Below are 57,671 nucleotides of genomic sequence, written 5' to 3'. Positions count from 1 at the left end.
AGGTTTAAAATCTTCGCCAAGTGTTTTAGCCAATATTACTGAATGCAAAAACACAGCTGGCTGTGTTACTTTAGTTTCTTTAAGTTCTTCAGCGGTACCTTCAAACATGATGTCGGTAATGCGGAAACCAAGTATCTCATTGGCTTTTTCAAATAGTTCTTTCGCCTGGGCAGATTTTTCGTAAAGATCTTTACCCATGCCTGTAAACTGGGCACCCTGTCCCGGAAATACATATGCTTTCATACTGTTAGGTATTTGTTTCTGTTTTGTTTGAAGGGCAAAAGTAACATATTTTTCAGGAGCAGCAATATTTCGGGCGTTTTAGCTCTTATTGTGTTAAAAACCATATTTAACACTTTAATTAACATTTGGTTGTGTCGAACCGATTTTAAAAAGCTATACTTTTGGTAAACCTTATTAAAGCCCACAAGGGTTTTCCTAAAATATTTTTTTAATTAAATCCCTCTATTTACAGAGGGATTTTTTTTGTTAAAAATGTAATAAAGGGTTTACATTCAATTCCTGTAGATTTCTATATTTACTACTCCAAATTCATCTATTTATTCACCGCTGCATAACATGTGGCTTATTACATTTTACTATGCCTAAATTTGACAAATTTTCCCTTAAATGCACCTATTCGTGGACTGAGGCTGATAAAGCTAAAATTGAAGGTGACATTACCAATGATGATATTATTGACAGGAATAATGGCTACCAGGTGCTGGATCTTATCAACTATTTTTTTGAAATGTCTGGCTTTATGACCACTGATGCTTTTAACAGGCTGGAGCAGCTCATAAGAAAAGAACTGCCTGAAGATTTAAAAACCCGCAGGGAGATTAAGGCATGGCTGACAAAAAACTGGAACAAGAGATTATAAAAAATTAAAGACATAAAAAAAACGCCATTTGCATGGCGGCCCTTTCGTCAAAAAAAATTAGCCTTATAAAACAAAGTAACTATCATCTACAGGCTGAGGGCTTTTACCCTTCAGTTCTTCCTGTTCTGTTTCAAATTCGTTCCTGTATTCATTAACCATTTGCATCAGGTTCTTTTCTATGTTGGTAGAAATGGAAATCATAGGCGTATCTGTAGGTCTGTTCTCAAACGGGTCCTGTAAGTGTATCGCCATTTTTTCTATCAGGAAGCACGCTGCTGCAATGGTTGCGATAACCGGTATCTGCATCCAGCCTAAATAGTCGGTAAGCCCAAATGGCAACAGGAGGATAAAAAGAAACAGCGTAAAACGAATGTACATGCTGTAGGTCGTTGGAAAGATAGTATTCTTGATACGCTCACATTTACCCATAGAATCGCACAGCCTTGTAAGCGTGTTATCTATTTCTACTTGTTGATAGGTATTTATTTTTTTACCTGCCCTTGCTTTTTTAAGCTCTTTTGCATGCAGCATCAGTATAGCGTTAGGAACGTGCTTGTGGTTCTTCACAAAGCGAAGCTCTTCTTCGTTAAGCAATGTTCGTATTGGTTTTATAGGGTCTTTACCTCTTAAAAACTGCGCAAGGCTGTAACACCAAGCCGATTGCCTTTTTGCAAAGCGCTCTTTAAAATCGCTTGCCTCTACCGAAAAATCAGGGTCTTTATAAAATGCAATAATCTGTCGCATAAGGGAACGTGAATCATTTACTATAGCACCCCAAACCATTCGGGCTTCCCACCAGCGGTCGTACGCCTGATTGGATTTAAATGCCAAAAGCAATGAGATTATGGTACCAATGATAGTAGGCACAGCGATAGGTATATTGATAGATATGGCATGGTAAAAGTGGTGTATCACTTCAAAGCCAATCGTATAGGCTATAACAAGGGCAAGCTCAACCTTGATCTTGCCTATTACATATTTTAGGGGTATTCTTTTCTTTAAAAGCATAATTTGATAATTAAATTAATCGGTCGCATTCCATCAGGCCGTTATGGCATCTTCATATATAGACAGTACTGGTAATCCAAGGGATTCGTTTATAACTGCCTTCTTTTTCTTTTTACCCATCTTAGAATTTTTACGGGTTTCTATGAGCAGGTCAATATTGTTTTTAGAGATTGCTTCTGCAACCCCCGGGTCGGGCTCCTCGGGATAATGTGCGCTTACTGCAGCATGCCCTACGATCTTAAAGGTAAACTGGCTGTTTATGATTTGCTGTAACTCGGTTAAGCTCACTGCTGTTTCATCCCTCTCAACAAATAGTGCTTTATTAAGTTCCTGCAGTTCGCAGCCGGGTGTTAAATGCAGCATGGGTATTTTGCTATTAGAAAGCAATTCTAAAAAATAGCTGTGTATTTTTTTACCCTCCTGTTTATATGATGCCGGAATGATGATAATAGTTGTAGCCAAATATTCAAGCAAGTTTTTAAGCAGCGGTGCCGTAAGCCCAAACTGGTTATGAATTTCGAGCACACAGTTTAAAGAGTTGTCAATTGCCCCCCTGCATTCATTAAGTACAAGCATTTGCGCGGGAGTAGTAAGTGGCTTGGTTTTTCTGAGAAAATAAGATGCCGACTCAGTATCAGGAGCTTCGTTAAGTAATACTAATGTGATTACACACTTGGTGCCGGCAGCCTGATCTATGGCAGTTTTTACCGAAAAAAGTGTATCCTGCTGTAGTGTAGATGGTATGAGTATGTTTTTCATAATGTATAATCTTAGCGGCTATACACACAAAACAACAACTCCTATATTAGAGCGGGCTTAAAATAAAATTAGAAAATACTAAGATTTCACATTAGATTTTTTAATACCAGCCCTGTGAAAGATAATGTTCACGACTGTTCCCTTATCCGGCTCTGACTGAATTACCAGTTCGCCCCCATGCATCCTGATTATCTTCATGGCCAATGGAAGCCCTAAGCCATAACCTGTATAACGCGATGCCTTCTTACCCCTGAAGAAAGGCTCATAGAGATATGGAATATCTTCCGGAGGGATACCGATACCAATATCGGTAATTACGATTCTTATGTCTTTAGCATTTGCTGAAAATGAAACAAACACTTCTTCGTTATCAGAATATTTTACGCCATTAGAAATAATATTGCCTATGGCAAGCTCCAGCAGCGGCCTGTTGCAGGGCAGCATAAGCAGGGCTTCATCTTCAGGCACGTCGTTTAGCTTTATACTGATACGATTATCAGGATACAGGCGGTCAAGGTCGCACTTAACATCCAATAGCAGTTCGTCTATCCTGGTAATATCCTGAACTTGTTTAGTACCATCGTATCCTGTCTGTGTCAGTTTCAAAAGGCTTTCCGTAAGGTTACTAAGGCGGGAGGCCTGTTTATTTATGTTCTCTAAAGTAACAGCATACTCCTCAGGGTCACGTTCTTTAAGAAGCGCAATCTCGGTTTCGGCTAATATTGTGGTTATAGGTGTTTTAAGTTCGTGCGACGCATTATTGATAAAGTTCGCCTGAATCTCAAACGAGGTTTCCAGCCTGTCCAGCATATCGTTAAAGGTCTTAGTAAGATCGGTGATCTCGTCAGAATCATCTGTTCCCGGTAATGGCAGCCTGTTGTGCAGGTTTGAAGCACTAATGCGTTTTACCTCTTTAGTGATTCTTGACACTGGGTTAATAACCCTGCGCGCTAAAAATCGCCCAAAAAAGTAAGCGAGGATAATAAATGCTATTCCGCCAAAGAGCATTATGCGGGTAATATAAATGGTACTGGTGTTGCCCCGGCGGTCTTTTGCCGTAACGATAACCAGGTATTTAAGTCCGTTCTCTTCAAACACTTGCCCATAGTAGTAGCGGTGTTCATCCATCATGACCCACGATTTTCCGGTTGTCATGGCTTCTTCATAAAACTCATGCTGCAAATGCAGCTCTGTAGTATATTCAAACGAGTTTGCCCCATTTACCTTAAGCACAAAGTCGTGCTCATCTATAAGTTCTTCCAGTCCCTGTTCCTTAAGCCTGCGATAGTACCGCGCTTTCTCGGGGTCGTTCTGGTAATGTATGGAAGCGACAATTTTTGCCCTGTCCTGCAAACGCTTTAAGAAATAGTATTGGTTATTTTGCTTAAAAAGAAAAAACACTACGACGCACAGCAATAGAGTACTTATACCCGAAAGGGTAATGTAAGTAACAATGATCTTTTTTCTTATTTGCATATTATGGTTTTACAACATACCCCAGTCCTTTTATGGTGTGGATAAGTTTTGTGCTATAGGGCTTATCTATCTTTTTGCGCAGGTAGTTAATGTAAACATCTACCACGTTAGTATTCATGTCAAAATTAATATTCCATACATTGTCCAGTATCTTTTCCCTTGACAGAATTATACCCGAATTTTTAGCCAGGTAATACAACAGCTTAAATTCTTTTGCAGTAAGTGAAATGGTATCCTCTCCCCTTTTTACCGACTTAGCCAACCTGTCAATCTCCATGTCTTCTATGGTTATTATCTCAGGCGGGCGGTGCTCCTGCTGCGCACGGCGTGCCAGCGCGTTGATACGAGCTTCAAGTTCTGTAAACTTAAAGGGTTTAGCCATATAATCATCGGCACCGGCATTAAGCCCTGTAACTACGTTTTCGCTGCTATCAAGCGCGGTAAGCATAAGTATCGGAACAAAATTGCCTGCAGCACGCAGCCTTCGGCATATTTCAATACCGTTAATATCGGGCAGCATCACATCGAGAACCACGACATCAAAAGTATTAGACGCCAGCATAGACATGGCCGTAGTACCGTCAAGAGCGGCACTAACTTCATAATTCTTTTCGGTAAGGCCTTTCCTGAGAATGGACAACAAGTTAGGCTCGTCTTCTACAATTAGCAGCTTCATGTATTTTGATAAGGGATACTACAAAAATAGCAATTCAAAATGTAAATGTTATGCAAATTGAGCGATTCAGGACAAATTGAATTCGTCATTCACACATTTTCAATCAAATGTGTTTAAAAGTAGGTTAATGCATTTTTAATGCGTTTATTTTAACAAAACAGTAAAAGGTAAAAATATATTTACAATTTGCTGTAACATTTTATACCCTTTTACGTACAAATAGGCATAACCAATAATTTAAAAACAAAAAATGAAGAAGACAGTAGCAGTTGCAGTTTTATTAGTGATTGGATTTTTAATTTTCTACACAGCACTCCCGGTGCTTAATTACGGGTTTACAGGATTTGCCGTTATCCTGATCTTTATCCTGGTGGCAGCAGCCTTTACAACATCAGATAAAATCATCACCAGCAAAAAGGTAACTTTAAAACTCACTAAAGGAGGAAAAATAGCCTTAGGAATAGCCCTCGTGTTATTTTTATATGCCACATTATTACCGCTGTTTACAAGCGCGCCTATTTTCAGGAATCAGGATTACCGCGAAATGATAGGCAAGGTGAAGACCGGCGATAAAATGACTAACCACATTGCGCCTATATCCATCAACAAAGTAAGGGTGGTAGATGAAAACCTTGCGTATTTGCTTGGCGAAAAAATATTGGGTTCTGATCCTGCCCTGGGAAGTAAGTCAGAGCTTGGCGAATTTTTTATCCAGAAAGTGGGAGACGATCTATACTGGGTAGCACCATTGCTGCATTCAGGATTTTTTAAATGGCTTAATAACAGCGACGGTACCGAAGGCTATGTAATGGTTTCGGCAACTAACGAGCGTGACGTAAAGCTGGTACAAAACCTTAACGGAAAAGACCTGAAAATTAAATACCAGCCGGAAGCTTATTTTGGCAGCCAGATAGAAAGGCATACCTATTTTAACGGATATGCCACGACAGGCCTAGCCGATTTTAATTTTGAAATTGACGATACCGGAAAACCATTCTGGGTAGCTACAAAGTATGAAAAGAAAGTTGGCTTTGCCGGAGACGATGCTACAGGAGTGGTTCTTATTGATGCGCAAACGGGTGCGATAAACGAATACACCATTGCCAATACACCAAAATGGGTAGATAGGATACAGCCGATATCTTTTGTTGTAGAGCAGATGAACGACTGGGGCGAATATGTGCACGGTTACTGGAACTGGGCCAATACCGATAAGCTTATGATTACCGAAGACCTTACGCTTGTATATGGCGAAGATGGCCGTTCTTACTGGTACACGGGGGTATCATCTGTAGGTAAGGAAGAATCTGCGGTAGGTTTTGCGCTTATAGACACAAGGACTAAAGAAACTACTATTTACCACCAGAGCGGCGCTACAGAATATGCAGCACAAAGTTCTGCCGAGGGTAAAGTACAGGAAAAGGGCTATAAGGCATCGCTGCCTGTACCATATACCATCAACGGTATACCAACTTATGTAATGACGCTTAAAGATGGCGGCGGACTGGTAAAAATGTATGCGATGGTTTCTATTGGAGATTACACCATCGTGGGCGTGGGCAACACCATGCGCGAAACACTGATGTCGTACAAAAATGTTTACAACATGGCAGGTAACCGAATTAACCCTGATGATAAGGATACAAGAACAGTATTGAGTACTGTGGTAACACGTATACAGAGCGATATAAAAAACGGAAATAGCTTCTATTATTTTACGCTTAACGGAAACCCTAAGATATTCATCGGTTCGTCACAATTATCTAACGAACTGCCGGTGACGGTGGTGGGCGACAGTGTAAGAATTTCGTATGATACCGATAACGAAGAGGTGATAGATGTATCAACCTTTGACAATCTTAAACTGGGCGTTAAGAAAAAATAACCCTTGCAAAAAAAAGAAAGCCTCCTTAAAGGAGGCTTTCTTTTTTTTGCAAGAGAATCTAAAATTATGCAGGCATCATACCTGTAGTAATTGCAATACGGTTCCAGCCGTTAATTACGACAATAAGCATAATGACCTGTGCTATATATTTTTCGCCCAAAAGTGCAACAGCTTCATTATACGTTTTATCTGAAACGTGGCTTGTTATAAGGGTTACCTCTTCGGTTAGTGCAAGTAAAGCCCGCTCCTCAGGTGTAAAGAAAGGCGTATCTCTCCACGCGTTCAGCGTAAAAATGCGCTGCTGGCTCTCGCCATATTTAAGGGCATCTTTTGTGTGCATATCAAGACAAAAAGCACAGCCATTGATTTGTGAAGCCCTTATCTTGATAAGTTCTTTGTGGGTTTTAGAAACTTCTGTACCGGTAAGGTATTTTTCTAAGGCAAGCATTGCATTATAGCCTTCCGGTTCTACTTTAAACATGTTCATTCTTTTTTCCATGACGTTTAGTATTAATTTGTTATATGATTTGTACATGACAAATTTCCGCCAATGGATCATTAAAAAACTTAATCATGATTAAGAAATGATTTTTACCGAAAAATTATTTCTTCGCCCTGAGCTTACTTAAAAATTCGGGAGTAATACCAAGAAAGGATGCCAGCATATACTGGGGCACCCGCTGCACAAACTGAGGGTGCCTGCTGTTCATAAGGTGATACTGCTCCTCGCCGCTAAGGTTAAATATATAATGGATGCGGTTTAGCTGTGCAGAATAGGCTTTCTCTGCCACACGCCTAAAGTAGCGCTCCATCTGCGGAAGCCTGGTAAACATTTCTTCTTCATTCTTTTTATCAAGCACAATTACTTTTGCCTTTTCAACAGCCTGTATGCAATATCCTGATGGCAGGCCGGTTTTATAACTTGCATAATCGTTTATCCACCAGTCTTCTATACCAAATTGTATTACCTGCTCTGCCCCTTTTGCAGTGACAAGATACATTCTAAAACATCCTTCTGCCACAAAATAGTATTCGGTGCATACCTTTCCCGCCTCAAGCAAATGCTCTTTCTTTTTTACATCTCTTACTGTAAGCAGCGAAGTCAGGATATCTGCCTCAGCATCGGTAAGGCCTGCATGTTTTCTTATATGTGTAACAATTGAATCGAACATACTACTTATAATTATGACCGAAATATACAAATTATACCTTTTTCTAAATAATGTGTAACTTGCGCATCGCTTAAATAATTAAAATACAATATGAAATTATTACGACTGCTTGTCTTATTGCTTATACTTCCTGCCTATGCGCAGCAAGGCGGCATGTGGATTCCGTCCCTGCTTAAGGGAATGAACGAGAAAGAAATGAAGAGCCTTGGCATGAAAATGTCGGCGTCAGACATTTATGATGTAAACCATTCCAGCCTTAAAGATGCCGTACCACAGTTTAACGGCGGGTGTACATCTGAAGTTATTTCGTCGAAAGGACTATTACTTACTAACCACCACTGTGGTTTTGGTGAGATACAGTCGCACTCTACTGTAGAACACGATTACCTTGCTAACGGTTTCTGGGCCATGAGCCAGGCCGAAGAGCTACCAAACCCGGATCTCGAAGTAACTTTTATCGTAAGGATAGAAGATGTTACTACCCAGGTGCTTGAAGGTACTACTACAATTACCAACGAAAAAGACAAACAAAAGAAAATACAGGAAAACATAGCCAACCTTACCAAAACACTCCCTAAAGAGTCTTGGCAGGGCAACAGCATACGTACCTTTTATGAAGGCAACCAGTATATGCGTTTTGTAACCGAAACCTTTACCGATGTTCGCCTTGTGGGAGCGCCGCCGTCATCTATAGGTAAATTTGGATCGGACACCGATAACTGGGTTTGGCCGAGGCATACAGGCGACTTCTCGCTTTTCAGGATCTATGCCAACAAGGACAATAAGCCGGCAGATTATTCTAAAGAGAATGTGCCATATACCCCAAAATACTTCTTTCCTGTCTCTATAGGCGGTGTTAAGGAAGATGACTTTACACTTGTGTTTGGTTACCCAGGCAAAACGACCGAATACCTTCCGGCTGTAGCGGTAGACCAGATTGTGAACAGTCTTAACCCTGCAAAAATTGAAGTGAGGGATGCTGCCCTTAAAATAGCTGACGGCTTTATGCGTAAAGACCAGGCTATCAAAATTCAGTATGCTGCTAAATATGCACAGATTGCCAACTATTGGAAAAAATGGATAGGCGAAACTCAGGGTCTTAAAAAAAGTAATGCGATAGCACTTAAAAGAGCTTACGAAAAGGACTTTTTGGCAAAAGTAACCAAGGCAGGAAAGCAGGCAGAATACGGCAGCCTGATGGCCGAATTTGAAAAAAACTACGCTGAAATTGCACCTTATGCACTTAGCAGGGATTACTTTATTGAAGTTGTACTGCGTAATACCGAGCTTCTTGCTACAGCTTACAAAATGTACCAACTGGAAATCGCCTTCAACCGTAGTGGTGAGCAGTCATTTAATGACAGGAGAAACAACACAATCGCTGCACTCGAAGAAGTCTATAAAGACTTCAACAAAAACGTAGACGAGAAAGTGTTTGAACAGCTTATAGAACTTTATGGCACCAAATCACCTAAACAGTTCCTGCCAAAAGAACTTATTAATGCCAACTATAAAACCCTGACTACCGAAATTTACGGGCAATCTAAGCTTACATCATACAGTGGCGTGAAAGAGCTGCTGGCAGGCGATGCTAAAACAGCTATAGCAAGACTTAACAAGGACAAAGGCTATCAGCTTGTTAAGGCACTTACCGATGCCTTTAATGCTAACGTAGCCACTAGATATGAGGAGATAAACTTAAAGATAGCTTCGCTTCAGCGTACTTATATGAAAGGTATACTGGAACTAAGCCCTAAAGATGCGCGCATTTTCCCGGATGCTAACAGCACGCTGCGTGTAACATATGGCAAAGTAGATGGCTATGAGCCAAAAGATGCTACTTACTATAAACCTGTAACCTATCTTGATGGTGTAATAGAAAAATATGTGCCGGGAGATTATGAGTTTGACGTGCCTGCAAAACTGATTGACCTTTATAACAAGAAAGACTACGGCCGTTACGGAGAGAATGGCAAGATGCCTGTTTGCTTCATCGGGACTAACCATACTACAGGAGGAAACTCAGGAAGCCCTGCCATTGATGCAAGAGGTAATCTTATAGGACTTAATTTTGACCGTGTGTGGGAAGGTACCATGAGCGACATTCATTATGACCCGTCTATTTGCCGAAACGTGATGGTAGATATGCGCTACGTGTTATTTATTATAGACAAATATGCAGGTGCAAAACACCTTGTAGATGAGATGAAGGTCGTGGGTAAATAGCCAGGTTCACTTTTTTAAAATAAGTTTGTTCAGGCAAAGTAAGCACCCTAAGAATTTTATACTGCCACACTATTAAAAAGCTTACTGTTAAAAAGCACATTATAACTTGTAAACCCTTGTATTTAAAGGGAAAATGATTTGCAAAAAAAATTATCACAAATATATTGCGATATCAAAAAATTTATATCTTTGCTCCGAATTAATAATTAACCTTTATAATTTAGTAAGATGAAAAAAGTTGTTTTAAGCCTAGCTCTAGTAGCAATGATGAGTGTTTCTTTTGTTTCTTGTAAAGAAACTGCTAAAGAAGAAACTACAACAGAAGAAACTACAACTGTAGAAGAAACTCCAGCTGTTGAAGAAACTGCTCCAGTTGCTGATACTACTGCTGTTGATACTGCTGCTGCTCCAGCTGCAACTCCAGCTGCTGCTCCTGCTCACTAAGAATTTGCAAGGACTAGTAACTAGTTAAAGTATTTAAAAGCTCCCGCAATGCGGGAGCTTTTTTTATGTATTACTTCAAGACATTTAAACAAAAAACTGCCCTGTAAGGAGCAGTTTTAATAAATTGGCAAATCAGGTTAGCGTGGTATAATGTAAGGTCTTTATTTAATTGATTCCGCCCAGTAATGTTCCTACGGCAAAATCAGACTGGCTGCAGCCATCGGTTCCAAAAAGTCCGTCTGAACCTTTGCAGGATGCAAAATTCCAGTAAGCGCGGTCGCGGAATAATGGCCCTTTTCCTGAAGCGCCCCATGTACCGCTAAAGTTAAATTCGGTTTTTCCGCATTCCATCTGCTGGAGGTTATTCCAGGTTCCGTATTCATCTCCTGAATTCTCAGGATTTCTATAATCCCCGTAGTACGTACATTCATACCCAAAAAAGCTTGACGAGCGTGAATTGTGGTACATGCCATGCGCTTTTTTACCCACATAAGCCATTAGCCTTGTTCCGGCAGCAACATTGCGCCAGTCTTTAGTATACCATCCGCCGTGCTGAAAATAAGTTACGGTAAGGATACGTGACGTTGATTTCCTGAACTGGATCACAACGTGCTCCCAGTCATAATTGTGTCCGCCCTGCCCTGCTGCACATGGCTCCTGGTTTTTATAGGTAAACCAATAATCGATAAATACTTTATCTGAATCTGAAGGGTGCTGCTGTACATCAAAGTACGTTGGGAAAACCGGCGCTGTTGGCGAGGTCGTGTTAGTCAACGCAAGTGTGGCATCACACGTAATTGAAGATGGGTTAGAACTTGCCCACATATCTTCTACAGAGGTAGGATAGTCGGGTGCGGCGCGGTCAAATTTTACAAGTGGTGCAAACTGCGAAGCCCATTGTGATGCGTTGCTCCCCGTTACTTTTGTACCACTCTCGCTGCAGTTACAGTTAAGGAAGGTATGCACGTTATTGATTTTTTTCGGCCTGCTGAAATCTACATCCTCTTCTTCGATTGAGGGTGCAGAACATTGGTAAAAACCTACAAGACTGAACACTGCGAGTACTTTAAGAACATTTTTTTTCATAGTATAGAATTTAGTTGATTTGGATTATCAGAGACAGATCTGCCTTGGTATCCACGCCTCTTACACAAAGAACATTATCCTGTGTTAAGTACGTTATCCCATACAATTTTTAAATCATTACGCTAACGTTACGAATGTTAAACATGACACGTAATCTTTTAAATAATAAATAATTATGCTGTATTTAATTACGGTCGTATTCCTGAAACCAAAAAAGCCGCATCATTTTACTGATACGGCTTTTGGACTTATGTATAGAACTGTTTAAAACTTATAGCTCATATAAACACCATATTCGTTGGCTGCAACCTGCGGCAGTATCAATACTTCTTTTTTCTTCAGGAAAGGGTTCCATTTTATAAGAGGGTCAAGCATATACACTACTTTAGTAACTAATATGCCAATACCCGCCCCCACCACAACATCGCTAAACCAATGGGCGTTGTTCATGATACGCAGGGCGCCTGTACTAACAGCAAACACATAACCACTGTAGGCCAACAGTGGGCTAGAATCTTTAAACTCCTCATACAATACTGTGGCCGTTGTAAAAGCCTGCGTGGTATGTGCCGACGGAAAAGATTCATCGCCCATACTTACATTCGGTCGCATCTTGTGCACGTTCTTTTTAAGCGAATTGGTAATAAAATCGGTAAGTATATATGATATCGCCAGGTTCTTTGTCTGGTCAAACCAATGGTTCTTTGCCTTGACGCCAAAAGCATCTGCCGCATACAACTGCACTATGGGCGCATACCGTATATAATCATCTATACCTGTTTTAAAATCATTACCTACAGCATTGCGCACATTCGTTTTAAGCGATTTTTCAAAACCGCTCTTACTAAGTAACACACCTGCCGTGATCATACCTAACGGAATCGCCGTCTGCCGTATAAAACCGGACTTGGCTTTAGACTGCATAACTAAGGAATCACTATTTAATGCAAGCCCTGCAAATTCAGGTTTGAGCTCCGGCACAGGTTTAGCGGCATTAGACCTGGGTAGCTTCTGCGCCTTTTGCTTAGCTACCGAATCTTTTACTGCCGGTATATGCATTTTAAAACGCGCCTGCTCTTTTGGCGCCACAATTGAATCTGTTTGTGCTGAAGCTACAAACGAACACACAGATAAAACAACAAACAAAAATCCTTTTACTCTCATTCTAGTTCGATATAAATTAAACTATTCCACACATTATTTTGTTTCCAGACTGAAATCTTGTATAAGCCTGACAGTAATTTGTCTTATCGTTGAGTAGGGTGATGAAGATAATTTGAGCTGCGATACGATGCAGATTTAATTTAGTAAATTTTTCTTTACAGATTTAAACAAAAACACATTAAATCATTAACTGTTAGTATTTTAAAACGATGGTGTTATCCAATTAGTATGCCGTAAAACGTTAAAAATGAGATTAGGCAATAAAAAAGCCGACGGTAATTTACCGTCGGCCATCGCAAAAACAACCGGCATAAAGCCCTAACTCTTTAACCCGGAGTCGTTTTAAGCAAACACTATATTATGAGACTGTCTTACGAATTAAAAACTTCCGGCGAAGCCATTGGCGTACCGGCTCGTCATACAATTTAAGTAATGCATATGCCAGAAGTACAAAGAATAGCACTAAGCCCACCGACACAAGCCATATTGTGGCAGTATCGGGTTTTGCAGCATATATCCATGAGGTATAGATATAGATGAACGGATAGTGCAGTATGTAAATAGGATACGATATATCCCCTGAAAATTTACACAATTTAGCCCATCTGCCATTTATAGTACCTCCGGCACCGGCAGCCACTATCATAGGAAATGCGATGATAATACATGCCGCTTCATACAAACCGTTAAACCTGAATGTAGGGAGGCAAAACAATACGGTTAATGCTACAGAGCAAAAAAGGTAGGCATTGGGTATCCTGATAAGTTTACCGGCACGGAAAAGCAACAGCCCGCCAAAAAACGGGAACATCATTCGCACAAAAGCGATCCAGAAAGTATCATAACCCCAGCCTGTGCCCAGGTTTCCACGCCACGATGCCGTAACTATGAGCGCCGCTGCACTAAGTGTTACCAATATCCATAAAGCAGTACTGCTTAGCTTTCTGCCTACAACCGCATAAATAAAGTTGGCTATATACTCCTGTAACAACGACCAAAACGGCCCATTAATAGAATGGGTTTCATTCCATCCCCTTACGTCAGGTACCGGAAGCAGCGTCATTGCCAACAACGATATGCCCGCTACCTGCAAAAAGTTATATTTTTGTATGCTTTCAGTATACGGATCCAACAGTATGCACACACCCGCTATCACAGCACTTACAATTACCAGCGGATGCAGTCGCACCAGCCGTATCTTAAAAAAATCTTTGAATGTCATGCTCCCCCAACGGTCATCATACGCATAACCAATTACAAAACCCGACAGCAGAAAGAAAAAATCTACTGCAAGAAAAGCATGGTGCATAGGATGGATGTTCACGTCGGGATAAAAAGCCTCGATCAGGTGAAAAATAACAACAAGCAGCGCAGCTGTTCCGCGAAGGCCGTCTAAAATAGGATAATGCGGTTTCATCGCTTACTCCTTATGATTTTTAAGCCATTCCAGCCTGCGCTGGTCTGCCAGGTGTTTCACCGAAAAATTCTCAAACTTTGCTTCAAAACCATTACCATCCGGGCATGCAGCCATAAGCCCTACCATTACCGGAGTGTTATCCTGTAACGGAGCATTGCGGGTCATGATGTAATTTTTATCATCATATGAATAAAACACTTCAACAGCATCAAGCCTGCGCACAACTTTTATCCATACAAAAGGAGGCGTTTTATCTAAAGCTGTTACACTCCAGTCGCTCTTTTCGTGTGTTACCACAGTACTGATGTTGAATTTACCGTCTACAAATTCTACTCCTGTTTTAATATAGTTATCTTCGTCTATACGGAGCATAAGGCCCATTTGGTCAAAACGCTCTTTATAAGCTCCTGTAATTTTTACTTTGGCTTCAAACTCCCCGCCATAAGTCGTATAGTAAAATGGAGCATCGTCAACGGTAAAACCGTAGTGCGATATGCGCCAGTAGTCGCTTTTAGGCGTTACCTGCATGGTAAGTGCATTATTCTTGATTTCCCATTTTGCGGGTTCGTTAAACCACTGCATTTTTTCCAGGCTCTGCGCCGCTGCCTGCTGCAGGGCAAGCAACGATATGATACCGATAAAGATTTTTTTCATTATTTGTTTATTGGTGATTGATTGGTTAAAAACAGGCTGTAACAAAAGTTACAGCCCAATCTGTTATTTCAAGGTAAATTTCACTTTTGTTTTCACATCAGATGATGATGCGCCAATGATAGCTTCAAAATCGCCCGGTTCTGCAACCCAGTCGTGTTTCCTGTCATCAAAAAAGCTTAATGCCGATTTATCCAGTGAGAACGTTACTGTTTTTTCCTCACCCGCTTTAAGCCGTACCTTTTCAAAACCTTTAAGTTCTTTTACAGGCCTTGGTAAAGACGATTTAAGGTCGGCAATATAGAGCTGAACGATCTCCTGTCCGTCGCGCTTACCAGTATTCTTTACTTTTACAGTAATCGTAATTTTATCTGATGCCGAAATTTCCCTTTTATCGGCCGATGCTTTACCGTATTCAAACGTGGTATACGTAAGTCCGTGGCCAAAAGGGAACAGCGGTTTGATGTTTTGTTTTTCATTCCAACGGTAGCCTACAAATATGCCCTCTTTGTAATGCACTTCTTCTCCGCCCGGGAATTCGCCAAACAAATGCGCCGGATTATCTTTAAGCTGTGCAGGGAATGTAAACGTAAGCTTACCCGACGGATTTACGTCGCCTACCAATACAGCAGCCAATGCACTGCCCGCTTCTGTACCCAGAAACCAGCCCTGAACAATGCCCGACACCTGTTTAGCCCATGGCATAGCCACCGCGTTGCCCGATATGTTTACAAACACTACGTTCTTATTTACTTTAGCCAATTCGCTTATAAGCTTATTCTGATCATAAGGAAGCTCTAACCCTTTACGGTCGTTACCTTCGCTATCCTGAAAGTCGCTTTTATTAAGCCCTCCCACAAAAATCACAACATCGGCAGATTTTGCCACTTTCAGCGCTTCATCCATAAGTTCTTTAGCAGAACGCTTATCTTGAAGATTCTGACCCGAAACTACCCCATTGTAATCGCTGCTGGCGTCGCCTACATAGCCACGTGCGTAGATTACCTCTGCCTGGCTGCCCACCCTTTTTTTGATGCCATCCAGCGGAGATATTTCATATTTCGCCTTAAGCGAAGAGCTTCCGCCGCCTACTGTCATCATTTTGATGGCATTCTCGCCTATAACAGCTATTTTCTTAGTCTTAGCAAGATTTACAGGCAATACGTTGTTTTTGTTTTGAAGCAGCACGATGCCTTCCTCGGCAATTTTTCGGGCTGCAAGTGCATGCTCTTCTGTGCCAAAAGAACCCCACGGCCTGTTCTTATCCATTGTAGTCAAAAAAGAAAGTCGCAGAATACGGCGCACTTTATCATCAAGTTCTTTAGTACCCACTTCGCCCTTTTTAATCAGGTCCAGATAAGGCGCCGCAAGATAATAGTTATCATACGCATTGCTCTTACCCCATGCAAGGCCGTCTGTCCAGCTGCCAAATTCCATATCCAATCCGTTAAATATTGCTTCCCGGGTATTGTGAGCACCACCCCAATCGGCTACAACAGCCCCCTTAAAGCCCCATTCCCCTTTAAGAATATCGTTTAGCAGGTATTGATTATGGCAGTTTTGCTGTCCTTTGTATTTATTATACGACCCCATGATTGTCCATGAATCCCCTTCAGTAACCGCAGCCTTAAAGGCGGGAAGATAAATTTCGTATAGAGCACGGTCATCTACCACCACATTAACGCTATGACGGTTGGTTTCCTGATTGTTTAGTGCAAAGTGCTTTACACAGGCCGCAACACCATTAGACTGCACACCCTGAATATAGGGAACAACCATTTTAGAAGTTAAGAACGGATCTTCGCCCATGTATTCAAAATTGCGCCCGTTGAGCGGACTGCGGTAATTATTTACCCCAGGCCCCAACAGTACATTCTTATTACGGTAGCGCGCTTCTTCTCCTAACGATTTTCCGTACAGCCTGGCCAATTCTTTATTCCACGTTGCAGAAAGGGCTGTTAGGGCAGGAAATGCAATACACGAATCGTTTGTCCATCCTGCCTGAGACCATTCATCCCACAGCACTTCAGGGCGTATTCCGTGAGGGCCGTCGGTCATCCAGTTTTCAGGGATACCTAAGCGGGGCACTCCGGGCGAACTGAATTTAGACTGTGCGTGTATCATGGCGATCTTCTCTTCAACCGTCATTCGCGAAAGTGCATCCTCAACCCTGTCTTTAATAGGTTTACTGTCATTCAGGTAAACAGGCACAGTGGTTTGCGCCTGCGTACCGAACGAACCAAACAAAAGAGCTGTAACAAATACTCTTATCTTTTTATTCATGTTTCAATATTTAAGGTGATCTCTATTTTTTGGTAAAACTATAACGTTATAGTACACGCCGGATTTCTACACTCAAAAAAGTAGCAAACAATAAAGATTAACATTATGACTATCAAATAAATAACCATATTATAACAATCAAAAAAAGTAGTAAAATAATAGCCTTATCTTAGGCTCTTGAAGGTAAAAGTCCGATTTTTGAGACCATGACCTCAAACTCATCACGGGAAACAGCAGCTTTATTCCTGGCCTTAGTGCGGTAGTTATAAATAGTGCTTAAAGAGTAGCGGAGAAAGGCAGCAATCTTTACGCTGTCGGTAATGCCCAGGCGCACGAGTGCAAAAATACGCAGTTCGGTATTTAGCAATTCACCCTGTTTTACAGTTACCTGCTCTTCGGGTACGAGGAGGGCATTAAAATCTTTTACAAAAGTAGGATACAGGTTGATAAAGATTGTATCAAAGGTTTTGTACAGCTCTTCGATCTCGTTATCTACCACTGTTGTAGATTTCAGCATTTTAAAAAGCTCGTCAAGCTGTTTGTCGGCAGCCTTACGGTTGAGCGATTTGCGGTAATCCTCCAGCTTGTTAATATACGTTGAGCACAGATCAAAAAAATGCGCAATATATTCTTCTTTTACATGGTTTGATTCTGATAGCTGTGCGTTGCTTTCATGCAGCTGCTCGTTGGTAATAGTAATCTCCGAATTTAGGCCGGCCAGCTTTTGGCTTGTTATGTATAGCTCTTCCTTTATCTTTGATACTCTGCGCATCTGTTTGTACACATGGACTACGGCAAGGATAAGAAAAAAAGAAAGTATGCTGATCAGCATCAGGTAAAGCTGTAACTGGCTCTTTCCTTTCGCTTCCTTTTCAAGATAAGCAGTATTGATGATGGAATACAGCTCTGACATTTGCAGCGTGCGAAACTTTACATTACAAAAGATAGCATCTTCAATAGCCGACCTGGTAAATTTATAGGCGTTGTCTATATCACCGGCTTCGTAGAAAATCAGGGCAAGGTTTTGTACCGCAGCATTATCGCGTATTGCGTTCTTAATATCGGCAGTTGCCGAAACAGCATAATATTCCTTTTGCTTTTCGGGATTGTTTTTTAATCCGCTAATATCGCCCAGCAGATAAGCTGTCATGGCATAATCGGCATTTTTATCTTTAGCTGTTTCTAAAAGATGCAGCAGATCTTTTTGGGCGATGTCAATTTTGTTGTGGTAGATATTTTTCTGTGACATCGCTATCTTATATTTAACTGATGCAAGGTCAAGCACTATAAGCAGCGAATCACGGTACATTTCTATCTTTTTAGCGTAGGCTTCGTTATAGCTGTTCGTAGCATAATGTTCAAAAAACTGGCTGTAGAATTCGTAATATAACGGCAGCAATGATTTTGAAAGGCTGTTCCTGTTTATTCCTTTCAAGATGCCTTCGGCTTCGCGAAATTTACCCGAAGAAGAGTATAAATTTGCCAGTTGCAGCTGCGATTCATTTTTTAATACTTCATCGTTTAAATCTGACGCAATGACAAGGTTTCTCTGAATATAAGCAATAGCCGAATCAAGCCTGAATTTGCGGTATTCTTTATAAAGGCTTTTGTTTACCTCATATTCCCTGAGACGGGATAATCCGTCTTCTTTAAGCCTTTTTAGTCCAGATATACGTTCTTCCCTTTTTTGCGAATACTCACTTTTATTCTTTATGGCAGCATCAAGCTCTGCAAAAGCCAAACGGCTGTTTTGTGCACTGCAAAAGGCACAAACAAGCAGCAAAGAAATAAAAAGGAAGTTTTTCACGCAGCAGTTATTGAGAACCGCAAATGTAATAAATCAATTAAAGATAAAGTATGTTAAAGATCAATATTCAGCAGTTCACCCGTGCTTACTCCGAGCCCTTTTGCCAGCTCCAGCAGTGTCGTGAACCCAAAATTCTTTCCGCCCTCTTCTATAGAAGCAACATCGCTTTTAGTGAGTGTACTCCTGTTTACGATATCGGCATGGGTCATACCCAGTTTTTCGCGAAGCTGCCTTACGTGCTCGCCAAATTTTACCAGTCGTTTATCTTTAAACTTTAACATGTCTTTTTTGAGGATGATTGATGATTAATCGCCGTTATCCTCAATTGTTAAAATTAAAGAGCAGTATAAATAGCGGGAGGGCTAATTCATATTTGGTATAAATTAAAACTATAGACAGGTTAATCTATGAAATGAAAAAAGTAGACTCCCGCTAAGAAAAATATTCAAACGAAAAAAGCCTTAAACTTTCGTTTAAGGCTTCGTACTCAAGGCGGGACTTGAACCCGCACGGGCATTACTACCCACTGGATTTTAAGTCCAGCGTGTCTACCAATTCCACCACTCGAGCATTATTAGTAGTCTGAGCGAAAAACGGGATTCGAACCCGCGACCTCAACCTTGGCAAGGTTGCGCTCTACCAACTGAGCTATTTTCGCATTTGGTTACCGCTGTTTGTATCAGTAATTCGGTTGCAAATGTAGTAAAGTTTCGCTTTATGCAAAACAAAACTATTAGAAATCTATGTTATTTTTTCAGGGCTTTTTTTATTCCATTACGCAGTGAGCGTATTCCGCCTTTTCGGTATCCGGCATCCATTTTTATCAGCTTTCCCTGCTTACCATATAGCATAGTGGTGGGGTAACCAATTATAGTTACGTTCAGGGCTTTCGGAATATTGTCGCCGTTTTTGTAGGTAGACGCATAATTGGGCTTCTTGTAATTAAAATAATCAATTACATCATCCTGTGTATCTGAATGATTGATACCAATGATCACGAGGTCATCCTTAAATTCTTCCTGAAGTTTTACAAGATCAGGAATAGCCATAAGGCAGGGCGCACAACCCCTGTACCAAAAATCAAGCAGTACTACTTTTCCTTTTAATTGGCTCAGATTTACAGTTGTATTGTTATGCAGCTTCATTTCAAAATCAGGAAGGCTTAAGTTTTTAGTGTCGTTTTGGGAAGTGGCTGTAAACAAGCTCATTGCCATTACAAAACAGCATAATAGCATTTTTATAGTCCTGGTTCTCATGCTGGTAATCCTTTACTTTTTTATCTTTTTATTAAACTCATTATAACGCTCACTTGCAACGATGGTTTCATCTTTTTCTATTTTAAAATCTTCCCGTGTTATATTTGGATTTATATCTAAATAGTCTACCTCATAATAGTGGTATTGCTCCATGTTTTCCCAACGAAGGAACGATGAGAAAGCAATCGGTAAAAGGTCTGATTTCCGTATATAATGTTTTTCAACATTGTCCCTAACATCTTCCTTATCTTTAAATGTAATGGTAAACACATATACCGGCACACCATAAAGCTTATCTTCTTTAAACCCTATCATACCTGCTGACGGCGCATATCTGCCAAAAGGCGTCTTAATCTTTGTATATTCACTCAGCAACAGATCACCATAGTCTTTTACTACAGACTCTCTCATTTTGCTGTCACTCTCAATAAAGTTATTCGTAAGCTTATCCGGAAAATCTACCGAACGATCAGTAAGAAATGACCTCTTGCCATCATATTTTCTATGTATGTAAGAATGCCTTTCTAATGCTGTTTCCGTTCCATCAATTATATTATAAGCTTTCATCTTGTCTCTTGGCGCGATGTATAGCGAACACACAGCAACTGTATGTACGGTATCCCTTCTTGAAAGAAGTTTCTTGTCATATTTAATCTTATACACCACCGTTTTTATACTGGCGATAGAATCATCTATCTTAAAGAGCAGTTCTTTTACCTGTGCATCGGTAAGTTGCGCATTGCATTTCAGTGAGCCAGACAGTGTTATTATAAGCGCATACAATAAAAATAAGGATTTCTTTATCATGATTATTTTAAAAAGATAAAGCCTAATGTAATAAAAAAATTACATTCTGATTAAAAAATCATTTTTACACCGCAATAATTCTACGGCATCCTGAAGGTTAGCCTTGATCTTTAAGAAGTTTCCCCTGTTAATTAATCAAAAAAAAAACCTTAAACTTTCGTTTAAGGCTTTTTGTACTCAAGGCGGGACTTGAACCCGCACGGGCATTACTACCCACTGGATTTTAAGTCCAGCGTGTCTACCAATTCCACCACTCGAGCATTATTAGTAGTCTGAGCGAAAAACGGGATTCGAACCCGCGACCTCAACCTTGGCAAGGTTGCGCTCTACCAACTGAGCTATTTTCGCATTTGGTTACCGCTGTTTGTATCAGTAATTCGGTTGCAAATGTAGCACTTAAATTCAATTTCGCAAACGTTTCCCAAAAAAAAATCAGATAAAAAATATAACTTTCTGATAACGTTTAGCTTAAAATGTAAAAAAAATTAGTTCTCAGGACACACCTCCTTCTTATCATCTCAAGACTTTAAGAATCCATGTTTACAATAGGGATTTTCGACTTCGTTACACTACGACTAACTCGAGGTTGAAATCCGACTGAGGAAGCAATGAACCTCGCGACACTGAACACGGACACTACTTTGTCAGCATCCTTTTTATCTCGTTTAGTTTCATTAACGCTTCAACCGGCGTAAGCGTATTGATGTCCAGGTTTACAATCTCCTCTTTAATTTCTTCCAGCAAAGGGTCATCAAGATTAAAGAAGCTTAGCTGCAGTTCGTCTTTTGCTGCTACCTTACCATTACCCAGTGCTTCGCCCGAATGATCTTTCTCCAGCTTTTTAAGTAGTTTTTGCGCCTTCTGTATTACCGTTTGCGGCATCCCCGCCATCTTGGCGACATGGATACCAAAACTGTGTGCAGAACCGCCTTTTACAAGCTTACGGATAAACAGCACCGTATCTTTAAGTTCTTTTACCGACACATTAAAATTCTGAATACGGTCAAAGATATCCTGCATCTCATTCAGTTCGTGGTAATGCGTGGCAAATAACGTTTTTGGCTGCGCCGGGTGCTCATGCAGAAATTCGGCGATAGCCCATGCGATGGAAATACCGTCGTAGGTACTCGTTCCACGGCCAATCTCATCAAGCAGAATAAGGCTCCTGTCTGATAAATTGTTAAGGATGCTTGCCGTTTCGTTCATCTCGACCATAAAGGTAGATTCACCCATCGAGATATTGTCTGACGCCCCTACCCTTGTAAATATCTTATCTACAATACCCATGCGCACGCTTTCAGCAGGAACAAAACTTCCCATCTGTGCAAGCAGCACTATCAACGCCGTTTGGCGAAGAATAGCCGATTTACCCGACATATTGGGCCCTGTGATCATAATAATCTGTTGTGCGCTGCGGTCAAGGTAAACATCATTAGTTATATAAGGCGTTCCTACCGGCAATTGCTTTTCTATAACCGGGTGGCGGCCTTCTTTTATCTCAAGGTCAAAACTATCATCGATAACCGGGCAAACATATTTGTTTTCTATAGCCAGCTGTGCAAACGACGACAGGCAGTCTACCTGCGCCACGAGGCTGGCATTTAACTGAACCGGTTTTATGTAGGTTGATATCCATACTACGAGCTGTTCAAATAACTGAGTTTCCAGCGCATGTATCTTTTCTTCGGCACCAAGTATCTTGGTTTCGTATTCCTTAAGCTCTTCAGTAATATAACGTTCGGCATTTACAAGTGTTTGCTTGCGTATCCACTCTGCCGGAACTTTATCCTTGTGCGTATTACGAACTTCTATATAATACCCGAATACATTATTGAAAGATATTTTAAGTGATGAGATTCCGGTCGCTTCCGACTCTCTTCTCTCAATCCCTTCAAGATATTCCTTACCCGTATTTGATATATTCCTTAAATCATCAAGTTCCGGGTGGATGCCCATCGCAATAGCATTTCCTTTATTAATGGAAACAGGCGCATCTGGATGTAATGTAGTTTTAATCTTTTCGCGAAGCAGGTCGCAGGCATGCAGGCTGTCGCCGATGGCTTTTAATGCTTCATTTTTACTTTCCAGTGCCAGCGCCTTGATAGGCACAATGGCATCTAATGAATCTTTAAGATAAACCACCTCACGCGGACTTACTTTTCCCGTCGCGATCTTAGAGATGAGGCGCTCAAGGTCGGATATTTGTTTTATCTGGTACTGTATCTTGCTAAGGGTATCCTGGTTATCTTTTAAATAAGCCACTACCTCATGGCGGGCGCGTACTTTGTTGGCATCCTTTAAGGGCAATGCAAGCCAGCGTTTCAGCAGTCGGCTTCCCATTGGTGAAAGCGTTCTGTCTATTACATCAAGTAATGTTACGGCGTTAAGGTTTGGACTTTGGTACAATTCGAGGTTACGTATGGTAAACCGGTCCATCCACACATAGGCATCTTCGGCAATACGCTGAATTGACGTAATATGCTGCACTTTATTATGCTGGGTTTCTGATAAATAATACAACACTGCACCCGATGCAATAATACCTTCCTGAAGTTCTTCAACACCAAAACCTTTAAGGGAGTTAGTTCCAAAATGCGAAGTAAGGCTCTCGAAGGCATAATCTTCTTTATATACCCAGTCTTCCAGGTAAAACGTATGAAAATCATCGCCAAAGGTTTCCCTGAAATTATTCTTTTCCGCCTTAGGCACAAGCACCTCACTCGGACTAAAATTTTGTAACAATTTGTCTATATATTCTTCATTACCCTGTGCCGTAAGAAATTCTCCCGTAGACACATCAAGAAATGAAATACCTAAACTTCTCTTACCAAAATGAACCGAAGCCAGAAAGTTATTGCTCTTGGCATGCAGCACCTCATCGTTCATTGATACACCGGGAGTAACCAGTTCGGTCACGCCGCGTTTCACGATGGTCTTGGTCATTTTTGGATCTTCTAGCTGGTCACATATTGCAACCCTTAGTCCTGCTTTAACCAGTTTTGGCAGATACGTATTTAAAGAGTGGTGCGGGAATCCGCATAACGCGGTTTCAGAATCGCTGCCCGCTCCCCTTTTGGTAAGCACTATACCTAATATTCCGGCTGCCCTTACGGCATCTTCGCCAAAGGTTTCGTAAAAATCACCCACACGAAACAACAGGCACGCATCAGGGTACTTTGCCTTGATCTCGTTATACTGTTTCATTAAGGGGGTTTCTTTGGGTGCTTTTTCTTTAGTAGCCAATTGAAATATGGTTTAAATTTTCGTAATGGGCGAAGTTACTTAAATTCTGAAACACTTAAATGCGGTGTTGGTAAATGGTGGATAACTTGTGAAAGACCTACACCTTATTTTAAAAGCAGCATGAAGCACATCATTTTATTTCGGCAATAATTTTCTTATCTCTTTTGCGATATTTTCCAAATTATCAGCTGCATTTCCGGTGGAAACAAACCTGACAACTCCATTTTGATCTATCAGAAAATTTTTAGGAATTGAATTTAATGCATAATCATTCCATATTTTTTTATCAGGGTCAATACCAAAATTAAAATTGAGGCCGTCAGCCTTTAATTTTAATACTTTTTTTGCCACTTTTTCTTTCGTTTCGCCTTTTGAGATTGCCAAAAATACAAAGTCAACATTTTTAAATGGCTTAAGGATTTTTTCAGGAATATCATAAAATTCCATCAGGCAGGGACCACACCAGGTTGCCCAAAAATTGACCAGAACAACTTTACCTTTTAAATCAGAAAGTTTTACTTCAGTACCATCAATTAATTTTAATGTAAAGTCTTTTGCAGTGTCGTTTACATTTAAAATATACTCTTCGTTTTTAGAAACAGCCATACTCCCTTCTGTTTCAGCACCACTTTTTTTAAGATTCTCAATTTTTTCACTCTCATAAAATAAAGAAACCAATATTATAAATTCCTTTTCCCCTATTTTATCCCCAAACTTTTCAGCAAGCTCATTTCTTTGTTTTTCCGAAACCCCTTTGCTCATAGCTTTGATATAACCTTCATTACCATACTTTTCAACTTGTTCCATAGTAACGATCTCATTATTGATTATTATCACATTCTCGGGCTTTTTGCCAACAGCAGCTTGTCCGTAAATGAATTGAGCAACTATAAAAAGAGTAAAACAAATTATTTTTTTCATGGTTTAAATTTTATTATCCATAATTTACTATCGCCTAAAGTAATATTTATTTTTCCAATAAGTTAAATCTCACTTTCAATTAACACAACAAGAATCATTGTAAACACTTTTGCTAAAACATTATGATATATGTAAATTTGTCATCATCTATTCCAAAAAACAAACATGAGAAAATTAGCCAACAGCGAACTGGGTCGTAAAAGCATAGAAGATTTTAAAGAGGCCGAAAAGACCCCGCTGATCCTTATACTTGACGACATACGAAGCCTGCACAATATCGGGTCGGTTTTTCGTACTGCCGATGCCTTTCTTATTGAAAAAATATACCTGTGCGGCATTACCGCTACACCCCCTAACAAAGAGATACACAAAACTGCACTGGGCGCTACCGATACCGTTGCCTGGGAATATGAAAAAGATGTGCTTGAGGTAATAACCAGATTACAGGATGAAAACACCGAAGTCTGGGCTATTGAGCAGGTGGAGAATTCGGTTTACCTGAATGATTTCCAGCCTGAAGAAGGAAAGAAATATGCGCTTGTTTTTGGCAACGAAGTAAAAGGCGTATCGCAGGAAGCCATTAAACTGTGCAGCGGAACCATCGAGATTCCGCAACTGGGAACTAAACATTCCCTCAACATTTCGGTAAGTGCGGGTATTGTGGTGTGGGATATCTTCCAAAAAAACTATACAAGCGCTAATTAGTCGGCGAAATCGTTATTTTTACGGAATGAATAAAATTTCTCCCATCTTTTGCGGGCTGTATAATTATACTGTAGCTGTATTGGCAATTGCATTTTTATTGCCGGTAAGCACTACTTTTGCACAGGCTGATATCGCCCCAGTCGTTACAGCATCGGGAGCACAGCAATATTGCCCCGGTACTGCGCTTGCAATCACGACGGCTTTCAATATTACTGATGCCAATGATAGCGGTACTTCCGCAATCTACATACAGATATCGTCGGGTTACGTAAACGGCCAGGATATCTTAACTCTTAATTTTCCGGGAGCTGGTGTTACCTCAACCTGGGATGCCACAACAGCCAAGCTTACAATTACAAGCAATACAGCGGGACAAGATGTTCCTTATGTTACACTTATAAATGCAGTACAGAGCGTTACTTACAACAATACTTCTGCCAACCCAACATCAGGAACACGTACATTTTCCATTACTGTAGGCGATGCCAATTACCTGCCTTCAACACAGCATTATTACAAATATGTTTCATCTTTAGGCATTACGTGGTCTTCTGCTAAAACAGCAGCCGAAAACAGCACGTATTACGGACTGCAAGGCTATCTTGCTACACTATTAGCCCTGGACGAAGCACAGCTTTGTGGTAAACAAACCACGGGAACAGGCTGGATTGGCGGGAGTGATGCCGCTACCGAAGGCATATGGAAATGGGTTACTGGCCCCGAAGCCGGCACTACATTCTGGAATGGCGGCGCAAATGGATCAACCCCAAATTTTGCATTCTGGAATACCGGAGAGCCCAACAATGCCGGCGACGAAGATTATGTTCACATTACTGCTCCGGGCGTAGGCACCCTGGGTTCATGGAATGATTTACCAAACGCAGGAAGTGGCGGCGATTATACACCAAAAGGCTATATCGTAGAATTTGGCGGTATGCCCGGTGACCCCGCACTACAGATATCTGCCAGTACATCTATAGATGTAGACAGGCTGACATCGACTACCGGGGCTGCAAGATGCGGTGACGGTTCCGTTACGCTTCAGGCTGTTACTACAGGCGCTACAGCCTACTGGTATGATGCACCTACGGGAGGAAATCTTTTAACCACAGGCACAACTTTTCAAACGCCTGCACTCACACAAACAACAACTTACTACGCATCGGCTTATCCCGAAGGATGCAATGCGACCAGAACAGCCGTGATTGCAACTGTAAACACAACTCCTACGCTTACTGTAAATCCCGCAGATGCAGTTTGCGAGGGTTCTTCGGCACAACTTACAGCATCAGCCTCAGCAGGAAGCACGATCAGGTGGTATGATGCACAAACCGGCGGCACATTATTAGGCACAGGGAGTCCGTTCACTACCCAGCCTTTAATGACAGCTATAACTTTTTATGCCGAAGCCGTAAATAATGGCTGTCCTGCTACTACAAGGCAAGCTGTAACCATAGATGTTCTGGATTTACCAGAAGCATCTGATTATAATGTTACTTTTTGTGAAAACGATTCTGTAATCCTAAATGCAGGGTTATCAGGAATGGGATATGAATGGTCTACCGGAGAAACAACTCAAACAATCACCGTAGATCAACCGGGTATGTATACGGTAAAAATTACAAATCCCGCAGGCTGCAGTGCCACAGCAACAATAATCGCGACTACAGAACCGGCAGCCAACATACTAAGGGCTGAAGTTAATACCGATAAAGTCGTTGTTATAATGAACGACCCTGAACTTTCTAGTTATGAATTTTCTATAGATGGCGGTCCATTTAAGGCTTCGAACATATTTACTAATGTAAGCCCCGGAAATCACACGGTTTATGCCCGCTCCATAAACGGCTGTGGCAGCGATTACAAGAGTTTTGCAGTTTACATGATACCCAAGTTCTTTACTCCTAACGGTGACAATACTAACGATGTATTTACACTGGCGGGTATGAGCGCCTACCCTGATGCTACCGTTACCATATTTGACCGCTACGGACAAGTACTTGCCGCACTCAGCAACCGTAACCGATCATGGGATGGCACATTCAATGGCAGCAGGCTTCCCGCTACTGATTATTGGTATATAATACAACTGGAAAAAGACAGCGAAGAGATAAAAGGACACTTTAGTCTTATACGATAACCAGATGGCCCAGTGCCAACGCTAATATCTGAGCCGGATCGTCTATATGATAGTCCGGTTTGTTATTTTCAAGGGATTTTATACTGTCATAACCCCAGTTCACCCATGCTACTTTTACACCGCTCTTTCTGCAGGCAACAACATAACGAAGTTCATCGCCAACATAAAGCACTTCAGAATGTCTTAGTTCTTTTTCCTTAAGAAACTTATTGATAAGCGAATGTTTGCCAAAAATACTTCTCGACGCATAAATCCGTTTGCATTTTACGCTATTCTGCTTAAAGAACTGCTCAATATTTGATTTGGAATTAGAAGAAAGCACCGCAAATTTCACTTTATTTTGCTGTAGAGAAAGCAGCAGCTCTTTCATTCCCTCGTTAAAATTAAGTACCGATACCGATTCTTTATATTTTTTAAGCACCGCCGACATCAGGAACGGAATTTTATACAAGGGCACGCCAAGCACTTTACAGCGTTCTGTAATACTCACGGCTCGCAGGTCTTCAAGGTTATCTTCCGTAAGGCTGAGATAGCCGTTCTTTTCGGCGATTTCGTTGTAAATACTGGTAAAAAGGGTTTGGGAGTCGGCAATAGTGCCGTCAAAATCAAATACGATGTATTTGTAATTGTTCATTTTTTGATTGATGATTGATTGATGTGATGATGATTAACTATTAGTATAACGCGAGAAGTTTTTGTTACAATATAATCAGGAAAAAATCAACCCCGGTTAAACATAGTGTAGTAAATAAAAGAAAGGCAGCCCTTTAAGGACTGCCTTTACGATATATAAATCGCAAAATCGCTATCCGTGATAAACACGTGAAAAAACGATCTTGCCTTCCTTAATTTCAAGTACTTCGGCAACAAGCATATCTTCTTCGCCCTGAACAGTCCGTACATACTCCATAAACACGCGGTAGTCGTTTGCCGTAAGGCTGTTTACTTTGTAATATAGTGTAGGCAGCCTGTCAAAAGCATCCTGCCACCATTCGCGCAAAGCGTCATGCCCTTTCACAAGGCCATTGGTCTCAGGCTTGCGAATCTTTAATTTCGGACTGAAATGTTCGGCATCTTCAGCATAAAGATCTAATAATTTATCCAGCTGTTTTGTATTGAATGCCTCAAACCATTTTACAGCAATATGTTCAATATCCCTTGGCTGCAAACTAAATATTTTTAAGGTTGATGATTTCCTGCTCAGTCAAGAAACGGTAGTTTCCACGAGGAAGGTTCTTTTTAGTAAGGCCGGCAAAAGATACACGGTCTACCCTAAGCACATCATATTTAAAACTCTCAAAAATAGCACGCACCACTTTTACGTTTGGCGTTCTAAGTTTAAGGCCTATCTCTGTCTTCGCTTCTCCTTCAATATAGGTTACCTCATCAATAAACAGTTTATGTCCATCTAAATGTACGCCTGCAGATATCTTTTCAAGGTCTTCATATTTCAGGTTCTTGTCAAGCGACACCTGATATATTTTGAACGATTTTTGGTTGGGCTGCGCATATTTCCTTATGATCTCTGTATCATTAGTAAATATAAGCAGGCCTGTAGTATTCTTATCCATCCTGCCTACCGGCTGAAGGTTACCTTTACTTGCGCCACGTATAAGCTCAAGCACATTACGCATATCGTTTTCGCCTTCGCCCGATGTGGTAAAGTTTTTAGGCTTGTTAAGCAACAGGTATTCTTTTTTCTCCGGAGTAATCGTAACACCGTCAAAATTTACCGTATCGGTAATTTTAACGATATGGCCCATCTCCGTAATAACCTGCCCGTTTACTTTAACGTTACCCGACTGGATGTAGATATCAGCATCACGGCGTGAACACGCACCTGAGTTGGCTATGTATTTATTAAGGCGCATCTCATCTGGATTTGCCTGTCTTTTTACTGTTGGTTTTTTATCTGCCGGCTTTTTGTCAAAAGTAGGTTTTGCTCTTGGGTAACCGTCTTTTTTAGCAAAAGTTGCAGGGCCTTTTTTAGGTGCTGCCGGTTTTTTAGATTTTGCAGATGGCGCTGCTTTAGGACCTTCAGCATCTGCCGCTGATGGTTTGTCAAAAGATTTTGGTTTAGAAGATGCGCCCGGTTTCCTCGCTTTGTTTAATGGTTTGGAAGGACCGCTTTTCTTTCTGTCATTGCCGCCTCTCCTGCTATTGCCGTTGTTCATTTTTGTCGTATATTTTTGCAAAGATAGCTTAAATACACGATAAAAGCTTTCTGCCGTGTACTAAAACTGAAGGATCTATAAGCACGATACAGAATACTCCTGCCACAATGAGGAATTTTAAGATGTTATGAAGCCTTAAATACTCTTTCTGCGTATCGGCTTTCCATAACAATCCAAGGAACCAGATGATTACGATCATTCCACTATACAGGTAAATATCCATATACCCCACATCATAGACATCTATAAGCAAGTATACCGGGATAACCGTTAAGAATATAAGTGATGTGATAATGATCTTTGAAGTCCTTTCGCCAAACATTACCGGTATGGTACGGTAATCAGCCACGAAGTCGCCTTTTACGTTCTCCAGGTCTTTTATAAGTTCGCGGGTAAGGATAAGCAGGTATAAAAAGGTAGCATGCGCAAATATTACCTGGTAGAAATTCTTAAAGTACATAAGAATCCCAAAGAATGGCAATACTGCTAAGAAAGCTGCCGTAAGATTACCCACAACCGGATATTTTTTAAGCTTATGCGAATAGAACCAAATCAGGAAAATATAACCCGAAAAGAAAAATACAGCACGCCACGATACCATAAAGGCAAGCAGTACTACCAAAAAATTAAGCGCAAAATACACATGCAATTTGGTTTGCTGACTTACAAGCCTGTCGAGCATTGACTTTTGAGGACGGTTAATAAGATCCTTTTGAGCATCATAAAAGTTGTTAATGATATATCCCGATGCAATAGTGATCGAGGAGGCCAACACAATATAAAACAGGTTAAGGTCGAAAATCACCTGAAGCGCCCTTTTCTCCGGAGCCAGGATAAATACTGCCGAAAGGTATTGTGCTAAAATTATAACGGGGATATTGTAACCGCGCACCACAGAAAACAGGCTGAGAATTTTCATCAGAACCAAACGTGTTTTCCTTGTGGCCATAGTTATGCTTTTTTATCTTTTAACTTGCCACCAAGCAATACTATTGTAAAAGTTATAAAGAAAAATATAATGATACTGATGATTGCCTTTACAATTTCCTGCCAGCTGAAGGCGGCCTTAAGCACAGGTGCAAAATCTTGCGACTGGGCAATTTTTATAAACAGGGCAGATGGAATAATAAGCAGTAACAGCGGAAGCACTATAAGCGCTTTTCGTTTCATGTAAAGCTTTTTAAACCAAAAGAATTGGGTGATAAGCAGTGTTATTACAGGCGCAATTATGATCTGCATACCAAAACCGCTAAGGTCTACCTTTACAGCACCGGCAGCAGCCGGGCCTGTACTAAAGAACAAAGGATAGGCAGCTACAGCAGCCAATACAAAGTAAAGTATCCCTGAAATCCTTACCAGCTGTACCGCAGTAAGAATAAAAAGGTCTTTAAACTCTAACTTTTTCAGGTCAGAGGTTCTCATTACGGCAAATAACGGAATAAGAAATCCAAAGCCTATAAAAACAGACCTCAGTAATAAGTTTAAAATTTCGGTAACGGTCATAACTGCTTAAAATTGGTAAACTACTTCAAGCTTATGTCCTTCCAGCGATTGTTTGGCTTTTTCTATATCTTCTGTAAAACCAAGAATATAACCGCCACCGCCAGAGCCGCAAAGCTTAAGGTAGTAATCGTTTGTTTCAATACCTTTTTGCCATAGTTCATGAAACTGTTCTGGAATCATGGGCTTAAAGTTGTTAAGTACAACCTTGCTCAGTTTTTTGGTATTAGAGAACAACGATTTTATATCGCCGTGCAGAAAGTTGTCCACACAGGCATCTGTATATTTTGCAAATTCTTTTTTGAACATATCCCGGAAACCTTTTTCCTTTAGGTTTTCCATAAAAATAGAAACCATAGGAGCTGTTTCGCCTACAATGCCCGAATCTAAAAGGAACACTGCCCCTTTTCCATCGGCACTCTGCATCGGTATGCCTGTAGCCTCAATATTGTCCTGTGAATTGATAAGTATAGGAATGCTAAGGTAGCTGTTAAGCGGGTCAAGCCCTGAACTTTTGCCGTGAAAGAACGATTCCATCTGGCCAAAGATCTTTTTAAGCTGCAATAGTTTTTCGCGGGTAAGGTTTTCAAGAACTGTGATCTTGTTATTGGCATAACGGTCATAAATTGCCGCTACCAGTGCGCCACTGCTACCCACTCCATATCCTTGCGGGATTGTAGAATCAAAGTACATTCCGTCTTCTATATGTTCTTTAAGCGCAGCGATATCAAACGTTACCAACTCAGGCTGTTCCCGCTGCAAAGTATCAAGATAAGCTACAAAACGCTTAAGGTGGCCGTTAGATTTAACCGCCTCCTCAGATGTATTATGGTCCCTTTTCAGGGCTCCGTTGTAAAAATTATAAGGAATAGATAACCCTTTAGAATCTTTAATGATTCCGTATTCTCCGAAGAGAAGAATTTTAGAGTAAAATGACGGTCCTTTCATCGAGGATATTTTTATTAAAGGTACGACAAAAACGTTATGTGCTGTTAAAATTTAACTTAATTAATTCTCACAGCCCCTGTACCAATTTCGTCGCAAATGTACTGACTGTTCTGGCAATAGCCAACTAATTCGTTCTTAATAAAATCCAAAACTTTATTACTAACGTTTTCGGGGTACAAAACATGCACATTAGCGCCAGCGTCTAGCGTGAAGCACACAGGAACACCTGTTTGCTCCCTAAAGCTCCATATCTTGTTTATAATCTCAAGCGTATTAGGCTTCATCAGTATGAAATACGGCATAGATGTCATCATCATGGCGTGTAGTGTTAGTGCTTCGCTTTCGGTAATTTTTATAAAAGCCTCCAGGTCACCTTTTGCCAGGGCTTCCTTCATTAGCGACAGATTATCATGCGCCTGTGCAAAACGCTGCTGTGCAAACGGATGCCCATGCATAAGGTCGTGCCCTAACGTACTGCTCACCTGTTTCTCGCCCTTATCAACCAAAAGAATAGTATCCTGATATGTTTTAAATACTTCATGGAAACCCTCAAACGCAAATCCGTAAAGGTTAGAACTGTGAGCCGTTTCATCGTGGTCTCCCCATATCACTACATTGCCACTCACGCTTCTGCACGCACTGCCCGACCCTAAACGTGCCAGAAAAGATGCTTTCTGGTTGAATTCGTCTTCGGTCATTAAAGGGTTAAGCGCCGCCTCCAGACTCATAAGGTTTACGGCCAGTGCCGCCATACCTGATGCCGACGATGCAATACCCGAACTGTGCGGAAATGTATTCTGCGTATCTATCGTAAAGTGATAATCCTTTAGAAACGGAAGGTACTCTTCTATTCTCTCAAAGAATTTCTCGATCTTGGGGCGGAAACTTTCTTTTAGCTGCCCTTCAAAAAGCAGTTCAAAAGAGAAACTCCCACTGTTTTCTTTTTTCTCAAAACCAAGCGTGGTAATCGTCTTGCAATTGTTAAGCGTTAAGCTGATGGAAGGATTTGCAGGAAGCTGCTTCCCTTTTTTACCCCAGTACTTTACAAGGGCTATATTACTTGGCGCACTCCATGTAAAGCTGCCTTTTTCTATTGTATTTGTGTAAGCGGAAGGAATAAAAGCCTTATCGGGCATAGTTGATGATTTTAATGCAAAGATAAAAATTATTTAACCACAAGGTACACAAAGAATTCATAAGGCACACAACGCTTTGTGAACCTGGTCCATCCTAAAGGAATGTACAAATTGTGCTCTTGGTGGGTAAAAAATTAGCATCAATTTAAAACTTTCTTTTCTAACTTTGAAGCATGGAACAAAAACCCTTAACCCGTACCTTTAAGATTATCGTGATGATTGTTACCTGCGTTGTAATTGGCGCAATTGCCGGACTGCTTACCCAGGAAGGCGTAGATACCTGGTATACAACTATAAGAAAACCGTCGTTTAATCCGCCCAACTGGATCTTTGCTCCGGTATGGTCTACACTATATGTGATGATGGGTATTGCTGCCGGACTCGTGTGGCATGAAATGGACCGCCAAAAAGAAATAGTGAGAAAGGGTCTTACCTTTTTCGCAATTCAACTAGCACTTAACGCATTGTGGTCGTATATCTTTTTCGGGCTTCACAACCCCATGCTCGCGCTTATCGAGATCATTTTACTTTGGCTTATGATCTACGAAACCTTTGTTCAGTTCAATAAAGTAAATAAAATTGCAGGTTACCTGTTTATACCATATATTCTTTGGGTAACATTTGCTACTGTACTCACCGGTTCTATATATTGGCTGAACAGGTAAGATTTGGCTATTTGTTGATTTAGTTATTCGGCTTATGCCTTAATACAAGAAGTCCCCCGTTGTTACTGCGGGGGACTTTACTTTTATACAGCTAATACATCTGCTTTGCTTTTTACCCTTTCACGGATCTCGGCAAGCGATTGGTCAATTACTATTTTACCGTCCCTGAACACTTCTTTCAGTTCGCCGGTCTGTTCTTCCTCCCAGCTTACCTGGTCGATAAGTTTATAGGTATCATTGTCTTTTATAACTTTCATCAGCCCCTTAGCCGATTTCTTTGTTCCGTCATCGGTAATTGGATCTTTAAAAATCTCGCGGCCTTCGCCTTTCACTTCGCCATACGTTGCTTTCATGGCAAAGCCAAAGGTATCGCGGGTATTGTACTGATAGGTAAATGAACCAATGCCCAATACCACATTTGTAGATGCGAACCCTTTTTGTTTCAGCCTTTCGCAAATCTCCGTAGCACGCTCCATAGTTATACTATCGCCATAAATGGCACCAATCTGTGGAATAAGCTCTTTATAACCTTTAGCATTTACTGATCCTCCAAACACATCCCAAAGCAGTTCTACCACTCCTTTTTTCTCCTGTTCAGTCTTACCTTTCGGGTTACCGCAAAGAATGTCTGCCGGGTTACCGCTGTCAGGACGTACCACTACTTTACCTTCCCGGCCTGAAATCACGTCTTTTAATAGTGGCAGATAATCGGTAAGCACTTTCCAAAGGTCCCATGTATCAGAAACGATAGACACAATACCTTTAGGATACACATCACAAATCAGTCGTTTAAAAGTCTCATATTCGCCTTCAGTTGTTCCCATACACATTACAGAATGTTCTGTAGCAGGAACAGAGCCTGCAATAAGCTCCTTGTCAGAATCGGCATTGTAATAGTCCTCCATAAAGTCTATTGCCGGAATAGTATCGGTACCCGTAAAACTTAGCAAATGGCCTGCCGATGATGTTACCGATGCTTCAATCCCGCCCATTCCCCTCATGGAGAAATCATGCGCCTGCCAGTCTACAAATTCTGGAACCGACGATGTTTCTGCTGCATACTTATCCAGAATTTTGCGGTATTGCTGTGCGATAGTTGCCGAGTTGCATGGAAGCCATACTACAGCCGAAAGCAATGTCTCAAAATAATTAGTAAGCCAAAAGAACTCAGGTAATGTATTGTACATTGTGAACATTGGTACACGAATAGGTACCGATGCACCTTCAGGCAGCGCTTTAAACACCATTGGGATGTAACCCAGATCGTGCAGTGCTTCTATGTGTGCAGTGCCAATCTCGTTTGCCCCAAGGTAATTGTTAAGCCTGCGCGAATATTTTTTTACGACCTCAGCCTTCGGTTTTTTAAAGAAGTCGTTCTCAAAATCTTCAATTATATATTTTTTGATGAAGTACTGAAGGCCAAAGAACACAACTTCTTCTACTCCTTCTATTCTCGATTTTCTTGGTGTCCAGTTAGAATATACCAGTGTTGTGCCGTCAGGGTATTGCCTGCGGTGGTCTGCTTTATAGCCATCTGTTAATAATAATGGGTTCATGCTATTTTGGTTGAATGTTTTAATTTATTTTAATCAAATCTCTGGCATTAATTACAAAGTAATTTTTATCTGCTCTACTTTATCGGTATCAAAATCGGTAAAAGAGTTGGTAGTGAATATTTTTTCAAAGTAACCGTTAAATACCTCAAACCCTTTATTAAAGATACCGTGGGTAACTGCCAGGTAAAGTTTGCCTGCATTTTTAGCTTTTAGTGCTTCGGCAAGGCCCACAAATGTTCCGCCACCATCGCAAATATCGTCTACTATCAGGCAGTCCATTCCGTTTAGGTCATCTTCATACACCCTGAAACCTGAAAGTTTTCCGGTTTTCACATCGCGGCTTTTACTGCACTCGGTTACTTCCATACCCCCAAGGTATTCAGACAGTTTATATATCTTTTTGAGGGCACCGCCATCAGGAGAAATCAGTTTTACATTGCTGCCTATCTGTTTTAGCACCTCTTCGATGAAACCATAGTTAGCAATAGTTTCGCAATTATTAAGCAGTGCAGGTGTAACTTCAGAGTGAGGGTCTAACACAATAACCTTTTGAAGATCCATTGCGTTAATGATATCAGCATATACTTTTACAGATAAAGGTTCGCCGGGCACCATAACCCTGTCCTGCCTTGCTGCAGGAAAATAAGGTATAAAAAGATTTATTTTAGTTACACCCATTCTCTTAAGCGCATCTACTGTTACACACAGCAAACCAAGCGTATTAAAACTTTTAAGCCTGTGTGTAATGGTTACAGTATCTTCTGTAGTAAAACCAGATTCAATTTTTATATGTGGTTCTCCGCCAGAGAATGTAAAACTTTTATGGGCGATCGCTGTTCCTTCTATCGGGTTGAAATCAGCGTCAAGATTTAATAGTAGCATAATTAATGTATTTTGCGTTATTCTTACACAAATGTAAATAACAATATTTTACCGGCAAAATATTTTGTGTGTTTTTTACGCAAACTTTATATCAAAATGAAAGCCTTCTTTATCTAATTGATTGTATTTCTGTTTATTGAACCCAAAAAGTTTAGCTGGTCGGCCGCCTTTTTTTTCTGAAAACTTATCCGTTTCATCTATAAAGCCAAAGCTGAGTATCTTTTTGCGGAAGTTTCGCCTGTCTATTTCCTTTTCTAAAATAGTGCAATAAAGATTTTCCAGATCAGAAAAAAGGAATTCCTGCGGAAGCAGGTCAAACCCAATGGGCTGGTAGGTAAGCTTGGCTTTTAACCTCAACACAGCAGTCTCAAGCATTTTTTTATGATCAAAAGCCAATGCAGGAACAACATCAACAGCATACCAATGTACATTTTCGGCATCAGTAGCGGCTTTAATGGAAGTTTTAGCGACATCAATGAGTGCAAAGTAAGCTACTGATATAACCCTGTTGCGCGAGTCGCGGTTAACATCATCGCCAAAGGTATAGAGCTGCTCCATGTAACTTACAGCGACATTGGTTTCTTCTTTCAATTCACGTTTCACGGCATCTATAAGGGATTCGTTATCCTGTACGAGTCCACCCGGCAATGCCCAATAGGCTTCGTCGCTGCCAAATTTCTGCCTTATAAGCAGTACATATAATTTTCCCTGCTGATACCCAAAAACCACCGCATCTACAGCTATCCTTATATTTTGAAGATTCATAGTACTATGTGTATGTTCTACACAAATATAAACATCCTGCCCGATTGCAGATAGTAAACTGCATAAAAAAGCCTCCCGAAGGAGGCTGATGATTAATTTTTCAGGATAATGAACCAATCCCAGTCGGCTGGATCTCCCACGCCTACACTTGGTGTATACAGGAAGAAGTACACTTTTGAATTAGGGTTTGCTGCCCTGTAATCCTTAACAATATGCAGGCTGCTTACTGCACCCCATAACGCTTCATAGTCTGGTGCGTAGGGTTCCTCATTATACGGCATCGGGTATTCGGTATACTGAACAATTTCCCTATGACTTGCATCCGGCATCATTGTAAGAATTTCTGATGATGAAAATGCCGATGGCGGATCGATTTGAGGATACGACATTGCACCAAGGCCCATCCAGTGAATTGTACCTTCAAAAAGCGGTGCATTTAGTTCGTTGTACTTTAGCTTAATGCCGCCAAAATCGCCAGGCGTCTCGTACTCATGCGAGATGGTAAAGTTTTCCGCTGCATCAAAAGTAAGTTCTTTACCGCCTTCAAATGCCGAAGTCAGCAAGTCTACCTTTAATAGCAATACATTGTTTTCGGCAGGCGTGTTATCCACCGGCGTTGTTGCATCTTCAGAGCAGCCCATCAGCGACAGGCATAACCCAAGTAATAATAATTTGTTTTTCATGGTGATTGATTTTAACATAAGATGCGATAAATCGCAAACGGTTGCGTTAAAAAACAAACAATTTAAAAAACAAATTACTCAACCACAATACTTTGCGCCGCAATATAACCTCCGGTCCATGCATTTTGAAAGTTGAAACCGCCTGTAATGGCGTCTATATTCAGTACTTCTCCTGTAAAATACATACCTGGTAAAAATTTGCTTTCCATTGTCTTAAAATTCACTTCTTTAAGATCTACACCGCCTGCTGTAACAAACTCTTCCTTAAAGGTGCTTTTGCCGTTTACATGAAAATGCCCGTTAGTAAGCTGCTGTACCAATGCCTGAAGCTGAACTTTATTGAGTTCTGCCCAACGCGTTTCGGGCTCAATGCCCGCTGCGTTTACAAGGCTTTGCCATAAACGGTTAGGAAAATCATACGGCGAGAATTTGGTTACCATTTTTTTAGCGTGTTCCTGTCTCAGCTCTTTAAGCTGATTTTCGCAGTCGTCAGCATCAATATCGTTAAGCCAGTTAACCTGAAGCGTAAACTGGTAACTTTTATCAAACAATTCTCTTGCACCCCAGGCTGAAACTCTTAGTATTGCCGGGCCGCTCATACCCCAATGGGTAATAAGCAGCGGGCCTGCGGCTTCAAGCTTTGTTCCTTTTACCTTGACAGAGGCAATTGCCGAAACACCCATAAGGTCCTTAGTCCTTGGGTCTTTAATATTAAATGTAAATAATGAAGGTACAGGCGAAATAATCTTATGGCCCATTTCGGCCAGCATATCCCACATTTTAGGGTTGCTGCCTGTAGCCATAACGAGCTTTGCTGTCAGGAAAACATTATTGTTGGTTTCTATTTTCCAATGTGTGTCAGACCTGTAAAGCGACTGTATGCTTTCGCCCATTAAGATCTGGACTCCCAGTTTCTTTGACGCGTCCAGAAAGCAGTCTATTATAGTTTGCGAACTGTCCGTTACCGGAAACATGCGCCCGTCTTCTTCAATCTTCAGTTCCACCCCGTGGCGTTCAAACCATTCGATAGTATCTCCCGAACAAAATCGGTTAAAAGGCCCTTTGAGTTCCTTTTCCCCCCTTGGGTAAAACTTAACCAGGTCATCGGGTATAAAACACGCATGCGTAACATTGCACCGCCCCCCGCCCGATATGCGTACTTTAGAAAGTACTTCTTTACCTCTTTCTAAAATTGCGATCTTCAAATTGGGGTTGGCTTCGGCGATATTAATGGCCGTAAAAAATCCTGCAGCGCCGCCGCCTGCAATTATAACATCAAAACTTTTACTCATAGTAACTCAGGGAAATCAGATATTATACCGTCTACATGATACGATTTTATACGCTCTATGTCTTCGGTATCATTTATAGTCCAGGTGTAGACCTTAAGCCCTGCCTGCTGTGCTTTTTTTACATTACTTTCTGTCAACAGGCTGTAATGGGGGTGTATGGCTTTCGCCGAAAACTCCATTGCCCACTCCCAAGCCTGGGTAACGCTTGCCTGTGTTAATATACCGAGCGGTATATTTTTATTCACTTCGTGCATGATCAATAACTCTTCACGCTGAAAGCTCGACACTATAAAATCATCATAGCTATAGCCCCTGCTCTTAACATAAGCATCTACAAAATCAGAAACCGGCTTTGCGGTATGACGGCCTTTCATTTCTATATTCACAAGGCATTTACGGTTTACGAGCGCCAGCACCTCATCCAGCAACGGAATAGTGTGTTCTCCATCTACACGCAGCTTTTTAAGTTCAGATAGTGTCATCTTGTGCACTTCGCCGCTACCGTTTGTGGTTCGGTCTACGGTAAAATCGTGAATCACGACCAGTTCGCCCGTTGCACAAACGTGTACATCAAGCTCAATGCCGTCTGCACCCATATCTAACGCTTTTTGAAATGAAGCCAGCGTATTTTCGGCCACATGGCCTTTAGCACCGCGATGCCCTATTTTTAAAATTGCCGCCATAGTAAATAGATTTTTTGTAAAGATAAATAGATTTGCCTACGAATTCATTATAAGCATCGTCTTTGCGAGGAGCAACGACGAAGCAATCTAAAAGATCGCCGCGTTACGCTTCGCTTCACTCGCGATGATGACGTATAAAAATAAAAAGCGCAGACTTTACAATCTGCGCTTTCCAGCTATGAAAAATTAAAAAACTATTCCGGTTATTTTACAAGCACCCAATATTCCCATGGCTTAAAGCTAAATTGCTGTCCCTTTTTAAGGGCAACTTTCTCTCCGCTCATGTAGTTGGTATAATCACCCTCAACAGAAGCCGTGAAAGTTTGCGGCTTTGCAGTAAGGTTAGCAATGTACACTACTTTATCTTCTCCTTTTTCCCTGTCAAAGGCAAGTACGGCTATATTGGCAGAGGTTGCAATTCTTTTGTAAGGTGCCGACTTTTTGCCACCATCCAGCGCAGGATTGTTGTTTTTAAGCTTACCAAGCTTCTCATATATGCCAAACATATGGCCTACTTTTTTATCAATAGGATCCTGCTCAAAAAACTTAAGGCGGCGCTTGTTGTCATACTCCTGTCCGGTATAAATAAGCGGCATACCCGGCATTACATAGGTAAGTGCAGCAAATGTTTCTGCTGCGTCTCCCATACGCTCATATTCACTTCCACTCCATGCATTCTCGTCGTGGCTGCTGGTAAGGTTCATCATGATATCGTCCTTCTCAAATTTCTGAGACAGGTGCACCATAAGCTTATCCCAGTCGGCAACCGTTTTTTTGCCCTGTGCAATATCGTTCATTACATGGTGTGCTTCAAAACCGTAGCCCATATCAAACTGGCCTTTAAGCAAATGCTCTTTTTCGCTTTCCATAAGCATAAAAAGAGGCTTTACTTCTTTAAGTTTCGGGATGGCATAATTCCAGAAGTCAACAGGCACGTTATCGGCCACATCACACCTAAAACCATCCACACCCTGCTCTTTAACCCAATACATCATTTCGTTCAGCATGGGTTCATATACTTTTTTGTTGGTATATTCCAGTTTGGCAACATCAGTCCATCCCCATAGTTCGGCTGTATCAGGGTTCATAGGTTCTGTAACTTCGCCTTTTGCATTGTGCTGGTAATATTCGGGGTGTTCTTTTATCCACTTATGGTCCCAACCGGTATGGTTAGCTACCCAGTCCAGAATTACGTATATGCCGTTATCATGAGCTGTCTTTACCAGCTTTTGAAAATCTTCAAGCGTACCCATATCCGGATTTACAGCAGTATAATCAGAAATAGCATACCAACTGCCCAGGTATTTTTTCTTCTCCTGAGGATCTGTAATATCTTCAATAGATTTATCTCCCGTAGCCTTCCTTTTGGTCATAGAAATAGGATAAATGGGCATTACCCAAAGTATCTTTACACCCAGCTTTTTAAGCTGCGGAATATCTTTTGTAAAGGCATTAAAAGTACCTTCCGGCGAATAGTTACGAATGTTAGCTTCATAAATAATGCTGTTTTCCATCATGGCATCACTTACCGGTGCAAGTTTCTCTGTCTGGGCAGTTTCTTTTTCTTCCGAAACTTTCTTATCGTCTTTACAGCTTACAAAAGCTGCAAGCAATGTCGCTAAAAGAAGTGTTTTTTTCATATAATAATTTCTTTAATTGCTTATTTAAGTTCCAGCACCATTACACTTTTCGGTTCCATAGTGATCTCACCCGTAACGTTAACCGTTTTACCTGTAATCACATCTGTACCTGACTTATAATTTTTAAGGCTTTCGCCGAAACGTCCCGTACCAAAGGTTTTAGCGTCCTTACTGTTATTTACCAATACCATAACAGTCTCTTTTTCGTTATACCTAAAGTACACATACACATTGTCATACGGCAAATACTGGGTGGTCTTGCCAGAATGTATCACTGCTTTACCTTTCCTCCACGTAAAGAGTTTTGATGTGAAATCAAAGTACTGCTTTTCCTGTCCGTTACGGCCTGACGCGGTAAATGCATTGTGTTCATCGCCCTTCCAGCCACCAGGAAAATCGTGACGGATATCCCCATCGCCTTTGCCCTTGTCGCCTGCCATGCCTATCTCACTCCCATAATACAGCTGCGGAATACCGCGCTCTGTAGCCAGGATAGCCATAGCCATTTGATATTTTTTAAAGTCGTTTTTATAGATCTCGTTTAAACGGCCTGTATCATGGTTCTCTGCAAAAGTCAGTATACTGTTTATGTTAGGATACAAAAAGTCGTTAGCCAGGTTATTGTACATCTTGTACATACCCTTGTCCCAACCGGCATCGTCTTCGTTAAAGGCCTGCGCCAATGCATCCATTCCTGTAAAATCCATAACCGACGGCAGGTGCGAGTTGTAGCTTTGGATTGCGCCAATTTTACTATCCTTCTGCCAATAGGCCATCTGTGCCTGGTCGTTCATCCATACCTCACCCACAATGTTGAATTTTGGATATTCGTCTGTAATGGCTTTAGTCCATTTAGCAATACCCTCCTTGTCATTATAGCTATAGGTATCTACACGAAAGCCGTCAAGGTCAGCATACTCTATCCACCAGATCGCATTTTGCGTCAGGTAATTTAATACTAACGGATTGCTTTGGTTAAGATCAGGCATACTTGGCACAAACCAGCCGTCTACACACTGGCGTTTATCAACTTTAGACGCATTAACGTCAAATTGTGTCGCCATGCGGTAATTGCTCTGCGAATAGCCCGGAAACTGGTGTACCCACTCATAGGTTGGCAGGTCTTTGTACATCCAGTGCTCAGCACCCCAGTGGTTGGTAACATAATCAAGCACCAGCTTCATGCCTTTCTTTTTTACTTCTGCCGAAAGGCGCAGGTAATCTTCGTTAGTACCATAACGCGGGTCTATCCTGTATACATCGCTCTGTCCGTAACCGTGGTATGAACCACGCGAGTCGTTATCCTCGCACAATGGCGTGGCCCAAACTGCGGTAGCACCCAACTCTTTTATGTAATCAAGATTATTGATAATACCTTCTATATCGCCCCCATGGCGCCCGTTAGGATTAGAACGGTCGACTTTTTCAGTAACCGATTTTTCCGAATCATTATTTGGGTTACCGTTGGCAAAACGATCGGGCATGATAAGGTACATCATATCCGCCGATGTGTAGCTCTCCCTTTGTGCCGAACCCGCCTTACGCTCTTTTAGCGAATACTTTTGGGTAAAGGCAGTCTTGTTCTTTTCCTTAAACGAAAAGGTTAGTTCCGTTGGCTTGATATTTTTAGTATCTATGGTTACAAACACATAGTTAGGATTTTCTGTTTTAACCACATTGGTAATCACAACATTGTTTGATACCGATGGTGTGTATTTTGCAATATCCTTACCGTAAAACACGATTTGGAGTTCAGGATTATGCATACCGCTCCACCAGAATGGCGGTTCGGTTCTTTGTATCTGTGCAAAAATTGCGCTTCCGCAGAAAAGCAATAAAAGGCTTAGTAATTTTTTCATTTATTGTTGTTTGGTCTAACTTTCGATATCTTTTCAAATCGAAAATGAGAATTATATTTTATCCTTACCTCAACCCCTCTCCAAAGGAAAGAGGCTTTCCACTCAGACCTGATGATTCGAGTGAAGTTAGTCCTTCTCCTTTGGAGAGGGGTTGGGGTGAGGTCTATAAAACCTACAAGGTCTTTAAGACCTTGCAGGTTGTGAAAAATTATACTGTAACAAGTGTATTTGGCTCAACATTTACTGCTTTGCCATTTACATAAACGGTTAACGATTGTGTTCCCTCAAGGCTAAATTTAGTTTCACCCGGTTCGATAGATATCTGCAACACCTGGTTCCTGAAGTTGATCTTAAAGGAGTATCCTCTCCATTGCTCCGGTATCCTTGGTTCAAAATGCAGGGTGTCGTCTTTAACCCTCATTCCGCCAAAACCTTCCACGATGCTCATCCATGTTCCTGCCATACTGGTAATGTGGCAGCCTTCTTCTACCTCTTTGTTATAATCATCAAGGTCAAGGCGCGATGTCCTTAAGTAAAAAGTGTAGGCCTGTTCCATCCTGCCCAGTCCGGCAGCCTGTATAGAGTGCACACATGGCGAAAGAGACGATTCGTGTACCGTTAACGGCTCATAGAAATCAAAATGCTGTTCAAGCTGCTCTTTTGTAAAGTGGTCTTCAAAAAAGTAGAAGCCCTGCAATACATCAGCCTGTTTTATGTATGGCGAGCGCAGTATCCTGTCCCACGACCATTTCTGGTTGATAGGGCGCTGGCTTTTGTCAAGGTCAGCTGCTTTCACCAATTCTTTGTCGAGGAAACCATCCTGTTGCAGATATACCCCAAATTCTTCTGAATATGGGAAATACATATTGTCTGACACGTTTTTCCATTTACGAACCTCTTCCGCATTAAGTTTAGCTTTTGCCATAATGCGGTCATGATCTACAGGGTAATTTTCTTTTACCTTTGTAATCTGCTCTACTGTGTAGTCAATACACCATTTAGCGATATAGTTAGTATAGAAGTTGTTGTTTACGTTGTTCTCGTATTCATTCGGACCCGTAACACCCAGTATAACATACTGGTTTTTCTGTGCCGAAAGCGTAGCTCTCTGCTGCCAGAAACGCGCAATACCAATAAGTACCTCAAGTCCTTTTTCAGGAATGTAGCTGTAATCTCCGGTAAAGCGGTAGTAGTTATAGATTGCAAATGCGATAGCCCCGTTACGGTGAATTTCCTCAAAAGTAATTTCCCACTCATTGTGGCACTCCTCGCCGTTCATGGTTACCATAGGGTATAGCGCTGCGCCGTTTGTAAAACCAAGTTTGGCAGCATTTTCAATAGCTTTATCCAGTTGGTTGTAACGGTACGTTAAGAGGTTACGCGCTACCTGCTGGTCTTTTGTCGCCATATAGAATGGTATGCAGTATGCCTCGGTATCCCAGTAAGTACTTCCTCCATATTTTTCTCCGGTAAACCCTTTAGGGCCTATGTTTAGCCTTGGGTCTTTACCAAGGTACGTCTGGTTCAATTGGAAAATATTAAAGCGAATACCCTGCTGCGCTTTTACATCGCCATCAATGGTAATATCGGCCATTTCCCATATAGCAGCCCAGGCCTGCTTCTGCTCTTCTAAAAGGGCATCATATCCTTTGACATTCGCCGAAGCGATCACGCTCTTCGCAGCATCAATTAATTTATCATTAGCATGGTTAAGCGAAACGGTATAACCACCCAACTTAATTATTGCTGCAACATCGTTAGGGTTTGCCTCTACTGTATAGCTAAACTGAACTTTGTCTTTTGTAGTTTCTACATTCGTGGGAAGTACTTCTGCATCCCTGCCGTTAAGCATGACGCTATTGTGCATATAAGTTGCCACGTTAAAGTGGGTCTTAAATGTTCTTGAAGTTACAAAACCTTCGTTAGCATTGTGCTCAACGCTCAATGGTTCCCAGAATGTTTCTTCCCAGTTGGCATCTTCATTAGTAACACCTGCATCTACATACGGGCTAAATGTTATTTGCGCAGCCCTGTTTAATGGTGTAACCTGAAAATTGATCACACCAAGCTCATCTGCCTCTAAAGAAAGGAAACGCCTAACGTTTACCTTAACCTCCGTGCCGTTTTGGAGCGCAGCTTCAAAAGAGCGGTTGTACCAGCCCTCTTTCATGTTAAGCTCGCGCTTAAAGTTTTTGACAAATGTACATGCATTAAGGTCTAACGCCTCGCCGTTTATGGTAATATCTATGCCTATCCAGTTAGGAGCGTTAAGCACTTTTGCAAAATACTCAGGGTAGCCGTTTTTCCACCACCCCACTTTTGTTTTGTCGGGGTAATAAATACCTGCTATATAGCTTCCCTGAAAGGTATACCCTGAGTAGCTTTCTTCAAAATTAGCACGCTGCCCCATGGCACCATTGCCTATACTAAATAAACTCTCGGAAGATTTAACCCTTTCTGCATCAAATCCTTCTTCTATTACCGACCAATTATCCGGTACTATATAATCCTGGTTCATCTTATTTATTGACTAATGTTTGTAAAAAATCAGTATCTATCTCTGTAAAATCGTTAAAGTTGTATTGTGCTTCATGCAGTGTTTTTGTATCGCCTATGCCTATGCTTACCATATTAGCAGCATTGGCAGCCTGCACTCCCGCAACAGCATCCTCAAATACAATCGAATTGTCTGGTGCAATGCCCAACATCTGCGCAGCCCTTAAAAACACTTCAGGGTCAGGCTTGGCATTGGTAACATCGTTACCGTCTACAATGGCATCAAAAAAATGCAGTATACCTACTTTTTCAAGTATTGGCCTTGCATTTTTACTGGCAGAACCTAAAGCTATCTTTTGACCGTTGTCTTTCAGGTATTGTAATATCCTTTCTACATCGGGCAAAATTTCGTCGGCATTCATGTTAGTGATGTAACCTAAATAGTCTTCATTCTTTTCTACCAGCCATTTTTCTTTGTCTTCCTCGGCGGCTTCTACATTGCCAAGCCCAAGAATAATATCAAGCGAACGGATTCGGCTCACGCCTTTCAGCAGTTCGTTGTGTTCATGTGTGAAATCTATTCCAAGACGGTTTGCAATCTTTTGCCATGCCAGGTAATGGTATTTGGCAGTATCTACAATAACCCCGTCAAGGTCGAAAATAAATGCTTTTGGATTCATTATGATTTTTGATTGATGTTGATGTTTGCCTTGTCGTTTACCAATAGCGCCATTAGGCCCGCCAATACCATAGATACACCGCCTATCAGCAGTGCATAGATAGGTTCGTTATCAAAGAAGAACGAAACTAAAAAGCCCAGTATTGATGCGGCAAGCAATTGCGGTATCACAACAAAGAAATTAAATACGCCCATGTAATACCCCATCTTAGATGCCGGCAGCGAACCGCTAAGCATGGCAAACGGAATAGACAATATGCTGGCCCAGGCTATACCTACCCCCATCATACTCAGGTCGTACATATAAAACGTAAAATTGAAATAATTATCTTCTGAACCTATCCTGAAGATAACATCGTTAAACGTGCCCGAATTTCCTAAGAAATAAATAGACGCGAGCCCAACCCCTCCCGCTGCAAGTGCCATAAAGTGGGTAAACTTACGGCTGGTACGTTTTGCGATAAGCGGTAAAAGGAATGCTGCAATTGCCCCCACAAGGTTATAGTTGGCGAACATTTCGTTTACCACATTAGCGCCATTGTTATAGGCTACAGAGGTAGTATCGGTAGTTTTAAAAATATGTTCGGTAACAGCTCCTGTGGTGTATATCCACATAGAGAACAGCGCAAACCAGGTAAAGAACTGAACTATAGCAAGCTGTTTCATAACCTTTGGCATGAACTGAAAATCGTTCATGATGGTTACAAAACCATTGCGGTAGTTTTCTTTTTTCTGGAAAATACCCGATATGACCAATGCCACACCTCCTAAGCCAATAAGCCCCAGCGAAAGTACATAGAGATCTTTCTTCAGTTCGTAAGCTGCAATGAACCAGGTAAATATTGCGCTTATAATAAGTGCAATTATACCTATCGCAAAGTGCGTGTTGCCATTGGCTTTAAACCAAGATGCAGGACGCTCTTCGGTGTGGTATTCCTCGGCTTCAGCCTTTTCAAAAGCTTCCAGCTCTTTAGGCGAATATTCTTTTGTGGTAGAAATGGTAACCAATACCGTAATGATAAATGCCGCGCCGCCTATGTAAAAAGAATATTTCACCGAATCAGGAATCTGGCCTGCCGGAGCCACGTTGCTCACATTGTAGTAGGTAAGTATGTTAGGCAGCTTAGAAGCTACATAAGCACCAAGCCCAATAAAAAAGCTCTGCATCGCAAAACCGGTGGTACGCTGCTTGTCGTTAAGCACATCGCCCACAAAAGCCCTGAAGGGTTCCATGGTAATGTTTATAGACGCATCCAGTATCCACAGCATACCTGCCGCAAACCAAAGCACCGGTGAGTTAGGCATAATGAATAAGGCTACAGATGCCAGCAGTGCACCCATTAAAAAGTAGGGTTTCCTACGACCCAGGCTTGTCCAGGTACGGTCGCTAAAATATCCGATAATAGGCTGGACTATCAGTCCGGTGAGGGGAGCGGCTACCCATAATGCAGGAATGTCGTCAATTTCGGCACCCAGCGTCTGGAATATCCTGCTCACATTAGCATTTTGCAGGGCAAAACCCATTTGTATCCCCAGGAATCCGAAACTCATGTTCCAAATTTCCCAGAAACTTAATTTACGCTTTTCCATTATCGTATTTTAATGGTTATTAAAACGATAAGCGCGTTATGTGCTTATCAAAAACTTATGGTTGAAAGTGAAGTATAAGCTTTGATAATCAGGACAAAGATAATTGTTTTTTTATCTGAAAGCTTTTTTGATGCAAAAAAATTCCGGCACTATGGCCGGAATCACTTTTATATTTTATTGATAATAAATACCTTAACAAAAACTACAACGTTGACGTAGATTCTCTTTCTACCAGGTGTGTATCTATTAATTCTGTACGATATTGCTCATTTTCTTCTTCGCTTTCTTCCATTTCAAGACGTTCAATAAGCATTTTTGCGGCGCGCCCGCCCATTTTTATTCCGTTCTGGCTTACTGTAGTAATCGTTGGCGTAGAGAATTGCGATATGATGCCATCGGTAAAGCCTATAACTGAAATATCATCAGGCACTTTCAGTCCCATTTTATTTGCTAGTTTTATGGTGGTTACCGCAAACAACTCATTTACAGCAAATATAGCATCGGGCTTGTTCTCAGTAAGGAGCTTTTCTATTTTAGAGGCACAGTTTTCAATATCCTCAATTTTGACGATAAGATTTTCATCAATAGGCAGGTCATGATCGCTAAGTGCATTAATATAACCATCGGTACGCAGCTTGCCTACGCTGACATAGTCTACCGTTGTAACAAGCGCCACGTTCTTAAAGCCGTGTTTAATCAAAAATTCTACCGCATCATAAGCAGCCAGCTGATCGTCTATAATAACCTTATCGCAAAGCACATCATTAGTTACCCTGTCAAACATAACAACCGGCATTCCCTGATTGATAACCTCAACGATGTGATGAAAATCCTTCTTTTGCTCTGTCTCCTTAGAGAGCGACATAATGAAGCCGTCAGTACTGCCGTTTGCAAGCATTTCCATATTGATTACTTCCTTATCAAAAGACTCATCGCTAAGGCACACGATAACGTTATATCCATTCTCGTTTGCCACCTGCTCGATACCACTAATTACAGTAGCGAAAAAATGGTGTATAATTTCAGGAATTATAATACCTATAGTCTTGGTTTTCTTATTCTTAAGACTCAGTGCGATGTTGTTTGGCCTGTAATTATAGAGTTTTGCAAAAGCCTGAACCTTTTGTCGGGTGTCCTCGCTTATTTCTATACTGTTTCTCAACGCTTTAGACACTGTTGAAATAGATACATCAAGCTCTTTTGCAATTTGTTTCAGGGTTACCTTTCTTTTCATAAAAAGACGTTAAAATGTGGTTTTAAAAATAAAGATAGTCCTTAATTTTATTAGTAACAATTATCTTACTGAAATTCAGCAAAAAATAGAAAGTTTTCAACACGCAAACGTTATCGGTACTCCAAGATTACGAAAACGTTTTTTTAATAATAGAATTTACATAATTTTAACATTGAAAGTGAAATATAAGCAAGTACAAAACCCAAAATTAACCCTAAACAACTTGTATGAAAACAATCTACTCAAAGTTATTGCTTTTATTGCTATTGTTACCATTTAGTGTGCTGGCACAGAGCACCTTAAAAGGTAAAGTTAGCGATGCCACATCCGGGGAGCCCATACCCGGCGCAAACGTGATCGTAGAGGGTACCCAAAACGGTACATCTACCGACATGGACGGTAACTTTACCCTAACAAATCTTCAGGCCGGAAGCCGCGTGGTTATTAGCTATATAGGCTACACAAACCAGGTAATTGACTACACCGGGCAGGCTACTTTAAATGTGAGTCTTAAAGAAGATGCAACGCAGCTTCAGGAGGTGGTAGTTATCGGTTACGGCAGCACTACCAAAAAAGACGCAACAGGAGCCGTAGACGTTGTATCGTCTAAAGACTTCAATAAAGGTGCCATTGCCAATGCCGATCAGCTGCTGACAGGCCGTTCGCCGGGTGTAAGGATAACAAACTCAGGCGGTCAGCCTGACGCTGCCCCAAACATCAGGATACGCGGAGGAAGCTCGCTAAATGCGCAGAATAACCCACTTATTGTAATTGACGGTGTGCCCCTTGATTACGTGAGCCCTGCAGGCTCAAGCAACCCGCTTACTATTCTTAACCCTAACGACATTGAGTCGTTTACAGTGTTGAAAGATGCTTCTGCAACTGCAATTTACGGTTCAAGGGCTTCTAATGGTGTAATTATCATTACCACTAAGAAAGGTGGCGGCGCTGTTAAATTTAACTACTCTGCTAATGTTGCCTTTGGTAAAGTAGGCAAGACAGTAGATATGATGGACGGCAAGACGTTTACCAAATTTATCCAGGAATACCATCCTGACCTTACCAATAAACTTGGTGTAGACGACCCGTCTAACACTTTAGTAGACAACCCTGCAACGCCTGAAATTGAAGGAAGGATACTTTCTAACACAGACTGGCAGAAGGCTATTATGAGAACTTCAATAATGACAGATAATAACTTTAGTGCAAGCGGTACATTATTTGACCTGCTTCCTGTAAGAGCATCTGTAGGTTATATGAAAAACCAGGCGCTTGTACAAACAAGTGATTATGAGCGTTACACCGGAGCTATTAAAATTACGCCTTCATTCTTTGATGACCACCTTAAAATTGACTTCAATGCAAAGGGGACTAAAACAAAAAAGAATGCCATAGATGAAGCTTCTGTTATCGCAGGATCACTTAACATGGACCCTACAAAACCTATCTATAATGCTGACGGAAGTTATGCACAGGTAGTTGACCCTAATACAGGCAAACTTGACGGACAATACAACCCTGTAAACCTTTTAAGAGAAAGAAACAGGCCGGAAGAAATCAAGAAATTGCTTGCTAACCTTCAGTTAGATTATAAACTGCACTTTTTTCCCGACTTAAGGGCTATCGTAAACCTTGGTGTAGAAGCGTCTCGTGCTACTATTTCTGAAACCTATACTGACAGGGCTTTTGCTTCATACCAGCTTGATAACACTACAGGCCAGTACAAATACAATCCGGGTAAAAACACCGGCGAAAACCAACATATTACAAACAGGACTTTAGACACTTACCTTGCCTACACAAAAAACCTGACAGGTTTTGTTACACGTATAGATGCACAGGCAGGACACACTTTCCAGGATTTTGTAAATGACGGAAATAAAGAACTTTTCAGGTACAATACAACAACAGGAAGCCGTGAAGAGATACTTAACCCGCAAAATCCAAATAACAGGTATTATAATAGATCGGTGCTTGAGTCTTATTTTGGACGTGTAAATGTTGACCTTGCAGACAAATACCTGCTTACATTTACAATGAGGGCCGATGGTTCATCATTCTTCAGGAAAGACGACCGTTGGGCTTACTTCCCGGCAGCAGCGCTTGCATGGAGGATTACAGATGAGAATTTCCTTAAGGATAACCAAACGATTACTAACCTTAAACTACGTTTAGGTTATGGTAAAACAGGTCAGCAGGATATCACACAGGTTGCAGGATATTACCCTACATCTGCCCTATTTGAACCGGGAGATGTTAACGGACAATATCTTCCTGGCTACAACACTTACAGCCCACTGGCATTTAACGACAACCTTAAATGGGAAACTACAACTACATATAACGTAGGTGTTGATTTTGCTTTCTTTAAAAACGATCTTTTATCAGGTAGTGTAGATGTTTACAAAAGAGATACCGACAACCTTCTTGTTAAAACAAGTGTACCACCGGGACAATATCTTTCTAACGAGATCATCCAGAATGTAGGTTCGCTTACAAACAAAGGTGTGGAGTTAGACCTTCGCCTTAAGCCAATTACAACAGAAGATTTTAGCTGGGAACTTTTAGGTAACATCTCTTATAACATCGGAGAGGTTACAGATCTTGGCGACAGGTCATCTATCGACGCATCTGAAGGAAGACTGCCTGTTTCTACAGGTGTAAGTTTCCAGAGACATGCGGTAGGCTACCAGCCATATTCTGCTTATGTATATGAGCAGCTGTATGACAGCACAGGCCGCCCTATCGTAGGCGCTTACAAAGACCGTAACGGTGACGGCACAATAACATCTGACGACAGGTATTATACAGCACTTCGCCCTAACTGGACTTTTGGTTTCAGCACAAACTTTACCTATAAGAACTTTGATTTGACGGCAAGTTTCCATGGGCAGCTTGACGGACAGGTTTACAACGCTGCTAAACTTCAGGGTGGATGGGTAAACAGGCCTGTACCTAACAACTCAAACAGCCTTAACAACGTGCTTAACTTTTATGACGGAGCAGCAGACCCACGTTTTATCACGATACAGGATCCTATTCCGTTATCAGATTATTACCTTCAAAACGGAGCTTTCCTAAGATGTGACAACATTACACTTGGTTACAGGTTTAACGACATCATTAAACCGGGTTATGGGTCAGTACGTATATATGCTGCAGTAAACAACGCGTTTTTAGTAACCAAGTATTCTGGTCAGGATCCTGAGAACTTCAATTCGCTTGACAGTAACTTTTATCCACGCCCAAGACTATGGAGCTTTGGGTTAAACTTTGACTTCTAAAAAATAAAATTGGATATGAAAAATATAAGTAAAAAGATAATTCTTGGATTATGTACTGCCACGCTGCTGTTCTCTTCATGCAGCGATGAGCTGGACACTACGCCAAAAGTAGAGTTATCATTAGAAAACCTTTTGGCTAAAGACCCTAATGCTATCGAAGGGCTTTTATCTAAAATGTATGGTACTTTTGCCCTTTCAGGGAGTAAAGGTGCGGGAAGCTCTGACATTACAGGGCCAGATCCAGGAGAAACAGCATTCTTAAGGGGTATTATCAACCTACAGGAATTTACTGCCGATGGCATGAAGAACCGTTGGGGAGATGATGGTCTTGACCAGCTTACAACCACCTCGAGATGGAATTCAAACAATAAATTCTTCAGATACCTGTATGACAGGGTATATTATATCGTACCTCAAAGTACAAACATTATCATTGCACTTAACACTGTAGATGTACCTAACGAAGAGCAGATTGTAAGTGAGCTTCGTTTTATAAGGGCACTTTCTTATTACTACATGATAGACTGTTTTGGTAAAGGTGTTATTGTAAACGAATCAAACTACGGAAGCACAACTCCACTTCCTGAATCATCAAGAAAAGAACTTTTTGACTATGTGGAAAGCGAACTTCTTGATATTGAAGGAAAAATATCGCTTACTAATACTTATGGAAGAGCTAACAAATCTGTAGTACGCATGACTCTAGCTAAGCTTTACCTTAATGCAGAAGTGTACACAGGTACGCAACGCTACACAGATGCGCTTACCTACATCAATAAAATTGTTACCGAAGGTAACTATCAGTTAGCAGGAAGCTTTGTAAGCCAGTTCTCAGGAGATAACGAAACTTCTACAGAGGTTATCTTCCCACTTCTTGCCGATGCGGTAACAAGCCAGAGTTTTGGTAACACCACCTATATTGTAAACGGATCATGCAGTACAGAAACCATGAACCTTAACGATTTTGGAACGAGTGACGGCTGGACAGGCCACAGGGCTACAAAGGCATGGTATGGTTTATATGGCAACCTTGGAACATCTCCAGATGACAGGGCTAAATTATTCTGGACAACAGGACACGCTTATGAAATGGCAGATTATAAAAAATGGACCGACGGTTATCCTGCTGTAAAATTCAGGAACACTAATTTCTCAGGAACATCTTTGTCTACATCATTCTCAAGCACAGATTTCCCTATGTACAGGCTTGCTGACGTTTATCTTATGTATGCTGAATGTGTACTGAGAGGCGGCGCAGGAGGTACAGCATCTCAGGCTTTAGATTATGTAAATGCAGTAAGAAACAGGTCGCATGCAGGCGCAATTACTTCTGCGCAGCTTACGCTTGACTTCCTTCTTGACGAGAGAGCAAGAGAGCTTAACCTTGAAGGACACAGAAGGACAGACCTTATCCGTTTTGGCAAATTTACAGGCGGTGCTTATTTATGGCCATGGAAAGGAAATGCTGTAAACGGTGCTGCAATACCGGATACCTATAAAGTATTCCCTATTCCTTTAACGGCAATCCAGGCAAATGCTAACCTAACTCAGAACCCAGGCTATTAATACCAAAATCTAACAAAAATGAAAAAAATAGTAAACCTATCACTTATATCATTACTGTTTGTATCAGTAATGACAACATCGTGCAGTGACGACGATAACAAAACAATCGCAACGGATGCTGCTGCACCGGTACTGATCTCTCCGCAAGACGCCACTGCAATCGTGCTTGACCCGGATCTTCAGTCTAACCCTGCGCTTACTTTAGTATGGAACCATGGCGATTATACTGCGCCTACAGAGATTAATTACAACATTGAAATGGCTGTTGCAGGTACTGATTTTGCCACTGTAATATCTGCAGGTACTACAACTAACCGCGTGTTTACAATGACGGTTGCAGAACTTAACGGTAAAGCGCTGGAAGCAGGTCTTACTCCTTATGAATTAGGCAGCCTTGATGTAAGGATTGCTGCGTCTCTTGGTACTAACAATGCAATGCCAATGACGTCTAACTCTATTAAAATAGACATTACACCGTATACAACTGAAAGCCCTAAACTTTACCTGAGAGGTAACTTTACAGCGGCAAGTGGTTACGGACCAAACTGGGGAGACAACACTACGCCTCCGTTCATCCAGGCTGCTGCTTACGGCGAGACTGCTTTTGAAGGGTACATCTACTTTAATGACGCTGCTCCTGAGGTTAAATTCATACCAAATGCTGTAGACTTTACAGGAGATTATGCTGATGCTGATGCAAGCGGTACTTCTGGCATACTTGCACAGGAAGGTGAAACTAACATTAAAGTACCTGCTGCAGGCTATTACCGTGTAGAAGCTGACACAGATGCCCTTACTTATAAGCTTACAGCTACCGAGTGGGGTGTAATAGGTAACGCTACTCCAGGAGGATGGGACAACAGTACTCCTATGACTTACAATGCTGAAACTAAAAAATGGACTATTACCGTTGCTCTTACAGCTCAGGCTGCTCCGGATAACGGATGGAAATTCAGAGCTAACAATGCATGGGATATCAACATGGGCGATGTTACTGTTAACAGTACAAGCGGAGAACTTTCTTATGGCGGCCAGAACATTGGTGTTGCCGAAGCAGGAACTTATGTCATAACACTGGATCTAAGCAACCCAAGAGCTTATACTTATACCATTGTTAAACAATAATATTATTTAAGATAAGGGGGCTGCTAACGCAACCCCCTTTATTTATTACCATACATCTATGAAAAAAATTACACTATTATGCTTACTGTTTGGGTTTAGCGTTTTTGCGCAACAGCAAAACATAACCTATACCGTGACACCGGCAGGGCTTGAAGAAACCACTTCGATTACCATTACCGTAAACGGATCGAGTGTTAACGAGGCAGCATGGGGCATTACAAACAATGCACTGTACTACTGGGGATGGTCGCTGGACACCAACTACGAAAACAGCCAGGACTGCCCTACTAACGGTTCATGGACGGCATCGTCTGAAACGAATAAGTTTACTTACAATGCAGGTACTGACACCTACACACTTACTTATGTTCCTACCACGTTTTACAACAGGACGGGCATAGGCAGGATAGGCTTTCTTGTAAAAGCAAAAGACGGCACAGGCGATAAGAAATCGCAGGATATATTTATTAATGTTGGCGCATTTCAGGTTACGTTAAATACTCCTGCGCAAAACAGCACTACCCTGCTTACAGCTGGCGCGAGCCTTAACATTACAGCTTCTAACACAGATGGTAATGCTAGCTACACCTTAAAATCTAACGGCGTTGTACTTAATACTAATGCTGCAACAGCGAACTATACCTTTAACCACACCAACATTACAGCTAACCAAAACTACGAGCTTACTGTAACGCAAGGCGAGAACACAGTTGTAAAATCGTTTGCCGTAGTTGTGAGTCCTACGGTAGCTGCTGAAGCTTTACCAACAGGATTAACAGACGGTATAAACTATGACAGTACAGATGCTGCAAAGGCAACTATTGTGCTTGATGCTCCCGGTAAAGATTATGTATATGTGGCAGGAAGCTTTAACAACTGGCAGCCTACATCGGCGTATGCCATGAAAAAAGACCCGGCAACTGGTAAATTTTGGTTAGAGCTTACAGGCCTTACATCAGGACAATCGTACAGCTACCAATACTGGGTGGTTGATGAAGCGCCGGTTGCCAACTCTCCAAAAATCGTAAAAACGGCCGATCCGTATTCTACGCTGGTACTTTCTCCGTTTGACGATGCCACAATACCGGCGTCTTCATACCCTAATATCCCTGCATATCCATCGGGACAGGACAGAGAAGTTACGGTACTGCAAACAGGACAGGCTGCTTACGACTGGCAGGTAACTAATTTTGAAAAACCTAAAAAAGAAGACCTTGTTATTTATGAGGCGCTTGTTAGGGATTTTGATGCCGACAGGAACTACCAGGACCTTATTGACAGGATAGACTACTTTACAACTCTTGGCATCAACGCGCTTGAGCTTATGCCGGTAATGGAGTTTGAAGGTAATGAAAGCTGGGGTTACAACACAGCTTTTCACATGGCACTGGATAAATTCTACGGCCCGTCTGAAAAGCTTAAGGAGCTTATAGACATTTGCCACCAAAATGGTATTGCAGTAATAATGGACGTTGCGCTTAACCACGCTTTCGACCGCAATCCGCTTGTGCGTATGTGGATGAACGACCCTGACGGTGACGGATGGGGAGGCCCAAGCAGCGACAGCCCATACTTTAATACAGTTGCAAAACACTCTTATAATGTAGGTAACGATTTTAACCATCAGCAGCCGCTTACAAAAAACTACGTAAAAAGAGTTGTTAAGCACTGGATAGAAGAATACCACATAGACGGTTTCCGTTGGGACTTAACTAAAGGATTTACACAAAACTGTTCGGCAGATGACGAATCATGTACTAACGCTTACCAGCAGGACAGGGTTGACGTGCTTAAAGAATATGCTGATTACTCGTGGAGCTTAGACCCTACTCATTACACGATCTTTGAACACCTGGGAACAGATGCTGAAGAGAAAGAATGGGCTAACTATAGATATGACGAAGG

General features: G+C 41.3%; 48 protein-coding genes and 4 tRNA genes (2 of these 52 cut by a window edge). 11 read left to right on the top strand and 41 right to left on the bottom strand.

The annotated features are described in order from the left end of the window. A protein-coding gene (fabD, locus tag R1T16_RS11595) for an ACP S-malonyltransferase (protein WP_317501270.1) crosses the window boundary here: on the bottom strand, positions 1-243 show its beginning. Its footprint begins 642 nt before the window's first position; the window shows 243 of its 885 coding nt (coding positions 1-243); its start codon is at positions 241-243; the stop codon falls past the left edge of the window. 358 nt (positions 244-601) lie between these two features. Here fabD and R1T16_RS11590 point away from each other — a divergent pair, with 358 nt between their 5' ends. Continuing rightward, a complete protein-coding gene (locus R1T16_RS11590) occupies positions 602-883 on the top strand; it encodes a hypothetical protein (protein WP_317501269.1) in 282 nt (93 codons plus the stop codon). A gap of 63 nt (positions 884-946) precedes the next feature. Here R1T16_RS11590 and R1T16_RS11585 read toward each other — a convergent pair whose 3' ends face one another. The 4 genes from R1T16_RS11585 to R1T16_RS11570 form a co-directional block, all read right to left on the bottom strand. Next, on the bottom strand, positions 947-1,891 hold the full coding sequence (locus R1T16_RS11585) for a bestrophin family protein (RefSeq protein WP_317501268.1): 945 nt from the start codon (positions 1,889-1,891) through the stop codon (positions 947-949). Between the two features lie 33 nt (positions 1,892-1,924). Continuing rightward, on the bottom strand, positions 1,925-2,650 hold the full coding sequence (locus R1T16_RS11580) for a hypothetical protein (RefSeq protein ID WP_317501267.1): 726 nt from the start codon (positions 2,648-2,650) through the stop codon (positions 1,925-1,927). Between the two features lie 78 nt (positions 2,651-2,728). Next, positions 2,729-4,126, bottom strand: coding sequence for a HAMP domain-containing sensor histidine kinase (locus R1T16_RS11575; protein ID WP_317501266.1), 1,398 nt, complete (start codon positions 4,124-4,126; stop codon positions 2,729-2,731). Position 4,127: 1 nt separating this feature from the next. Next, positions 4,128-4,802, bottom strand: a complete 675-nt coding sequence (locus R1T16_RS11570; RefSeq protein WP_317501265.1) for a response regulator transcription factor — start codon at positions 4,800-4,802, stop codon at positions 4,128-4,130. A 250-nt stretch (positions 4,803-5,052) separates the two neighbouring features. Here R1T16_RS11570 and R1T16_RS11565 point away from each other — a divergent pair, with 250 nt between their 5' ends. After that, positions 5,053-6,687: a hypothetical protein gene (locus tag R1T16_RS11565; RefSeq protein WP_317501264.1), complete on the top strand. Its 1,635-nt coding sequence runs from the start codon at positions 5,053-5,055 to the stop codon at positions 6,685-6,687. A 64-nt stretch (positions 6,688-6,751) separates the two neighbouring features. Here the strand turns inward: R1T16_RS11565 and R1T16_RS11560 are convergent, their stop codons facing one another. Further along, positions 6,752-7,186, bottom strand: coding sequence for a carboxymuconolactone decarboxylase family protein (locus R1T16_RS11560; protein ID WP_411162030.1), 435 nt, complete (start codon positions 7,184-7,186; stop codon positions 6,752-6,754). A gap of 103 nt (positions 7,187-7,289) precedes the next feature. After that, on the bottom strand, positions 7,290-7,859 hold the full coding sequence (locus tag R1T16_RS11555; protein WP_317501262.1) for a Crp/Fnr family transcriptional regulator: 570 nt from the start codon (positions 7,857-7,859) through the stop codon (positions 7,290-7,292). Positions 7,860-7,949: 90 nt separating this feature from the next. On the opposite strand from R1T16_RS11555, the gene R1T16_RS11550 reads away from it, so the two are divergent. Both R1T16_RS11550 and R1T16_RS11545 read left to right on the top strand, forming a co-directional pair. Then, positions 7,950-10,085 carry a S46 family peptidase gene (locus tag R1T16_RS11550; protein WP_317501261.1) on the top strand — a complete coding sequence of 712 codons (2,136 nt, stop codon included), beginning with the start codon at positions 7,950-7,952 and terminating at the stop codon, positions 10,083-10,085. Between the two features lie 228 nt (positions 10,086-10,313). After that, complete coding sequence (locus R1T16_RS11545; protein WP_317501260.1) at positions 10,314-10,529, top strand: hypothetical protein; 216 nt, start codon at positions 10,314-10,316, stop codon at positions 10,527-10,529. A gap of 165 nt (positions 10,530-10,694) precedes the next feature. On the opposite strand, the gene R1T16_RS11540 is transcribed toward R1T16_RS11545, so the two are convergent. The 15 genes from R1T16_RS11540 to R1T16_RS11470 form a co-directional block, all read right to left on the bottom strand. After that, positions 10,695-11,615 (bottom strand): NPP1 family protein, encoded by a 921-nt coding sequence (locus tag R1T16_RS11540; protein ID WP_317501259.1) that lies wholly within the window; start codon positions 11,613-11,615, stop codon positions 10,695-10,697. Between the two features lie 264 nt (positions 11,616-11,879). Further along, positions 11,880-12,779 (bottom strand): phosphatase PAP2 family protein, encoded by a 900-nt coding sequence (locus tag R1T16_RS11535; RefSeq protein WP_317501258.1) that lies wholly within the window; start codon positions 12,777-12,779, stop codon positions 11,880-11,882. 358 nt (positions 12,780-13,137) lie between these two features. Further along, entirely contained in the window at positions 13,138-14,196 is a 1,059-nt protein-coding gene (locus R1T16_RS11530) for an acyltransferase (RefSeq protein WP_317501257.1), read from the bottom strand. A 3-nt stretch (positions 14,197-14,199) separates the two neighbouring features. Beyond that, positions 14,200-14,850 (bottom strand): DUF1349 domain-containing protein, encoded by a 651-nt coding sequence (locus tag R1T16_RS11525; RefSeq protein ID WP_317501256.1) that lies wholly within the window; start codon positions 14,848-14,850, stop codon positions 14,200-14,202. A gap of 63 nt (positions 14,851-14,913) precedes the next feature. Then, positions 14,914-17,130: a glycoside hydrolase family 3 C-terminal domain-containing protein gene (locus R1T16_RS11520; protein ID WP_317501255.1), complete on the bottom strand. Its 2,217-nt coding sequence runs from the start codon at positions 17,128-17,130 to the stop codon at positions 14,914-14,916. Between the two features lie 169 nt (positions 17,131-17,299). Then, positions 17,300-18,937 (bottom strand): DUF6377 domain-containing protein, encoded by a 1,638-nt coding sequence (locus R1T16_RS11515; RefSeq protein WP_317501254.1) that lies wholly within the window; start codon positions 18,935-18,937, stop codon positions 17,300-17,302. Positions 18,938-18,990: 53 nt separating this feature from the next. Next, the gene (locus R1T16_RS11510; protein WP_317501253.1) at positions 18,991-19,218 is read right to left on the bottom strand and encodes a helix-turn-helix transcriptional regulator; all 228 of its coding nucleotides are present in this window, start codon (positions 19,216-19,218) and stop codon (positions 18,991-18,993) included. Between the two features lie 203 nt (positions 19,219-19,421). Next, positions 19,422-19,507, bottom strand: a tRNA-Leu gene (locus tag R1T16_RS11505). Positions 19,508-19,522: 15 nt separating this feature from the next. Beyond that, positions 19,523-19,595, bottom strand: a tRNA-Gly gene (locus tag R1T16_RS11500). A gap of 88 nt (positions 19,596-19,683) precedes the next feature. Next, on the bottom strand, positions 19,684-20,193 hold the full coding sequence (locus R1T16_RS11495) for a TlpA disulfide reductase family protein (RefSeq protein ID WP_317501252.1): 510 nt from the start codon (positions 20,191-20,193) through the stop codon (positions 19,684-19,686). A gap of 12 nt (positions 20,194-20,205) precedes the next feature. Beyond that, the gene (locus tag R1T16_RS11490; protein ID WP_317501251.1) at positions 20,206-21,000 is read right to left on the bottom strand and encodes a hypothetical protein; all 795 of its coding nucleotides are present in this window, start codon (positions 20,998-21,000) and stop codon (positions 20,206-20,208) included. 174 nt (positions 21,001-21,174) lie between these two features. Further along, a tRNA-Leu gene (locus R1T16_RS11485) sits at positions 21,175-21,260 on the bottom strand. Between the two features lie 15 nt (positions 21,261-21,275). After that, positions 21,276-21,348: transfer RNA gene (locus R1T16_RS11480), tRNA-Gly, on the bottom strand. Between the two features lie 288 nt (positions 21,349-21,636). Further along, positions 21,637-24,243: a DNA mismatch repair protein MutS gene (gene mutS, locus R1T16_RS11475; protein ID WP_317501250.1), complete on the bottom strand. Its 2,607-nt coding sequence runs from the start codon at positions 24,241-24,243 to the stop codon at positions 21,637-21,639. Between the two features lie 135 nt (positions 24,244-24,378). Next, on the bottom strand, positions 24,379-25,164 hold the full coding sequence (locus R1T16_RS11470; RefSeq protein ID WP_317501249.1) for a TlpA disulfide reductase family protein: 786 nt from the start codon (positions 25,162-25,164) through the stop codon (positions 24,379-24,381). Positions 25,165-25,329: 165 nt separating this feature from the next. Between R1T16_RS11470 and R1T16_RS11465 the strand changes: the two genes are divergently transcribed. Together R1T16_RS11465 and R1T16_RS11460 are read left to right on the top strand one after the other, a co-directional pair. After that, complete coding sequence (locus R1T16_RS11465) at positions 25,330-25,869, top strand: RNA methyltransferase (protein ID WP_317501248.1); 540 nt, start codon at positions 25,330-25,332, stop codon at positions 25,867-25,869. 25 nt (positions 25,870-25,894) lie between these two features. After that, a complete protein-coding gene (locus R1T16_RS11460) occupies positions 25,895-28,009 on the top strand; it encodes a T9SS type B sorting domain-containing protein (RefSeq protein WP_317501247.1) in 2,115 nt (704 codons plus the stop codon). Here R1T16_RS11460 and R1T16_RS11455 read toward each other — a convergent pair. The 7 genes from R1T16_RS11455 to R1T16_RS11425 all read right to left on the bottom strand — a co-directional run bounded on the left by R1T16_RS11455 (position 27,999) and on the right by R1T16_RS11425 (position 33,767). Next, complete coding sequence (locus R1T16_RS11455) at positions 27,999-28,643, bottom strand: HAD hydrolase-like protein (RefSeq protein WP_317501246.1); 645 nt, start codon at positions 28,641-28,643, stop codon at positions 27,999-28,001. The genes R1T16_RS11460 and R1T16_RS11455 overlap by 11 nt on opposite strands. A gap of 171 nt (positions 28,644-28,814) precedes the next feature. Beyond that, positions 28,815-29,177: a nuclear transport factor 2 family protein gene (locus R1T16_RS11450; RefSeq protein WP_317501245.1), complete on the bottom strand. Its 363-nt coding sequence runs from the start codon at positions 29,175-29,177 to the stop codon at positions 28,815-28,817. 1 nt (position 29,178) lies between these two features. Then, complete coding sequence (locus R1T16_RS11445; protein ID WP_317501244.1) at positions 29,179-30,183, bottom strand: pseudouridine synthase; 1,005 nt, start codon at positions 30,181-30,183, stop codon at positions 29,179-29,181. 28 nt (positions 30,184-30,211) lie between these two features. Beyond that, positions 30,212-31,132, bottom strand: coding sequence for a geranylgeranylglycerol-phosphate geranylgeranyltransferase (locus R1T16_RS11440; RefSeq protein WP_317501243.1), 921 nt, complete (start codon positions 31,130-31,132; stop codon positions 30,212-30,214). Positions 31,133-31,134: 2 nt separating this feature from the next. Beyond that, the gene (locus R1T16_RS11435; RefSeq protein ID WP_317501242.1) at positions 31,135-31,686 is read right to left on the bottom strand and encodes a hypothetical protein; all 552 of its coding nucleotides are present in this window, start codon (positions 31,684-31,686) and stop codon (positions 31,135-31,137) included. A gap of 6 nt (positions 31,687-31,692) precedes the next feature. After that, positions 31,693-32,631, bottom strand: a complete 939-nt coding sequence (locus R1T16_RS11430; RefSeq protein WP_317501241.1) for a mevalonate kinase — start codon at positions 32,629-32,631, stop codon at positions 31,693-31,695. 56 nt (positions 32,632-32,687) lie between these two features. Beyond that, the gene (locus R1T16_RS11425; protein ID WP_317501240.1) at positions 32,688-33,767 is read right to left on the bottom strand and encodes a diphosphomevalonate decarboxylase; all 1,080 of its coding nucleotides are present in this window, start codon (positions 33,765-33,767) and stop codon (positions 32,688-32,690) included. Positions 33,768-33,940: 173 nt separating this feature from the next. On the opposite strand from R1T16_RS11425, the gene R1T16_RS11420 reads away from it, so the two are divergent. Beyond that, positions 33,941-34,432, top strand: coding sequence for a TspO/MBR family protein (locus R1T16_RS11420; RefSeq protein WP_317501239.1), 492 nt, complete (start codon positions 33,941-33,943; stop codon positions 34,430-34,432). Positions 34,433-34,515: 83 nt separating this feature from the next. On the opposite strand, the gene R1T16_RS11415 is transcribed toward R1T16_RS11420, so the two are convergent. The 12 genes from R1T16_RS11415 to R1T16_RS11360 form a co-directional block, all read right to left on the bottom strand. Further along, positions 34,516-35,988: a nicotinate phosphoribosyltransferase gene (locus R1T16_RS11415; protein ID WP_317501238.1), complete on the bottom strand. Its 1,473-nt coding sequence runs from the start codon at positions 35,986-35,988 to the stop codon at positions 34,516-34,518. 51 nt (positions 35,989-36,039) lie between these two features. Continuing rightward, positions 36,040-36,870, bottom strand: coding sequence for a ribose-phosphate diphosphokinase (gene prs / locus R1T16_RS11410; RefSeq protein ID WP_317501237.1), 831 nt, complete (start codon positions 36,868-36,870; stop codon positions 36,040-36,042). Positions 36,871-36,945: 75 nt separating this feature from the next. Continuing rightward, the gene (locus R1T16_RS11405) at positions 36,946-37,635 is read right to left on the bottom strand and encodes an NUDIX hydrolase (RefSeq protein ID WP_317501236.1); all 690 of its coding nucleotides are present in this window, start codon (positions 37,633-37,635) and stop codon (positions 36,946-36,948) included. A gap of 92 nt (positions 37,636-37,727) precedes the next feature. Further along, positions 37,728-38,318 (bottom strand): hypothetical protein, encoded by a 591-nt coding sequence (locus R1T16_RS11400; protein WP_317501235.1) that lies wholly within the window; start codon positions 38,316-38,318, stop codon positions 37,728-37,730. A 74-nt stretch (positions 38,319-38,392) separates the two neighbouring features. Further along, positions 38,393-39,610: an NAD(P)/FAD-dependent oxidoreductase gene (locus R1T16_RS11395; RefSeq protein ID WP_317501234.1), complete on the bottom strand. Its 1,218-nt coding sequence runs from the start codon at positions 39,608-39,610 to the stop codon at positions 38,393-38,395. After that, positions 39,607-40,293 (bottom strand): glycerophosphodiester phosphodiesterase, encoded by a 687-nt coding sequence (locus R1T16_RS11390; RefSeq protein ID WP_317501233.1) that lies wholly within the window; start codon positions 40,291-40,293, stop codon positions 39,607-39,609. The genes R1T16_RS11395 and R1T16_RS11390 overlap by 4 nt, the downstream gene beginning before the upstream one ends. A 203-nt stretch (positions 40,294-40,496) precedes the next feature. Further along, complete coding sequence (locus R1T16_RS11385) at positions 40,497-41,933, bottom strand: alpha-amylase family glycosyl hydrolase (protein ID WP_317501232.1); 1,437 nt, start codon at positions 41,931-41,933, stop codon at positions 40,497-40,499. A gap of 20 nt (positions 41,934-41,953) precedes the next feature. After that, positions 41,954-43,792 carry a glycoside hydrolase family 13 protein gene (locus R1T16_RS11380; protein ID WP_317501231.1) on the bottom strand — a complete coding sequence of 613 codons (1,839 nt, stop codon included), beginning with the start codon at positions 43,790-43,792 and terminating at the stop codon, positions 41,954-41,956. 208 nt (positions 43,793-44,000) lie between these two features. Continuing rightward, positions 44,001-46,310: a glycoside hydrolase family 65 protein gene (locus tag R1T16_RS11375; RefSeq protein ID WP_317501230.1), complete on the bottom strand. Its 2,310-nt coding sequence runs from the start codon at positions 46,308-46,310 to the stop codon at positions 44,001-44,003. 1 nt (position 46,311) lies between these two features. Beyond that, entirely contained in the window at positions 46,312-46,968 is a 657-nt protein-coding gene (gene pgmB / locus R1T16_RS11370; RefSeq protein WP_317501229.1) for a beta-phosphoglucomutase, read from the bottom strand. Then, a complete protein-coding gene (locus tag R1T16_RS11365; protein ID WP_317501228.1) occupies positions 46,968-48,557 on the bottom strand; it encodes an MFS transporter in 1,590 nt (529 codons plus the stop codon). The genes pgmB and R1T16_RS11365 overlap by 1 nt, the downstream gene beginning before the upstream one ends. A gap of 202 nt (positions 48,558-48,759) precedes the next feature. Continuing rightward, complete coding sequence (locus tag R1T16_RS11360) at positions 48,760-49,791, bottom strand: LacI family DNA-binding transcriptional regulator (protein WP_317501227.1); 1,032 nt, start codon at positions 49,789-49,791, stop codon at positions 48,760-48,762. Positions 49,792-50,018: 227 nt separating this feature from the next. Between R1T16_RS11360 and R1T16_RS11355 the strand changes: the two genes are divergently transcribed. The 4 genes in view from R1T16_RS11355 to R1T16_RS11340 are tightly spaced (at most 58 nt apart) and all read left to right on the top strand, a layout consistent with a single transcriptional unit that may run on beyond the window. Continuing rightward, positions 50,019-53,075: a TonB-dependent receptor gene (locus tag R1T16_RS11355; protein ID WP_317501226.1), complete on the top strand. Its 3,057-nt coding sequence runs from the start codon at positions 50,019-50,021 to the stop codon at positions 53,073-53,075. Between the two features lie 15 nt (positions 53,076-53,090). Beyond that, entirely contained in the window at positions 53,091-54,641 is a 1,551-nt protein-coding gene (locus R1T16_RS11350) for a RagB/SusD family nutrient uptake outer membrane protein (RefSeq protein ID WP_317501225.1), read from the top strand. A gap of 18 nt (positions 54,642-54,659) precedes the next feature. Beyond that, a complete protein-coding gene (locus R1T16_RS11345) occupies positions 54,660-55,766 on the top strand; it encodes a SusE domain-containing protein (protein WP_317501224.1) in 1,107 nt (368 codons plus the stop codon). 58 nt (positions 55,767-55,824) lie between these two features. Next, positions 55,825-57,671, top strand: the 5' portion of a protein-coding gene (locus tag R1T16_RS11340) for an alpha-amylase family glycosyl hydrolase (protein WP_317501223.1). The gene runs 1,015 nt beyond the window's last position; 1,847 of the gene's 2,862 nt are visible here — the first part of the coding sequence; its start codon is at positions 55,825-55,827; its stop codon lies off the right edge, out of view.

This window comes from Flavobacterium sp. DG1-102-2 (assembly GCF_033042555.1).
Lineage (GTDB): Bacteria > Bacteroidota > Bacteroidia > Flavobacteriales > Flavobacteriaceae > Flavobacterium.
This window is presented reverse-complemented; position numbering and strand designations above follow the sequence as displayed.

Coding starts and splice junctions, on each gene's coding strand:
- R1T16_RS11570 (WP_317501265.1), bottom strand. CDS start 4,802: ATGAAGCTGCTAATTGTAGAAGACGAGCCTAACTTGTTGTCCATTCTC.
- R1T16_RS11460 (WP_317501247.1), top strand. CDS start 25,895: ATGAATAAAATTTCTCCCATCTTTTGCGGGCTGTATAATTATACTGTA.
- R1T16_RS11355 (WP_317501226.1), top strand. CDS start 50,019: ATGAAAACAATCTACTCAAAGTTATTGCTTTTATTGCTATTGTTACCA.
- R1T16_RS11420 (WP_317501239.1), top strand. CDS start 33,941: ATGGAACAAAAACCCTTAACCCGTACCTTTAAGATTATCGTGATGATT.
- R1T16_RS11510 (WP_317501253.1), bottom strand. CDS start 19,218: ATGTTAAAGTTTAAAGATAAACGACTGGTAAAATTTGGCGAGCACGTA.
- R1T16_RS11440 (WP_317501243.1), bottom strand. CDS start 31,132: ATGGCCACAAGGAAAACACGTTTGGTTCTGATGAAAATTCTCAGCCTG.
- R1T16_RS11415 (WP_317501238.1), bottom strand. CDS start 35,988: ATGAACCCATTATTATTAACAGATGGCTATAAAGCAGACCACCGCAGG.
- R1T16_RS11455 (WP_317501246.1), bottom strand. CDS start 28,643: ATGAACAATTACAAATACATCGTATTTGATTTTGACGGCACTATTGCC.
- R1T16_RS11490 (WP_317501251.1), bottom strand. CDS start 21,000: ATGATAAAGAAATCCTTATTTTTATTGTATGCGCTTATAATAACACTG.
- R1T16_RS11385 (WP_317501232.1), bottom strand. CDS start 41,933: ATGAAAAAAACACTTCTTTTAGCGACATTGCTTGCAGCTTTTGTAAGC.
- R1T16_RS11365 (WP_317501228.1), bottom strand. CDS start 48,557: ATGGAAAAGCGTAAATTAAGTTTCTGGGAAATTTGGAACATGAGTTTC.
- R1T16_RS11470 (WP_317501249.1), bottom strand. CDS start 25,164: ATGAAAAAAATAATTTGTTTTACTCTTTTTATAGTTGCTCAATTCATT.
- R1T16_RS11375 (WP_317501230.1), bottom strand. CDS start 46,310: ATGAACCAGGATTATATAGTACCGGATAATTGGTCGGTAATAGAAGAA.
- R1T16_RS11350 (WP_317501225.1), top strand. CDS start 53,091: ATGAAAAATATAAGTAAAAAGATAATTCTTGGATTATGTACTGCCACG.
- prs (WP_317501237.1), bottom strand. CDS start 36,870: ATGCTACTATTAAATCTTGACGCTGATTTCAACCCGATAGAAGGAACA.
- R1T16_RS11575 (WP_317501266.1), bottom strand. CDS start 4,126: ATGCAAATAAGAAAAAAGATCATTGTTACTTACATTACCCTTTCGGGT.
- R1T16_RS11405 (WP_317501236.1), bottom strand. CDS start 37,635: ATGAATCTTCAAAATATAAGGATAGCTGTAGATGCGGTGGTTTTTGGG.
- R1T16_RS11360 (WP_317501227.1), bottom strand. CDS start 49,791: ATGAAAAGAAAGGTAACCCTGAAACAAATTGCAAAAGAGCTTGATGTA.
- R1T16_RS11545 (WP_317501260.1), top strand. CDS start 10,314: ATGAAAAAAGTTGTTTTAAGCCTAGCTCTAGTAGCAATGATGAGTGTT.
- R1T16_RS11430 (WP_317501241.1), bottom strand. CDS start 32,631: ATGAAAGGACCGTCATTTTACTCTAAAATTCTTCTCTTCGGAGAATAC.
- R1T16_RS11565 (WP_317501264.1), top strand. CDS start 5,053: ATGAAGAAGACAGTAGCAGTTGCAGTTTTATTAGTGATTGGATTTTTA.
- R1T16_RS11445 (WP_317501244.1), bottom strand. CDS start 30,183: ATGAACAACGGCAATAGCAGGAGAGGCGGCAATGACAGAAAGAAAAGC.
- R1T16_RS11495 (WP_317501252.1), bottom strand. CDS start 20,193: ATGAGAACCAGGACTATAAAAATGCTATTATGCTGTTTTGTAATGGCA.
- R1T16_RS11425 (WP_317501240.1), bottom strand. CDS start 33,767: ATGCCCGATAAGGCTTTTATTCCTTCCGCTTACACAAATACAATAGAA.
- R1T16_RS11400 (WP_317501235.1), bottom strand. CDS start 38,318: ATGAAAAACAAATTATTATTACTTGGGTTATGCCTGTCGCTGATGGGC.
- R1T16_RS11465 (WP_317501248.1), top strand. CDS start 25,330: ATGAGAAAATTAGCCAACAGCGAACTGGGTCGTAAAAGCATAGAAGAT.
- R1T16_RS11540 (WP_317501259.1), bottom strand. CDS start 11,615: ATGAAAAAAAATGTTCTTAAAGTACTCGCAGTGTTCAGTCTTGTAGGT.
- R1T16_RS11395 (WP_317501234.1), bottom strand. CDS start 39,610: ATGAGTAAAAGTTTTGATGTTATAATTGCAGGCGGCGGCGCTGCAGGA.
- R1T16_RS11390 (WP_317501233.1), bottom strand. CDS start 40,293: ATGGCGGCAATTTTAAAAATAGGGCATCGCGGTGCTAAAGGCCATGTG.
- R1T16_RS11345 (WP_317501224.1), top strand. CDS start 54,660: ATGAAAAAAATAGTAAACCTATCACTTATATCATTACTGTTTGTATCA.
- R1T16_RS11555 (WP_317501262.1), bottom strand. CDS start 7,859: ATGTTCGATTCAATTGTTACACATATAAGAAAACATGCAGGCCTTACC.
- R1T16_RS11535 (WP_317501258.1), bottom strand. CDS start 12,779: ATGAGAGTAAAAGGATTTTTGTTTGTTGTTTTATCTGTGTGTTCGTTT.
- R1T16_RS11380 (WP_317501231.1), bottom strand. CDS start 43,792: ATGAAAAAATTACTAAGCCTTTTATTGCTTTTCTGCGGAAGCGCAATT.
- R1T16_RS11590 (WP_317501269.1), top strand. CDS start 602: ATGCCTAAATTTGACAAATTTTCCCTTAAATGCACCTATTCGTGGACT.
- R1T16_RS11550 (WP_317501261.1), top strand. CDS start 7,950: ATGAAATTATTACGACTGCTTGTCTTATTGCTTATACTTCCTGCCTAT.
- pgmB (WP_317501229.1), bottom strand. CDS start 46,968: ATGAATCCAAAAGCATTTATTTTCGACCTTGACGGGGTTATTGTAGAT.
- R1T16_RS11525 (WP_317501256.1), bottom strand. CDS start 14,850: ATGAAAAAAATCTTTATCGGTATCATATCGTTGCTTGCCCTGCAGCAG.
- R1T16_RS11560 (WP_411162030.1), bottom strand. CDS start 7,186: ATGGAAAAAAGAATGAACATGTTTAAAGTAGAACCGGAAGGCTATAAT.
- R1T16_RS11580 (WP_317501267.1), bottom strand. CDS start 2,650: ATGAAAAACATACTCATACCATCTACACTACAGCAGGATACACTTTTT.
- R1T16_RS11530 (WP_317501257.1), bottom strand. CDS start 14,196: ATGAAACCGCATTATCCTATTTTAGACGGCCTTCGCGGAACAGCTGCG.
- R1T16_RS11435 (WP_317501242.1), bottom strand. CDS start 31,686: ATGACCGTTACCGAAATTTTAAACTTATTACTGAGGTCTGTTTTTATA.
- R1T16_RS11585 (WP_317501268.1), bottom strand. CDS start 1,891: ATGCTTTTAAAGAAAAGAATACCCCTAAAATATGTAATAGGCAAGATC.
- R1T16_RS11520 (WP_317501255.1), bottom strand. CDS start 17,130: ATGAATAAAAAGATAAGAGTATTTGTTACAGCTCTTTTGTTTGGTTCG.